Origin of the sequence: Paenibacillus sp. P46E (genome assembly GCF_001909095.1) — a bacterium.
Classification (GTDB): Bacteria; Bacillota; Bacilli; order Paenibacillales; family Paenibacillaceae; genus Paenibacillus_AQ; species Paenibacillus_AQ helianthi.
This window is the reverse complement of record NZ_LVYZ01000038.1, coordinates 57,672-111,891: the sequence shown is the minus strand read 5'-3', so window position 1 is coordinate 111,891 and position 54,220 is coordinate 57,672. Positions and strand designations below refer to the sequence as shown.

Annotated in this window: 46 protein-coding genes and 5 pseudogenes (1 of these 51 running past the window's edge); 34 read left to right on the top strand and 17 right to left on the bottom strand. The window is 43.9% G+C overall.

Annotated elements, in window-relative coordinates; all coding sequences use genetic code 11:
- Positions 1-682: 682 nt before the first annotated feature.
- Both A3849_RS32415 and A3849_RS13435 read left to right on the top strand, forming a co-directional pair.
- Positions 683-943, top strand: a complete 261-nt coding sequence (locus tag A3849_RS32415; protein WP_178382682.1) for a hypothetical protein — start codon at positions 683-685, stop codon at positions 941-943.
- A gap of 1,108 nt (positions 944-2,051) precedes the next feature.
- The gene (locus tag A3849_RS13435; protein ID WP_074111878.1) at positions 2,052-3,020 is read left to right on the top strand and encodes an NAD(P)H-dependent flavin oxidoreductase; all 969 of its coding nucleotides are present in this window, start codon (positions 2,052-2,054) and stop codon (positions 3,018-3,020) included.
- Positions 3,021-3,278: 258 nt separating this feature from the next.
- Here the strand turns inward: A3849_RS13435 and A3849_RS13430 are convergent, their stop codons facing one another.
- Positions 3,279-3,641, bottom strand: coding sequence for a winged helix-turn-helix transcriptional regulator (locus A3849_RS13430; protein ID WP_083613494.1), 363 nt, complete (start codon positions 3,639-3,641; stop codon positions 3,279-3,281).
- A gap of 158 nt (positions 3,642-3,799) precedes the next feature.
- On the opposite strand from A3849_RS13430, the gene A3849_RS13425 reads away from it, so the two are divergent.
- From A3849_RS13425 to A3849_RS13400, 6 genes and pseudogenes are all read left to right on the top strand, one after another.
- Positions 3,800-4,834 (top strand): LLM class flavin-dependent oxidoreductase, encoded by a 1,035-nt coding sequence (locus A3849_RS13425; protein ID WP_074111877.1) that lies wholly within the window; start codon positions 3,800-3,802, stop codon positions 4,832-4,834.
- An 18-nt stretch (positions 4,835-4,852) separates the two neighbouring features.
- A complete protein-coding gene (locus tag A3849_RS13420) occupies positions 4,853-5,977 on the top strand; it encodes an NtaA/DmoA family FMN-dependent monooxygenase (RefSeq protein ID WP_074111876.1) in 1,125 nt (374 codons plus the stop codon).
- 37 nt (positions 5,978-6,014) lie between these two features.
- Positions 6,015-6,980, top strand: coding sequence for an NAD(P)H-dependent flavin oxidoreductase (locus A3849_RS13415; RefSeq protein ID WP_074111875.1), 966 nt, complete (start codon positions 6,015-6,017; stop codon positions 6,978-6,980).
- Between the two features lie 82 nt (positions 6,981-7,062).
- Positions 7,063-7,488: a MarR family winged helix-turn-helix transcriptional regulator gene (locus A3849_RS13410; RefSeq protein WP_074111874.1), complete on the top strand. Its 426-nt coding sequence runs from the start codon at positions 7,063-7,065 to the stop codon at positions 7,486-7,488.
- Between the two features lie 372 nt (positions 7,489-7,860).
- Positions 7,861-8,177, top strand: a pseudogene (locus tag A3849_RS13405) (MFS transporter); the annotation flags it as partial.
- A gap of 166 nt (positions 8,178-8,343) precedes the next feature.
- Complete coding sequence (locus A3849_RS13400) at positions 8,344-9,075, top strand: NADPH-dependent F420 reductase (protein ID WP_074111873.1); 732 nt, start codon at positions 8,344-8,346, stop codon at positions 9,073-9,075.
- Positions 9,076-9,143: 68 nt separating this feature from the next.
- Here A3849_RS13400 and A3849_RS34100 read toward each other — a convergent pair.
- Positions 9,144-9,395: pseudogene (locus tag A3849_RS34100) on the bottom strand (hypothetical protein); the annotation flags it as partial.
- Between the two features lie 179 nt (positions 9,396-9,574).
- Here A3849_RS34100 and A3849_RS33980 point away from each other — a divergent pair.
- Positions 9,575-10,023 (top strand): annotated as a pseudogene (locus tag A3849_RS33980) (nitroreductase family protein); the annotation flags it as partial.
- 126 nt (positions 10,024-10,149) lie between these two features.
- Entirely contained in the window at positions 10,150-10,335 is a 186-nt protein-coding gene (locus tag A3849_RS33320; protein WP_143191806.1) for a hypothetical protein, read from the top strand.
- Positions 10,336-10,354: 19 nt separating this feature from the next.
- Here A3849_RS33320 and A3849_RS13385 read toward each other — a convergent pair whose 3' ends face one another.
- Positions 10,355-10,900, bottom strand: a complete 546-nt coding sequence (locus tag A3849_RS13385; protein ID WP_074111871.1) for a TetR/AcrR family transcriptional regulator — start codon at positions 10,898-10,900, stop codon at positions 10,355-10,357.
- 236 nt (positions 10,901-11,136) lie between these two features.
- Between A3849_RS13385 and A3849_RS13380 the strand changes: the two genes are divergently transcribed.
- The 4 genes and pseudogenes from A3849_RS13380 to A3849_RS13365 all read left to right on the top strand — a co-directional run bounded on the left by A3849_RS13380 (position 11,137) and on the right by A3849_RS13365 (position 14,538).
- A complete protein-coding gene (locus tag A3849_RS13380) occupies positions 11,137-11,898 on the top strand; it encodes an SDR family oxidoreductase (RefSeq protein WP_074111870.1) in 762 nt (253 codons plus the stop codon).
- Between the two features lie 251 nt (positions 11,899-12,149).
- Complete coding sequence (locus A3849_RS13375) at positions 12,150-13,001, top strand: aldo/keto reductase (protein ID WP_074111869.1); 852 nt, start codon at positions 12,150-12,152, stop codon at positions 12,999-13,001.
- Between the two features lie 473 nt (positions 13,002-13,474).
- Positions 13,475-14,160 (top strand): annotated as a pseudogene (locus A3849_RS13370) (aldo/keto reductase).
- A gap of 66 nt (positions 14,161-14,226) precedes the next feature.
- Entirely contained in the window at positions 14,227-14,538 is a 312-nt protein-coding gene (locus A3849_RS13365; protein WP_074111868.1) for a hypothetical protein, read from the top strand.
- A gap of 217 nt (positions 14,539-14,755) precedes the next feature.
- Here the strand turns inward: A3849_RS13365 and A3849_RS13360 are convergent, their stop codons facing one another.
- Positions 14,756-15,298, bottom strand: a complete 543-nt coding sequence (locus A3849_RS13360; RefSeq protein ID WP_074111867.1) for a TetR/AcrR family transcriptional regulator — start codon at positions 15,296-15,298, stop codon at positions 14,756-14,758.
- A gap of 160 nt (positions 15,299-15,458) precedes the next feature.
- Here A3849_RS13360 and A3849_RS13355 point away from each other — a divergent pair, with 160 nt between their 5' ends.
- From A3849_RS13355 to A3849_RS13345, 3 genes are all read left to right on the top strand, one after another.
- Positions 15,459-16,295 carry an aldo/keto reductase gene (locus A3849_RS13355; RefSeq protein WP_074111866.1) on the top strand — a complete coding sequence of 279 codons (837 nt, stop codon included), beginning with the start codon at positions 15,459-15,461 and terminating at the stop codon, positions 16,293-16,295.
- 90 nt (positions 16,296-16,385) lie between these two features.
- A complete protein-coding gene (locus A3849_RS13350) occupies positions 16,386-17,129 on the top strand; it encodes an SDR family oxidoreductase (protein ID WP_074111865.1) in 744 nt (247 codons plus the stop codon).
- Between the two features lie 256 nt (positions 17,130-17,385).
- Complete coding sequence (locus A3849_RS13345) at positions 17,386-18,366, top strand: aldo/keto reductase (RefSeq protein WP_074111864.1); 981 nt, start codon at positions 17,386-17,388, stop codon at positions 18,364-18,366.
- A 248-nt stretch (positions 18,367-18,614) separates the two neighbouring features.
- Here the strand turns inward: A3849_RS13345 and A3849_RS13340 are convergent, their stop codons facing one another.
- Positions 18,615-19,160 (bottom strand): TetR/AcrR family transcriptional regulator, encoded by a 546-nt coding sequence (locus A3849_RS13340; RefSeq protein ID WP_074111863.1) that lies wholly within the window; start codon positions 19,158-19,160, stop codon positions 18,615-18,617.
- Positions 19,161-19,417: 257 nt separating this feature from the next.
- Here A3849_RS13340 and A3849_RS13335 point away from each other — a divergent pair, with 257 nt between their 5' ends.
- From A3849_RS13335 to A3849_RS13290, 7 genes are all read left to right on the top strand, one after another.
- Positions 19,418-19,750 (top strand): carboxymuconolactone decarboxylase family protein, encoded by a 333-nt coding sequence (locus tag A3849_RS13335; RefSeq protein WP_074111862.1) that lies wholly within the window; start codon positions 19,418-19,420, stop codon positions 19,748-19,750.
- A 45-nt stretch (positions 19,751-19,795) separates the two neighbouring features.
- Positions 19,796-20,515, top strand: coding sequence for a flavodoxin (locus A3849_RS13330; protein WP_074111861.1), 720 nt, complete (start codon positions 19,796-19,798; stop codon positions 20,513-20,515).
- A 20-nt stretch (positions 20,516-20,535) separates the two neighbouring features.
- Positions 20,536-21,231, top strand: a complete 696-nt coding sequence (locus A3849_RS13325) for a DUF4405 domain-containing protein (RefSeq protein WP_074111860.1) — start codon at positions 20,536-20,538, stop codon at positions 21,229-21,231.
- 68 nt (positions 21,232-21,299) lie between these two features.
- Positions 21,300-21,890 carry a cyclophilin-like fold protein gene (locus A3849_RS13320; protein WP_218619236.1) on the top strand — a complete coding sequence of 197 codons (591 nt, stop codon included), beginning with the start codon at positions 21,300-21,302 and terminating at the stop codon, positions 21,888-21,890.
- A gap of 74 nt (positions 21,891-21,964) precedes the next feature.
- On the top strand, positions 21,965-22,504 hold the full coding sequence (locus A3849_RS13315; protein ID WP_074111859.1) for a cyclophilin-like fold protein: 540 nt from the start codon (positions 21,965-21,967) through the stop codon (positions 22,502-22,504).
- 6 nt (positions 22,505-22,510) lie between these two features.
- Positions 22,511-23,632 (top strand): cyclophilin-like fold protein, encoded by a 1,122-nt coding sequence (locus A3849_RS32100; protein WP_083613492.1) that lies wholly within the window; start codon positions 22,511-22,513, stop codon positions 23,630-23,632.
- A 131-nt stretch (positions 23,633-23,763) separates the two neighbouring features.
- Positions 23,764-24,315, top strand: coding sequence for a sugar O-acetyltransferase (locus A3849_RS13290; RefSeq protein WP_372237763.1), 552 nt, complete (start codon positions 23,764-23,766; stop codon positions 24,313-24,315).
- Between the two features lie 461 nt (positions 24,316-24,776).
- Here the strand turns inward: A3849_RS13290 and A3849_RS33555 are convergent.
- Positions 24,777-25,014: pseudogene (locus A3849_RS33555) on the bottom strand (TetR/AcrR family transcriptional regulator); the annotation flags it as partial.
- An 802-nt stretch (positions 25,015-25,816) separates the two neighbouring features.
- Between A3849_RS33555 and A3849_RS13275 the strand changes: the two are divergent.
- Positions 25,817-28,195, top strand: coding sequence for an alpha-L-arabinofuranosidase C-terminal domain-containing protein (locus A3849_RS13275; protein WP_074111857.1), 2,379 nt, complete (start codon positions 25,817-25,819; stop codon positions 28,193-28,195).
- A 2,796-nt stretch (positions 28,196-30,991) separates the two neighbouring features.
- Positions 30,992-31,477 (top strand): reverse transcriptase domain-containing protein, encoded by a 486-nt coding sequence (locus tag A3849_RS13260; protein ID WP_306010705.1) that lies wholly within the window; start codon positions 30,992-30,994, stop codon positions 31,475-31,477.
- Positions 31,478-31,738: 261 nt separating this feature from the next.
- Here the strand turns inward: A3849_RS13260 and A3849_RS13255 are convergent, their stop codons facing one another.
- Entirely contained in the window at positions 31,739-32,734 is a 996-nt protein-coding gene (locus A3849_RS13255) for an aldo/keto reductase (protein WP_074111854.1), read from the bottom strand.
- A 245-nt stretch (positions 32,735-32,979) separates the two neighbouring features.
- Here A3849_RS13255 and A3849_RS13250 point away from each other — a divergent pair, with 245 nt between their 5' ends.
- Positions 32,980-33,639 (top strand): TetR/AcrR family transcriptional regulator, encoded by a 660-nt coding sequence (locus tag A3849_RS13250; RefSeq protein ID WP_074111853.1) that lies wholly within the window; start codon positions 32,980-32,982, stop codon positions 33,637-33,639.
- Between the two features lie 269 nt (positions 33,640-33,908).
- Here the strand turns inward: A3849_RS13250 and A3849_RS13245 are convergent, their stop codons facing one another.
- Both A3849_RS13245 and A3849_RS13240 read right to left on the bottom strand, forming a co-directional pair.
- A complete protein-coding gene (locus A3849_RS13245; RefSeq protein ID WP_074111852.1) occupies positions 33,909-34,526 on the bottom strand; it encodes a TetR/AcrR family transcriptional regulator in 618 nt (205 codons plus the stop codon).
- A gap of 145 nt (positions 34,527-34,671) precedes the next feature.
- Positions 34,672-35,430: an SDR family oxidoreductase gene (locus A3849_RS13240; RefSeq protein WP_074111851.1), complete on the bottom strand. Its 759-nt coding sequence runs from the start codon at positions 35,428-35,430 to the stop codon at positions 34,672-34,674.
- 434 nt (positions 35,431-35,864) lie between these two features.
- On the opposite strand from A3849_RS13240, the gene A3849_RS13235 reads away from it, so the two are divergent.
- Positions 35,865-36,353 carry a Rossmann-fold NAD(P)-binding domain-containing protein gene (locus A3849_RS13235; RefSeq protein WP_256700762.1) on the top strand — a complete coding sequence of 163 codons (489 nt, stop codon included), beginning with the start codon at positions 35,865-35,867 and terminating at the stop codon, positions 36,351-36,353.
- A 152-nt stretch (positions 36,354-36,505) separates the two neighbouring features.
- On the opposite strand, the gene A3849_RS13230 is transcribed toward A3849_RS13235, so the two are convergent.
- From A3849_RS13230 to A3849_RS32090, 3 genes are all read right to left on the bottom strand, one after another.
- Positions 36,506-37,975 (bottom strand): carboxylesterase family protein, encoded by a 1,470-nt coding sequence (locus A3849_RS13230; RefSeq protein ID WP_074111850.1) that lies wholly within the window; start codon positions 37,973-37,975, stop codon positions 36,506-36,508.
- Between the two features lie 245 nt (positions 37,976-38,220).
- Positions 38,221-38,838 (bottom strand): 3'-5' exonuclease, encoded by a 618-nt coding sequence (locus A3849_RS13225; RefSeq protein WP_074111849.1) that lies wholly within the window; start codon positions 38,836-38,838, stop codon positions 38,221-38,223.
- 51 nt (positions 38,839-38,889) lie between these two features.
- On the bottom strand, positions 38,890-39,201 hold the full coding sequence (locus tag A3849_RS32090; protein ID WP_256700761.1) for a hypothetical protein: 312 nt from the start codon (positions 39,199-39,201) through the stop codon (positions 38,890-38,892).
- A gap of 606 nt (positions 39,202-39,807) precedes the next feature.
- Here A3849_RS32090 and A3849_RS13220 point away from each other — a divergent pair.
- The 3 genes from A3849_RS13220 to A3849_RS13210 all read left to right on the top strand — a co-directional run bounded on the left by A3849_RS13220 (position 39,808) and on the right by A3849_RS13210 (position 42,346).
- The gene (locus tag A3849_RS13220; RefSeq protein ID WP_256700760.1) at positions 39,808-40,569 is read left to right on the top strand and encodes an AraC family transcriptional regulator; all 762 of its coding nucleotides are present in this window, start codon (positions 39,808-39,810) and stop codon (positions 40,567-40,569) included.
- 113 nt (positions 40,570-40,682) lie between these two features.
- Positions 40,683-42,008, top strand: a complete 1,326-nt coding sequence (locus tag A3849_RS13215) for a replication-associated recombination protein A (protein WP_074111847.1) — start codon at positions 40,683-40,685, stop codon at positions 42,006-42,008.
- Positions 42,005-42,346, top strand: coding sequence for an MmcQ/YjbR family DNA-binding protein (locus A3849_RS13210; protein ID WP_074111846.1), 342 nt, complete (start codon positions 42,005-42,007; stop codon positions 42,344-42,346). The genes A3849_RS13215 and A3849_RS13210 overlap by 4 nt, the downstream gene beginning before the upstream one ends.
- A 463-nt stretch (positions 42,347-42,809) precedes the next feature.
- Here A3849_RS13210 and A3849_RS13205 read toward each other — a convergent pair whose 3' ends face one another.
- Both A3849_RS13205 and A3849_RS13200 read right to left on the bottom strand, forming a co-directional pair.
- On the bottom strand, positions 42,810-43,172 hold the full coding sequence (locus tag A3849_RS13205) for a cyclophilin-like fold protein (RefSeq protein ID WP_074111845.1): 363 nt from the start codon (positions 43,170-43,172) through the stop codon (positions 42,810-42,812).
- Positions 43,173-43,521: 349 nt separating this feature from the next.
- Complete coding sequence (locus tag A3849_RS13200; protein ID WP_074111844.1) at positions 43,522-44,109, bottom strand: NAD(P)H oxidoreductase; 588 nt, start codon at positions 44,107-44,109, stop codon at positions 43,522-43,524.
- Positions 44,110-44,358: 249 nt separating this feature from the next.
- On the opposite strand from A3849_RS13200, the gene A3849_RS13195 reads away from it, so the two are divergent.
- From A3849_RS13195 to A3849_RS13185, 3 genes are all read left to right on the top strand, one after another.
- Positions 44,359-44,757, top strand: a complete 399-nt coding sequence (locus A3849_RS13195) for a winged helix-turn-helix transcriptional regulator (protein ID WP_074111843.1) — start codon at positions 44,359-44,361, stop codon at positions 44,755-44,757.
- A gap of 265 nt (positions 44,758-45,022) precedes the next feature.
- Positions 45,023-45,289, top strand: a complete 267-nt coding sequence (locus A3849_RS13190) for an AAA family ATPase (protein ID WP_074111842.1) — start codon at positions 45,023-45,025, stop codon at positions 45,287-45,289.
- The gene (locus A3849_RS13185) at positions 45,286-45,471 is read left to right on the top strand and encodes a hypothetical protein (RefSeq protein ID WP_074111841.1); all 186 of its coding nucleotides are present in this window, start codon (positions 45,286-45,288) and stop codon (positions 45,469-45,471) included. Before A3849_RS13190 ends, A3849_RS13185 begins: the two co-directional genes overlap by 4 nt.
- A 345-nt stretch (positions 45,472-45,816) precedes the next feature.
- On the opposite strand, the gene A3849_RS13180 is transcribed toward A3849_RS13185, so the two are convergent.
- The 3 genes from A3849_RS13180 to A3849_RS13170 form a co-directional block, all read right to left on the bottom strand.
- The gene (locus tag A3849_RS13180; RefSeq protein WP_074111840.1) at positions 45,817-47,058 is read right to left on the bottom strand and encodes a macrolide family glycosyltransferase; all 1,242 of its coding nucleotides are present in this window, start codon (positions 47,056-47,058) and stop codon (positions 45,817-45,819) included.
- 37 nt (positions 47,059-47,095) lie between these two features.
- Positions 47,096-48,355 carry a macrolide family glycosyltransferase gene (locus A3849_RS13175; RefSeq protein ID WP_074111839.1) on the bottom strand — a complete coding sequence of 420 codons (1,260 nt, stop codon included), beginning with the start codon at positions 48,353-48,355 and terminating at the stop codon, positions 47,096-47,098.
- A gap of 94 nt (positions 48,356-48,449) precedes the next feature.
- Positions 48,450-54,220: the 3' portion of a non-ribosomal peptide synthetase gene (locus A3849_RS13170; RefSeq protein WP_074111838.1), read on the bottom strand. Its footprint extends 1,201 nt past the window's final position; 5,771 of the gene's 6,972 nt are visible here — the last part of the coding sequence; its start codon lies beyond the right edge, outside the window — the gene reads right to left on this strand; the stop codon is at positions 48,450-48,452.

Genomic DNA, 54,220 nt, shown 5'->3' with positions numbered 1-54,220 from the left:
GGTGAACGTCTAGCCCCGCGCATCTTTCTAAAATCGCCTCCATCCACATCACCCCTGGAATCAGTTTGACGCAGGTCATGTACCCTCAAGTAAAAGGATTTTTATACACGTGCTCATAGCAACAATTGGCGGTACTCGTGGGATACAATCGGCCGGTTTGGGACTCAGAGTATGTCCTACCAAAAAAGCCTCGGCCTGTGACCTGCACTTCCATTATGGAAGACACAGATTCACAAGCCAAGACATTTTCATTCATGATGGTGGCCGTCAGGCCATGTTAGTTTGGGACAGCCCCTTCTTTTATTTGTTACGACATCTTCGATGTAGAAAACCGTTTAAAAAGCAATCTTTTCGAGACTCTATAACCCCACCCTATTCTTGCGTCTCAAAAATACTAAAATGAATTTAGAAACGTATCAAGCAAGAACTATACTTTTTGATACGATTTTTAGGGGGGGATCACTTGAAACTACTTCTAGGAATTAACTTGGAAGAAGAGATAGTTCGTAAAATGGGGAAAAATAAAAAACATATGAAAATAAAAATAGTGTACTTACGAAAGTAAAAGAATAAAACTTTTCCTCACTCGGCACACGGTATGCACCTCATATAAAGATAGGGACACATCCAATTGAAACAGGTGACGACGTCATTCCAAGCAAAGAAGCGTAACATTTAGTCTGTGGAAGAATTAAATAACCTATTCTCCCACACAGACTATTTGCATTCACAGGGCCGTTTTATCCAGAAGGTACTAATTGGAGCGGTAGATAATGATTATTCACGGAAAGTAATGAACGAATATTTTGAGCAAAGTGAAGACTTAATTTATATTGATGCGGGAATTGAAGGTGTATATTTACCTGGGTATATAGATATGGTTTATAGCAGGGAGCTTGCTCAAGGTTATGGATTAGATCGGTCGACTTGTGAAAGAAGATGAGCAGAACTTCTCAGATGTCATTAACTAAATCGGTTTGTCGGGGAAGGAAATCAGGCCGAGTGGTCAGCAACTCGTTGAAACTTTATATACCTGACATCGACCAGGTTTGCAGACCAACACACACACAATTTGTCGGTGGACAAAAACATAGTCTCATTAAAGTCCGCGCCCCGCGCGGATTTTCTGGTTTATGGGACCAAGTTCTTGTCCTAATCTCAGGACAAGAACTTGGTCCCTTTGCCGAAAATGGACAAGAACATGGTACTATTACCGATTTTATAATTAACTAAATAGAACGATGTTGATTGAGGAGTCAATTTTAGCTGAAAGAACTGCCTAACATCCTAGATAAAGACGAGAGGTATAGAAATAAACCATATAAAAAAGCATTTAGAGATAGTAATATCACAAGTGCAACATGGTTTGTCTGGGCAGTATAAATGATGATGAGGTACTAAGCTTAGAATCATAAAAGAGCGCTACTAAATATCAGTGTGTCCTCTCGTCAGGAAATGGCATTGTGTAGTTATGTGGGTGAACTTCGTACAATCGCAGAGTATAAGATCCTTAAAAACATGGGACATAAAGAGGATAAGTGCATGGAAGAACTAAAGACAATGCCTTCTAATTTGCATTATTACACTTAACCGGTAGCCTCATATTGTCTCATGATGGAATAAAAAGGATAGCCACCACATTCGAAGTGGGAATCGTAACGGGAAGAAGCAAGGATGCATTTGCGCCTGATGAAACCTTGAGCCTGGAAGATATGGCAGTCATGATTCTCAAAGCTTATCGGATGCGGTCTTGTCTGTAAAGGAAATTGCGTACAATTCCTTTTTACATTAATAAACCCTTTTCCAAATCCTTCATGACATACCCTCATGATATCGCTCCCATTTTAAGAGTACAAAAACATGTACTATGTTCATTTAGATTGCCTTCTTTGCAAATGAAACGTACGGACTTATGATGGTGCCAAGGTTGCTAACTAATACAAACATTTCTCTATAGTTTGCAAGCCAATGTTTATTGTACATAAACCGCAGGAGACCAATTAAGCTTTATAGTATTGCGACTTTATGGTACTAAAGAGAGGATAATAATTATGAAAAATCGTGTCACAGATATTCTTGGCATTGAAAAGCCCATTTTGCAAGGACCTATGAATTGGATTACGAATGCTGAATTTGTTGCAGCCGTTAGTAATGCGGGCGGTTTAGGGATTCTTGGTCCTAATGCCGGTCAAACGACAGTTACAGCTTCTCCAGAGGAAACCGCAGAACGTATGCGCCGTGAGATCCGTAAAACAAAGGAACTGACAGATAAACCATTTGGTTCAACTTTGATTGTTGGTGGAGATTTGAAATACACTTGGCCCATTTTGGAAATTGTCATTGCAGAAGGTGTGCAAGTTGTTCTTCTAAATGGCGTTGAAGGAACGCTAACTGAAAAGATTATTACCCCGTTGAAGGAATCGGGCATTAAGATTGTTTACCGTCCGTTGAATCCCACGTTTGAAGATGCAAAGGCAGCCCAAGCTATGGGGGTTGATGTTTATGTTGTTACTGGATTTGATGAGGGGGGAACATTGCCGTCGAGTGCTATCGGCACGTTTACAATCACGCCAATGATCGTAGACGTGATTGATATTCCAGTTATTGCAGCTGGCGGGATTGGCGATGCTCGCGGTGTTGCAAGTGCCTTTGAATTGGGGGCAGAAGGTGTCTTTTTAGGAAGCCGTTTTATTCCAACTGTCGAATGCCCTGCAGCACAAACCGTAAAACAAATGATTGTAGATTCATCTGCAGCTGATTTGTTGTTGTACCGTACTTTGCCAGCTTACTACCGTTCATTGCCTACACCATTTGCTGAAAAATTGGTAGCTCTGGACAAACAGGGCGCATCCCGTGAAGAAATTGCTAAGCTTGAGGGTGGTTCTGGTGCACTCCGTATCGGGATGCTTGAAGGTAACGGCGAAGGTGGTATTATCTCTGTTGGTACTGGAATTACGCCAATCAAGAAGATCCAAACTGTACAAGAAGTGGTTGATGAGTTGGCAGCTGGTATTAAGTAACCAGTGAATTCCAATAATAAATTAATCCTATTATAGCAAATATCACCGTTGAACTAAATGTGTATTAGAGATTTAGCCCTCGTTCGATTTGGAATGCCCCTTAGAATAGACATTGGAATAAACCCTTGGTTTATACAATGAATTCTAAGGGGCATTTTTTATGCCAGCATGGCGGAGCGGTGTCTCATGCTTGCTGGCGATCTTTGCTGTAGCGCGGACAGTCCCAGCTTTAGCGCATGAGGTGTCTTGCTTCTGCCCTTATTCGAATTCGTGTTTATCGCCGTATTCTTTGCCGAAGTCCTCCATCTTTTCAAGGATGGGAAGTAATTTGATACCTTTGTCCGTTAACGAATACTCTACCCGCGGAGGAACTTCCGGATATACTTCACGTTTAATGACCCCATCGTTCTCAAGTTCTCTGAGGTGATTTGTGAGCGAGCCTTGTGATAACCCTCCAAGAAATTTTTTTATATCTGAATAACGGCGTGTATCTCCTTTTAGGAACCATAATATGAAATATTTCCAACGTCCTGAAAGAACGTTTTGGGTGAAGGCTATCGCGTACATATCCCTTTTTTCATCCATAAATTCTTTATCAAATCCTTCATTACAAACCCTCACTAAGATCACTCCTAATCAAATGGTACAAATAGTTGTACTATGTCTATTTATATTGCCCTCTTTGCAAATAATCATAATGACATTATGATTATTTCAACAAACAAAAACAAACAGTTAGCAAGCTAAATAAATATAACACAGAAAGGAGTGACTGATAAGTGAATACCGTAAATAGATTACAGCTTTCGATTTTGGACTTTGTTCATATCTATAAAGAATCTGACGCTAGGCAAAGTCTTCAAAATATAACGGAAATGGTTCAATTAGCAGAAGAGTGGGGGTTCTACAGGTATTGGTTCACTGAACACCATAACACAACAACCTTGATGAGTACCTCACCAGACTTGCTGAGCTTGCATGCAGCCGCTCACACCAAAAGCATTCGAGTAGGTTCCGGTGGCATTATGTTGCCTAACCACAGCCCTTTGAAAGTAATGGAGAACTTTACTCTTCTCGAGGGATTATATCCAGGGCGTGTTGACCTGGGGATCGGTAGGGCTTCTGGAGCTGATGGCCGGACCATGTGGGCATTGCTAAGATCCCGAGAATTATTGAAGACAAATGATTTTCCAGAGCAACTAGATAACCTGCTTTCGTTTTTTGGACGTAACTTTCAAGAGACTCACCCGTTTAGTCATATCAATCCCCCTGGAGATCAATCGATGGTTCCAAATATGTTTATGTTGGGATCTAGCGAGGGAGGATTAAAGTTTGCCTTGGATAAAGGATTAGGGTTTGTATTTGCTGCTCATTTGGCGCCACAACTGGCAATTCCTGTGTTAAGAGCTTACCGTTCGAATTTTAAACCTTCGGTATATTTAAGTGAACCCCAAAGTATGTTAGCGACGATCGTGATTACAGCTGAGACGGAAGAAGAGGCTAAATATATTGCAGGACCGGCGGAGTTATTGTGGGCACAAATGAGCACAGGGACGAGAATTCTTACTTTTCCTACACCTGAGGAAGCCAAAAATCACACATACACTCCTCAAGAAGAGCTGGCCAAGGAACGAAACAATGAACGCTTTGTTATTGGAAGTGCTAAACAGGTTGCTGAACAACTCCATCAATTGGCGAGAGCAAGTTTAGTGAATGAAATCATGATTGCAGACTTCTATCCTAATCAAGAAAGCCGAAAGAAAGGGCATGAATTATTGGCAAAGGAATTAGGTTTATCGCAGGGAGATCAGTGAAAAGGAGGTCATTAAACCATGGAAAGAAAGCTTAAATTAGGAGGGATTATTGATGGCGTGGGTTGGAACTACACGGGGTGGAGACATCCTGATATTCCAGCAGATGCCAGCGAAAATATTGATTATTACGTTCAAAAAGCCATTCAACTTGAACAGGCAAGGTTCGATCTCATCTTTTTAGCGGACGTAAGCCATATTGGACCTGGTATGATCCCACACTATCTAAGCATGTTTGAGGGAGTGTCTATTCTGTCTGCTTTGAGTATGGTCACTCACTCCATTGGCTTGGCCGCAACCATAGCGACATCATATGCTGATCCATTTACGGTTGCCAGACAGATCGCCTCACTCGACAAGATTAGCAAGGGCCGCGCCGGATGGAATGCCATCACCTCGAATCCCGGGGGGTTGGCCAATTACAGCCGATCTCATTTAAGGAAAGCAGATCTTTATCCCATGAAGAAAGAGTTCTTAGAGATTGTTGAAGGTCTCTGGGATTCATATGAAGACGATGCCTTTATACGTGACAAGAAAAGTGGGGTGTTCTATGACCCTGGTAAGATGCATCCGCTACACTATACCGGGAATTACTTTTCGGTGGAGGGACCCTTAAATGTTAGTCGATCCCGGCAAGGCAGACCGGTCATCTCTCAAGCCGGTACCTCCCCGGACCTCATGGATATTGCCGCACAGCATGCCGAAGTCATCATGGCACCTGGACATGATTTTGAATACCTCAAGGCATTCACTGCTGAGCTTAAACGTAAAGTGCAAAATCAAAGGCGTTCACCAAACGACCTACTGATAATGCCTTCTCAAAATCCAATCGTTGGTGAGACGGAAAAAGAAGCCTTGGACAAGCTAAGGGAAATCGAATCATGGATGCCTAAAGGTTCACGGGTGCCAAAACCTCAATTAATAGGATCTGCGGAAAAGGTTGCAGAAACAATAGAACATTGGTATCGAGCAGACGTCATGGATATCTTGCTGATTAGACAGGATCATCCAGCAGGGTTTGAAGACTTCATTAAATGGGTTGTTCCTATATTACAAGATAAAGGCATATTCCGAAAGGAATATGAGGCGGATACACTTCGGGGGAATTTAGGGCTACCTTCCCCTGAAAATAGGTATACGAAGTAATAATAAAAAATTTATTTAAAAAGAGGAGAACTCAATCATGAAAAACCGAATTACTGAACTACTGGGTATAGAATATCCCATTATTTCAGCAGCAATGACATGGGTAACCTCTGCAGAATTTGTTGCAGCAGTATCCAATGCAGGTGGGATGGGCGTACTGGGGCCAAATGCAGGCCAAACCGAAAAGGCAACGAGTGCAGAAGATATGGCAGACCGCCTAACCAAAGAAATTCGCAAGGTAAAGGCATTAACGAGTAAACCCTTTGCAGTTAACTACATTTTCCCGATGGGCGGGGCTACAGAAGATCCGTTTACGAATGCAGTTTTTGATGTATTGGTAAAAGAAGAGGTGAAATACGTGATTGCCATCGGACTTAATGTGGTCGATCGTGAACTGAAACGGCTTAAAGAACATGACATTAAAGTAGTGTACAGAGACTTAAGCCCTACCGTAGAGAAGCTTGTAGAAGCAGAAAAATCAGGAGTAGATGCACTTATCGTAACAGGTTATGAAGCTGGTGGTCATATGAGTGATTATAAAATCAGTACGCTTTCGCTTGTTCCACAAATCACTTCACTTGTACAAATACCTGTGATTGCTGCCGGAGGCATTATAGATGGCCGTGGAGCGAAAGCAGCATTATCTATGGGTGCAGAAGGTGTTTACATGGGGACAAGGTTCATCGTGACTAAGGAAAATCCGGCGAGTATAGAAGCAAAAAACGCCATCATTAAGTCGAAAAGTGAAGAGTTTATTGAATTTAAATCTGGTGCAGGACATTTGAGAACCATACCTACAGAAGCGGGCAAAAAAGCGCTAGAACTCATTAATCAAGGAAAGCCAGCAGAAGCATACAAATATTATGGAGAAGGGTTCAAAATCGGATTGTTAGATGGCGATCTGGTTAACGGGACCGTAAGCGTATCTGAATCAGCCGGCGGCATTCAACAAGTTCTAACATGTCAAGAAGTGATTGATGAAATTGTTAAATCCATCGGATGAATTCAACATAAATTAATTTTACACATCCATTTCGTCATGATATAGTTAGCCCGTTAAATAATATTCGAGGGATGATGGATTAATGACAGATCAATTGGATTGTGATATTCGGCATTCGTTAGATCGGATTTCCTCTCAAATGCGTCGGCATTACAGCGAATCTCTAAGAGAGCTTAACCTTTATGTTGGCCAGGATAATTTACTGTACCGCTTGTGGTTAGGCGATGGGATCACACAAATGCAACTAAGTGAACATTTAAAATGCGAACCGCCTACGGTAACGAATATGGTCAAGTCATTAGAGCAAAATGGATTTATATACCGCAAACGTGATGAGCAAGATGCAAGAGTTATGCGAATTTATCTTACAGACAAAGGAAAAGAATTAGAGGCTCCGGTTGATATCAAATGGAAAGCCCAACAGGATAAATTACTACATTCCATTTCTATGGAAGATCGCTTGATACTAGGACGATTAATGAAAATCATGGAGAGAAATTTATTATGAGTTCTCCATCTTTTTTAATATATTTAGCAGACTAAATAATTTATTTTTCGATGTATCACTTAGGAAGAGAGATTACCCTTTTGAAGACAATAGCTATAATCGGCGCCGGGTAAGGCCTGGGTTTCTCTTTGGCCAAAAAGACAAGTCATTCCGGAAATGATTGCAAGTGGTCAAGGCGCGCTTCTTTTTACAACAGAATTATCCGCCATGATTCTAAGTTCCATGTTTGGAAATTCAGGTATTGCCATGTCCGGGTTGAGGAACTATATCCTTAATCTACATGATGGGTTATTACCTCTAGGTGTAATTGTCGGGCATCTATCTATCAGTCCACTGATCAAGAAAGATACAGCATATCGGACCCATGGTTGGGTAGGCATGATATGGATGCCTGCTCAAACGAACGGGCTAAATCAATTGCCGCCAGAGTTATACCCGCACGGCACGGCAGTCATGAACACACTGCAGCAGGTTGTGGGCGCGATTGGAACAGCGGTCGCAATCAGCATCCTTTCGAGTGGTATGGAGAAATAAATGCACGGCTTCGCTGCTTTGGCTAAACAGGCCGAGGTTCCAAACGCGATAACGGCCGGTCACAAAACGTGTTCATCTTCACGTTGATTATAGCACTGATTGGCTTGGTCATAGCGTTCTTCATCCGCCGCGTCGTAGTCACCGTGAGACGATGAGATCAATCCATTAATGTTACGCAGTTTTCTATGCTTTGATATTGAATGGGAAACGATGAAAGGTGATTTAGAATCACTTACTGGAATATAGTTATGCAAATACTATAGGATTCTCAACCAGGAAAGATAATTAATTATAATAGGATAATATTTGGGAGGAATGAAAATGAGATTTGGAATTATAGGTGCAGGGCCAATCGGGTCAAGTATTTCTCGAAAACTATTTATGAATGGGCATGATGTAAAGATTGCAGATGCTCGTGGAATTGAACGTTTGGAAGAGAAAAAACTTACAGGAACACCTGTGACTGTAATAGAAGTGATTAAAAATATTGATGTTCTTATCATATCTATCCCTTTCCATGCACTGCCAAGTATTCGCAACGTTATAGATGAAGTTGGGGAGGAAGTTGTTGTTGTTGACACTTCAAATTATTATCCTCAAATGAGCGGTAAAATTGAAGAAGTTGAGAACGGGATGATTGAAAGTATTTGGGTTTCAAATCAATTAAATAGATCAATTATTAAAGCTTTCAACAATTTATTAGCCTATACTTTAGAACATGAAGGAACTCCAGAAGGTAATAGTGGACGTATTGCCATAGCCATCGCCGGTAATGATCTACAGCAGAAGCAAAAAATCATGAATATAGCCAACGAACTAGGCTTCGATACAGTAGATAGTGGTTCTTTAAATGATTCATGGAGACAGCAGCCAGGTACTCCAGCATACTGCACAGAACTAACTAAAGAGGAACTAACAGATGCATTAAAAAAAGCAAATAAAGAAAAAGCCCCATTGTTACGAGATAAAGCGATAGAAATCCTGTCAGCGCCTGAAGGAAGATATTCACATGAAGACATTGTTAATCTAAACAGAGAATTATATAATTCCTGATTCAGGAATTTGGCCTTCAAAAAGCGGCAGACTAGGCAATTCTAGTAAGGTCTAGTTCTGTCGCTTCTTCATAATACTAACGTTTCTAGACCTTCTCCGGTAGCGTTAGTATAGGGTCTGCAGCGCTCGAACGATTTGACGCAACAGTTCGGGGAGAAGCCTTCCTGCACGTCAAGAGAGGCTGGACCGACGCGAAGGGTCAAGAAGGGAGGCGTGGATGGCGGTGAGACGGTCACCTGAATAAAGGAAGGCGAGGAAGAGGGAGGCACGCTGGAATCGATTTTGCGGAGCCAATATTTTAATTGATGTAGGGTCAATCCCTGTGCTTCGCATCAGGCAGACATGGTGAGGCCACTGGCTCGATAGTCCCTGATGCGCTCTGTCCATTAGTGCTGGCGTCTTTCGGCTTTGGTCATCTGGCAGATCTCCTTGATTTAAGATATGCCTATGATCTCACGACTGGCGTTAGGTTTACAGGTGGGCTGGGTTTGGCGCTTGCGCTGTGTCCATTATTCGATTCACAGATCCAGTTCTTCGAAAAAAGTCAGTCATCTCTGTGTCGATCAACCATATATTGAAGAAGCGGCAGAGTTCTGGATCTTCTTTGCAGATTTCAACCGCAATCATTAAATTGCTCTGGAAGTGGATTTCGAATATATTGATTTTTTGTTAATCGGTTCATTTGACGCCAGACTGATGGCACAGAATGCGTTAACCGCTGCCGAATCCATGGTATTACTTGAAAATCAGTATCAATCTCTAGATCAAGATAAATTAGCTATCTATGATGAGAAGATGTTGAAGTATTATGAAAATCGACCGATGAAAGCCCCTTTCAGCGTGAAAAAAGTAAAAGGATGGAGTGACCACATTCAGGATCATCTCCAGAGAAGTATTCAGCCTCAAGTGATGGACTATTTGGAAAAGCAAGGATTTGCTAAAAAATAAATTTTACGACAAAGCCAAACTTCCTGAACTTTAGAGTTGCCCCCAATAGGCGGTATCTCTAAGGTAAACTGACAATTGTAATTTATCGTGATAAATTTAGTATGCTAAATATCACTAAGAGATTTAGTGAGCATTGTCGCTGCTTCATTCCCATGCATTGTTAAGGATTCAGCGGCTGGTTCGATGTTCTTCTTATTGAACTCTTCAGGATTAGTAAGAGATGCACAAGTAAATGAAGCGACATTAGTGGCTGCAATCTTAAAGGCCAATTTTATAAATTACAATAGAAAAGCCGTAGGTGTTGTTACCTAAATACGGCTCGCTTTTTCGATTAGTCCAGGTGTATCATTTGAACAACATGCTCTGCTATACTTTGTTCTGTTAGTTTAGTTTGTTCAGCAGTATGCAGAGTAACTGCTTCATTAATCATGTTGGCATAGATTTGTACGAAAAAAGTACGTTCATCAGAGTATATTTCCTGCATACAAAGATTCAAATAATGCTTTAGTGCAATGACTAATTTTGAAGAGAGTAGAGGAATAATTTTGTTATAGTTTCGGCGACATTTCTTTTTGACTTGTTGATGATACTCAAAAGCTGCGAATACTAATTGCATCATATTATCTTTTGTAAATGCACACACACCATTAGTATGTTGTTGAATAAGTTCTTCCGCTGATTTTCTTATAATCTCATCCAACAATTCATATTTATCTTGGAAATGAGCATAGAAAGTTGCCCTATTGATTTGGGCCCGTTCCGTTAAATTTTGTATTGTGATTTTATCAAAATCTTTTTCTTCCATCAGTTCAAAAAGTGACTCAAAAATGGATTCTCTTGTTCGAGTTGTACGAATATTTCTTACTTTAAGTCCCATGGATCTAACTCCTTTTTTTAAACCAACAAATGACTCGCATTGTTGGTTGTTCCTCAATGATGTTCCGGATACAATTGAACTACTAAAGCAACTATTGTTGTAATAGTATACTGCTAAGAAGGTGGTTAGTCCATTCAGAAACTTTAAAGTGGCAAGGTTAATAGTAAGTCCCGATTTCATCTGACAGTGTAATTAAACTTCAAAAGAATTAAAAACCAATATTGGAGGGGTTTATAATGAAACTTACAGGAAACACGATCTTCATTACAGGTGGCGGCTCAGGAATTGGACGTGCATTGGCAGAAGCTTTACACAAGCTTGGAAACAAAGTAATCATCTCGGGTAGAAGAAAAGAGCGTCTGGAGGAAGTACTTAGTGCTAATCCCGGAATGTCTGCAGTTGAACTGGACATACAGGATCTTTCCAGTATTGAGGAAACTGCTAAGCAACTTATTCGGGACTTCCCTAATTTGAATGTCTTATTTAATAACGCCGGCATCATGCTTTTCGATGAGGCTGCAGGTGTGATTGACGAAGAGGTTCTGGTTTCAACGGTCTCAACAAATTTGCTTGGACCAATTCGAATGACGTCTTCATTAATTGAACATTTGAAGTCTAAAGAAGAAGCTGTGATCATTAATACGACTTCTTCAATTGGGTTTATTCCGTACGCAGCGACTGCGGTGTATTCGGCGACAAAAGCAGCGCTCCATTCTTATACCTTATCACAACGTTATTTGCTTAAAGATACAACAGTAAAAGTATTAGAAATTATACCACCTGGGGTTCAAACGGAACTCATGACAGATCTCAAAGACGATCCGCATGCGATGCCACTTGAAGCATTCATTGAAGGAACAATAAGATTACTCGGTACCGATGCTGAAGAGGTTCTAGTGGAACAAGCGAAAATGATTCGTGATAATCAAGGCCCAAATGAAGGAGCTTTTGTAATCCAACTTAACGATATGGCGACCCAAGCACCAACAGACCATTAATTGCATCCTTCTATGACTGTCGGTTTCATTGTTACCAAGCTATGCCTTATTTAAAGTCTATAGTAATAAAAAATATCGTTGGTAGAGAGTCAATATGCAGAATAGTAATGACGCTTTTCTTCGTATAACACGGAGGCGGTAGGCTTATTATAATGAAAATCTTACGTAAGTGACATCCCTGCTTCAGTGCCCGATTTCAGGGATACGTGCCGATTGTTTTTATACATTTGAACACTGGAAGGAAAATTACAATGCAAACCGTAACATTGAACAATGGTGTGAAAATGCCGATCATCGGCTTTGGTGTCTTTCAAGTGCCGGATGCTGAAGAATGCGAGAACGCCGTATATGAAGCTCTGATGGCTGGTTATCGCCTGATCGATACCGCGGCCGGTTACCTTAACGAGGAAGCGGTAGGACGTGCGATCAAGCGTAGCGGCGTGCCACGCGAAGAGCTGTTCATCACGACCAAGCTTTGGGTTCAGGATGCCGGTTACGAGAGTGCCAAGCTGGCGTTTGCTAAATCTTTGAAAAAGCTGCAGCTCGACTATCTCGATCTATACCTTATTCACCTGCCGTTCGGCGATTACTACGGCGCTTGGCGTGCGATGGAAGACCTGTACCGCGAAGGCAAGATCAAGGCGATCGGTGTCAGCAACTTCCTGCCCGACCGTCTGATGGACCTCATCGTGCATAACGACATCGTGCCCGCAGTCAACCAGATCGAAACGCACCCGTTCTACCAGCAGACTGAGAACGCCGCTTTTATGAAAGAGCAGAGAGTGCAGCACCAGTCGTGGGCGCCGTTCGCTGAAGGACTGGGCAACATGTTCGGCAACGAAGTGCTGGTCTCGATCGCAGAAAAACACAACAAGTCCGTCGCCCAGGTCGTGCTGCGCTGGCTTGTTCAGCATGAAGTCGTTGTAATTCCAAAATCGGTGAGAAAAGAGCGGATCATCGAAAACATCAACATTTTCGATTTCGAATTGAGTGCAGACGATATCGAACAAATCTCCACCCTCGATACTCGGGAGAGTTTATTCTTATCCTTCCACGATCCGAAATCTGCCAAGATGCTGGGCACCTCGAGAGTCGAGCTGTAATCCTTGATCGAACAGTAAACTCATCACGCGTTTTTCCTCATCTATTAGAAAGGACAGGGTGCCCCTGTCCTCAGAGTGTCGAGAAGCCCAGGTCTTTTAATGGCCTTGGGTTTCTTTTGTGTTTCAATGTCGGCGTGCGTGCGGGACACGCATTAAGACACTCATTTGCAACCCGATATCATAAAGAGAATAACGATATCCCTAGGTTAAGAATTTCAAGACTACGATGATATATACTCATTTGACCGACGAAGAGATGCGAATATCACTCTATAATGCTGAAATGAATTAAATATGTATAAGTTCTTTGTCCAAATAGGGGGTATGCAACTAGATTAGCTTCACCAATGCAACTGGATTTGCTTCAACTCACAGCCAGATTCAGATATAGGATTGTAGGTAACATTGTGTCATTTATGTAGGCAACTTTATGTCATTGGACATCTACCGATAGTGCGTTTGTTAAAGCCTAAATCCGTTCCTGCGGAGTTGCAAGAGAAGAACTTTTTATTACGACAAAGGTTGCGGCAGAAGCAAAGAACGAAGATGAAGTTACGAAGTCCATTGATGAATCGTTAGAAAAATTAGAACTCGATTACATTGACCTTCTGATCATTCACAGCCCACAGCGTTGGAAGGAATTCCGTGAGGAAAACCGTTACTTCGAAGAAAACAAAGTAGTATGGAAAACATTGGAAAATGTTTATAAGGTAGGAAAAGTAATAGCAATCGGCCTTCTAACTTCCTTCAGGATGACATAGAGAATATTCTCGCTGGCTGTGAGATCAAGCCTATGGTCAATCAGATCCTGGCACATGTGAGCAATACGCCTGTGGAACTGATTGAATTCTGCCGGAAGAATGACATCCTCGTAGAGGCTTATTCACCATTTGCACATGGAGCAGTCCTTGATCATGCAGAGGTTAAGGTCATAGCAGATAAGTATGGAGTATCTGTTGCCCAGCTTAGTCTTCGATATGATATCAAGCTTGGTCTTGTAGTTATTCCTAAGACGGCAAAGCCAGAGCATATGAGAAACAATGCAGCGCTTAATTTTGTAATCAGCGATACAGATATGAAGACTTTGAAACACGTAGAGCCCATTCAAAATTATGGTGAGCATAGCTTCTTCCCCGTATTTGGAGGGAAATTAAAGTAAACAGGTACCTATATTATTGGCATTTACAGGGGGGGACAAAAGTGGCAAAACATGAGGAAGTCAAAGATGGCGTTATTTTTCCGGAAAGCCGGTGATGTAATCCTCACCCATGATGGTGTTAAACAATGGCATGGTGCGGCAAAGAGTGTCAGTGGACAAGAACTTAGTTTAATTGCCGAAATTGGACAAGACTCGGTACTATTGCTGAATACTAAAATAGAAGTCGACCATCTCGTTGGCCGACCTCTTATTACTTCTAATATGCAGTCAGGAACTTCAGACCTTCAACGGCAAAGGAGATCAAATGTTCGTATTAAGCGGCGGTTTTCGGTCCAGCGCTGGTCAGTCCAGCCGTTCGGAATAATACTCATTTTGTAAAACTAAATGTATATGTAGAAGGGTGTGAATGGGCGTGATGGACATGCTTGTGGAAGTACGAAAAAATTTCACCCTTTCCTCGCTGTGGAAGGAAAGGGTGAACAAGAATTGGGTTCAATAACCATATCATCAGTATCGATGCAAGTCGCAACGCTTTCTAAGTTTAATACTGTCATGTGATCGAATGTCATTTTACGAGAATTATACATTTTGGAATCTATGACAAATTCATGTCTAACATAAACTCCGCTTGTTTATGCATAACGCTTGGTGGATAGGGCATGCTATTTGTAAACCACCACTCTACGAGTCCTACGTATGCTGGTGCAAAAAAATGGATCATGATGTCCTCGTTTAATCCGTTCTTTTTCCCCTCGATTTTTTCCCACCCCATGCGAATATCCTCAATAACAAAATCAAGGAATCTGCTGCGGAAGAAGGAAGCTCCTTTACTCGTCAGCAATGCTGAAAAGAATGCACTATGTCTCTCAAAGTATTCAAACCAGGTAATATTGACTTTATCCGAAGGGGATTGGGGATAGCAGATTTCCCGGAGTTCATTGATATGTTCTTCAATGAGCTTATCCAATAAATCGTACTTATCCTTGTAGTGTAAATAAATTGTTTTGCGGTTCAAGTTTGCTCTGTCGGAAATTTCTTGAATTGTAATGTGATCAAAGTCTCTTTCTTTCATTAATTCAACAACTGCTTTTTTAATCGCTTCTTGCGACTTTAAAATACGTCGATCGACTTTAGACATTTACGGTCTGCCACCTTTCCATACTTATACCCCATAATCTTTATTTCTGTTACTTATTCCGCAAAGGCTCCGTATCTGGCCATTGCGAGATGCTTTCTTTATTATCATAATACTCAAGTGAGGTTTATTCCATACGAGAGTATAAAGAGGAGGGCTCGATATGCAAAATGTTATTTTGAACAACGGTATTAAAATGCCTATTCTTGGCTTCGGTGTTTATCAAATTGAGGAACCAAGCCAATGTGAACAGGCTGTGTTTGATGCAATTATGGCGGGCTATCGTTTGATTGATACCGCTGCTATTTATTTAAATGAAGAGGCGGTTGGAAGAGCCATCAAACGAAGCGGTGTCTCAAGAGAAGAACTATTTATTACAACAAAACTTTGGGTTAAAGATGCTGGGTATGAGAACACAAAGAAAGCATTCGAAAAATCCCTAGAAAAACTACAGTTGGATTATTTAGATTTATATTTAATTCATGAGCCATATGGGGATGTATATGGTTCTTGGCGGGCTATGGAGGAGTTGTACCGTGAGGGCAAGATCAGGGCAATTGGCGTTAGCAACTTCTATCCTGACCGTCTAGTGGATTTGATCATTCATAATGATGTCGTTCCCGCAGTAAATCAGGTTGAAGCCCATCCTTTCTATCAGCAAACTGAAAGTGCGGAATTCATGAAAGAGAATGGCGTTCATATAGAAGCATGGGGACCTTTTGCTGAAGGAAGAAATAACCTCTTCCATAACGAGGTTTTAGTATCCATAGCGAAAGAATACAATAAATCAGTCGCCCAGGTGGTTTTACGTTGGTTGATACAAAGAGGGGTTGTTGTAATTCCAAAATCTGTTCATAAGGAAAGAATCATCGAAAACATCAATATCTTCGATTTCGAATTAAGCCAAGGCGATATGAATAAGATTACTGCGTTAGATACAGGAAAGAGTTTGTTCTTTTCTCATTCCGACCCTGAAATTGTGAAATGGATGAGTACTTAATAGATTGGTTAGAACTCGAACCGGAACACTAAACAATTAGCTTGCTTGAACGAAATTATATCTAAAAACTAAGAAGAGGTGTTATTTATTATGTCTAAAATCAAAGATAAAGTTGTTGTTATTATGGGTGCATCAAGTGGGATTGGTGAAGCAACTACCAAAAAGCTTGCACAAGAAGGAGCAAAACTGGTGATTGCCGCTCGCCGTGAAGACCGTTTGAAATCACTTGTTGAATCATTGCCAAATGTTGAAATATCATATTTAGTTGCAGATGTAACAAAAAAAGAGGAAGTTCAAGCAGTTGTTGATTTTGCAATTGAAAAATATGGTCGTGTAGATGTAATGTACAATAACGCTGGTGTTATGCCACTAGCTCTACTTTCAGAAAACCGTTTTGATGAGTGGCGACAAATGTTAGAAATCAACATCATGGGTGTTCTAAATGGGATTGCTGCTGCATTACCAGTCATGAAAAAACAACAATCAGGTCATATTATTACGACTGATTCTGTTGCTGGCCATATCGTCATGCCTACCGCTGCCGTATATTGCGGAACGAAATTTGCTGTTCGTGCCATTATGGAAGGTTTGCGACAAGAGGAACATGAAAACAATATCCGTACCACTATGATCTCTCCAGGGGCAGTGGATACTGAGTTACCTAACAGTATTAATGATCCACAAATGGTAGAAATGTTGAAGGAAGCTGCTAGTAAAGAAGGTTTTGGATTAAGACCAGAAGATATTGCAGATGCAGTAGCTTATGCGATTAACACACCTGAAAGTGTTGCTATCAACGAAATTTTAATTCGTCCAACAAAACAATCTATGTAATGGAATAACAATATTCGCAGTACCAATATAGTAGTCTATGATGACTAATAAGCGGAAAAGCCTCATGATAATCAAAGACATGAAAGACACCAGAAGAAAATAAAGTGAAATAGAACAGTTGACGTAGATAAATAGCGCAAAAATTGAAATACATCCGCGAAAGAGATAACATTGGTTTTAGAGAAAAATTATTATCTGATCGCAAATGTTGGAAGATGAAGTGAGTTCATTCTTTTTAAACAAAGGAGAAAATTAAATGGAATATGTGAAGCTTGGAAATACTGGATTGGACGTATCACGGCTTTGCCTTGGTTCAATGGGTTTTGGTGATCCGGAGCGTTGGGTTCACAAATGGGTACTCAATGAGGAACAAAGTCGACCCGTGATAAAAAAAGCACTAGAGTTGGGGATCAATTTTTTTGATACCGCGAACGTATATTCCTTAGGGAGAAGCGAAGAAGTTCTTGGACGGGCACTCAAGGATTATTCAAATCGAGATGAGATTGTAATTGCAACTAAACTTCATGGGCGTATGCACGAGGGGCCCAATGGTGCAGGGCTTTCTCGTAAAGCAATCATGTCCGAGATAGATAAGAGCCTGAAGCGATTAGGAACCGATTATGTAGACTTATATCAAATACACCGTTGGGATTATGATACGCCGATTGAGGAAACTATGGAGGCTTTACATGACGTAGTTAAGTCTGGAAAAGTAAGATACATTGGTGCTTCCGCAATGTATGCTTGGCAATTTCAAAAGGCACTATTTGTAGCAGAGAAGCATGGATGGACTCGGTTTGTATCCATGCAAAATCACCTAAACCTCATATATCGGGAAGAAGAGAGAGAGATGTTGCCACTCTGCAAAGCTGAACAAATCGGCGTAATCCCCTATAGTCCACTCGCAGGAGGAAGACTAACAAGAGATCCAAAGGAATTAACTTATCGATCTGAAACGGATCAAGTTGCGAAACAAAAATATGATTCTACAGCAGCGGCAGATCAATTGGTCGTGGATCAGGTTGGTGTTATTGCAGAACGTCACGAAATTTCCCGCGTACAGGTCGCATTAGCCTGGCTGTTACAAAAACAACCGGTAACAGCACCCATAATTGGAGCTACTAAAATTTCACATCTTGAAGTTGCTGCATCTGCAATTTCTATCTCGCTAACATCTGAGGAGATCTCATCGTTAGAAGAACCTTACGTACCTCATCGAATTGTAGGCCATCAGTAATTGTGGGATAAGACACTATTGAGTCCGCAATCTCAGTATTGGTGAAAAATCAAAGGACATCTATCAGCCATTCAACTCTGGTAGATGTTTTTTGCTTTAATATCAATCGAGGAAATAGAGTAGAAGGGCCAACTAGTCCACATATTGTGTATTAAGGGCAAACATTTTGGGATTTTAGTTATACGCGGGCTCCTCTCTTTATTTTGAATGATAATGATTTTTTATGAAACCTGATATATGTGCGGGATTTATACAACCCTTTCAAGCAATACCCCAACTTGGTTCGCCATGACATGAGGTGGATGTGGCATTCCGTTTGTAATCCACCATTCTACTATTCCTACGAAAGCTGTTCCCATAAAGGAACCCACAATCAATTCATCCAATCCCTGATTTCTTTCTTCGTTCATATTTAATTCACCTTTATATTCTTCAATAAGAAACTCAAGGAACCGTGCACGAAACGAAGGAGCTCCTTTACTCGCTAACATCGTTGAAAAGAATAAATAATGTCGCTCAAAATATTCGAAATAGACCAGATTTGCTTCACTCCACTCCATTTCACATGCATATTGGTTGATGTCCTTCATGTTGTTAATATGTTCTTCGATCAGTTTATCCAGCAGATCAAATTTATCAGTGTAATGTAGGTAAATGGTTGCCCGGTGGACATTTGCCCTGTCGGAAATATCCTGGATAGTAATGGCATCAAAATTCTTTTCAGACATCAATTCAATGACGGCTTTTTTTATCGCTTCCTGTGATCTCAGTATTCTTCTATCTATTTTAGACATATTTGATATCACCCAACTCCCTTAGTTAATAGTCAATTCAGTTGAATCTGTAAAATAATCGACAGATACAGATTATTTAACGATTGTAAGATGCTCGATTCTATATATTATTATACACATGTCGTCTAATCGATCAATATCGATTTTCCATTTGTAGCTCTGAGCAATAAATACATTTTTTCGATGCGATAGGGACAAGAAAAATTGAAGCAAGTTATGAAATTCGTTAATAAATTTGATAGGGAAAGGAAAAGGAAATGTCAAATCATAACGGGGCTTTTGGTACACAGAAAGCAACTGACGATTTTATGCCAGAACTTGATGAACAAAACGATAAGTTTTTTTTGAAAGATGATTATGGACTTAGAATACTGTCTCCGCATGATCGCAGTCTAATTAATGTAACAGCTAATTTAATTACGGATGTAGACATAGAGCACCTAAGCTTTCATATAGACTGTGCCAAACAAAATGGTCTTACAGAAGAAGAAATCGTCGAAACGATTATCGAGCTTGCTTTTTATGCAGGTTGGCTACGAGCTATGTCTGCTTATAAAGTTGTCAAAAAAGTTTTCGCAGAAGATAAATAAGAACGAAGGAGAATTCATTCTTGAATTTATAAGGGGGGATTATACATGAAAAAAACGATTGTGTTACTCGTTATGGTATTGTTAATTCTTTCCGTAGCAGCATGCGGAAATAGTTCATCAGATGAAAGTACGGCCGTAATCAACACGCCTGATAGTTCTGCTGGTCATGTTACTGAAAACAACAATGCAGCTCAGACGGTTCCAAGTGAAAGGAAAATCCTCATTGCGTACTTTTCCCGTGTCGGCAATACGGATTTTGATCCAAGTGTGGATGCCGTTACCAGCGCCAGTCTAAACCTCCAGGATGGTGTGCTTGCAGGCAATACGGAGATTATCGCGGATCTGATTCAGAACGCTGTAGGTGGCGAGCGGTTTCTCATCGAAACTGTAAATAAATTCCCTGCCGATTATGATACAGTTGTAGATTTGGGCCAGGAACAGCAAAAGGAGAAAGCACGGCCGGAGCTGAGCGCTCATGCGGAAAACATGGATGATTACAACACCATCTTTATAGGTTTCCCGAACTGGTGGTACGACCTGCCGATGGCCGTGTATACCTTTTTGGAGGAATACGACTTTTCAGGTAAAACAGTGATTCCTTTTACTACCCATGAAGGCAGCCGGTTTTCAAACAATGACCAGACAATAAAAAACATGTTGACCGGCGCATCCGTATTGGACGGGCTTGCCGTCAGAGGCGGAGATGCCGTCGATGCCGAGCAAGAGGTGAACAAGTGGCTGGATCAGCTTGGAATGACTAACTGAAGCAACTAAGGGGAGGAACGATGAAACACAAAGCTATGATTAAAATAGTCCTTGATCTGGTCATGAGTATAATGCTGCCCATTCTCATGGCTTTCATCCTGACCGGGCAGAAGGCGCATGAATGGATCGGCGTCGCCATGTTTGTAATGTTCATCACTCACAACCTGCTGAACTTCAGATGGTACAAAAATTTGCGGAAAGGGAAGTATACGGCATTCCGTATCTTTCAAACCGCGGTGAATCTGTCGGTGTTTATATGCATGATCGGTCTGATGGTCAGCGGCATTATGATGTCCCGTTATCCCTTTGCTTTTATGTCCATTCACGGGGGGAAGTCCTTTGCAAGAGAATTGCATATGCTTGCTTCCTATTGGGGTTTTATCTTCATGTCCGTGCATGTCGGCTTACATTGGAACATGATTATGATGATGATGCGTAAAGCGGTCCGAATTGCTAAGCCATCTGGAACCCGTAAGGTTATACTGCGGGTCATCGCGGCAGGAATTACCGCATACGGTGTCTATGCCTTTATCCGGCACGATATTGCTTCATATCTTTTTTTGAAAACAATGTTCATTTCGTTTGAATTTGAACAGTACCCGGTATTATATTTTGCGGACTATTTGGCGATGATTGGGCTTTGCATCTGTGTCGCCTATTATGCAGCAAAAGGCATACAGCGGATTTCGCCTAAAAGGGGAAAGCTAAAAAAATAGCTTTATCCTCATTTTGTACGGCTTGCTCATATTTTTTTCGGGTTGGAAAGAAAGGGTTTGTGAATTTAATGGAAAAACTTTTGGCTGTTCCCTTTGCAGTACTGTTGATTGTTATACTTGCAGCCTGCAGTAACGGAAATGGCGTTGTTGGCGAGGCTATACAATCTACAGCCGGCGCACTGGCAGAAACCTCTGAGGGAGCTCTGGTACATGATGATAATCCGATGCGTGTGGCCTCCGACGGCGCCCGGATCCAGACAGACGACCCTTCCATACCCACTCGTGTCCTGGAGGGCGGCACTAAAATCAATATGCATTTCGGTGATGTGGTGATTCCCGGCACGCTGAACGACAGCATTACGGCGCAAGATCTAATCTCCAAGCTGCCGTATACCGTACATGTAAATCGTTTTTCCCACGATTTCTGCGGCGTAATGGACGATCCACTAGAGTACAGCGAAGAAGATGTGCATTTCGGTTGGCTAAATGGTGATATTGATTTTGCCACTGATGCAAATTATTTTACCATCCTTTTTGAAGATGAAGAGAAATCAGAACAATATGGTTATCAGGTGAACATTGGAAAAATCAACAGTAAATTGTCAGTAATCAGTGAACTGAAGGGCAGCTATGATGTGCTGATCGAACTAGCGGATTAAGCAGTTTCTCAAACTCATCCCTAGCCCTGAACCAGTTCGCATGGGTCGATGGATTTTAAAATTAGGAGGTAAACATGCGTAAAATCTTAAACTTGCTCTTTTGCTTTTCTATTATATTTGTAGTGGCGGCCTGCAGCTCAACAAATAATGGAGTGAATTCCGGATCTGCTGCAGAAACAACTGAGCAGCCTTCAGAATCGCTTAAGGAAAACACACTTGCTGAAACAGAAGATAATGAGTTGGAGGAAAACAGCGTGATTCCCATCCATATTATTGTTGGCGGCAGCACATTTATAGCAACATTAAATAACAATGAAACGACACAAGCCCTGGTGGCGCAGTTTCCGATGACCATCCAAATGAATGAACTGAACGGGCTGGAGAAGTATAATGATCTGTCCGAGGAGCTTCCTGCTGCATCTACCGAAAGCCCTGCAACAATTCATGCCGGTGACATTATGTGCTGGTCTGGAAATACACTGGTACTTTTTTATCAAACCTTCCCCAATTCTTACGACGGTTATGTACCGCTCGGAAGTGTCGACGATCCGTCAAATCTGGCAGCTGCGCTTGGTTCAGGGGATATACAAGTTACCTGGTCGCTTGCAGAATGAACCGGCGTGTTGAATCTGGAGTTAAAGTTATCTAGAGAAGGAGATGATTATGTGAGGAAAATCCAAACATCAATACTGATTAGTCTGCTGCTGGGAACTGTTCTCACTTTCAGTACAGGTATCACTGCTTTTGCGGCGGACTATAACGATATTTCAGATAGCGTTTGGTATCGTACCGCCGTAGACTTTATGACGGAGGAAAGCCTGATGGGCGGTACCGGGGCAGGGGACTTCGAGCCGGAAACACCTATGAGCCGGGCAATGCTTGTCACTGTGCTGCACCGCATCGAAGGTTCTCCGGAAGCAGGCAACGGTGGTTTTTCCGATGTTCCTGGTGGCAGCTACTACGCCTCAGCTGTAGCATGGGCGGAAGCCAACCGGATCGTTACCGGTGTAGACGAGAGGAGATTTTCACCATTCAGCCTAATTACCCGTGAGCAATTCGCAACGATCCTGTACCGTTACGCCGAAGCGAAGAGTTATGACATCTCTGCGTATACCACTTTGGATGGTTATACCGATTCATCAGAGGTCAGCGCTTATGCGAAGACTGCCATGCACTGGATGGTTGGCACTCAAAATCTGCAGGGAAGTGGCGGCAAATTGTTGCCCTCAGACCCTGTAACCCGTGCACAGGCTGCAACTATGCTAATGCGCTTTTTAGACAACATATCGATAGAAGAATCTGCTAAACCGACCGCCTCTGCATCATTAACAGAACCCGAGCATCCGGCTGCAACCATTCCGGCACAATCCGAGGAGAATACAATGATTAACATGAATATCACTGTCGGGAATGCGACTTTCAAAGCAAAAATGAATGACAATGAAACAATAAGGGCATTGATTACACAGATGCCGATGACAGTAAACATGTCAGAACTGAATGGTCAAGAGAAATACTATCTTTTCCAAAGCGGTTTGCCTGTTGCATCAACAGAAGCACCGGCAACCATTCATTCAGGAGAAATCATGGTGTGGTCCTCCAACAGCCTGGTGCTTTTCTACAATACATTTTCCAATTCATATGGTGGTTACACTAAACTCGGATATATAGAGGACATCTCCGGACTCACAGCAGCGCTTGGGACGGGGGCTGTTCAAGTTACATTTTCCATCAATGACTAATACAGAAGGAGGAGAAGAATGGTATGTTTCCCGTAATGTCTGAAGTATTAGCATAGTTGCAACTCTAATGGGCAAAATCAATCTTAAATACTTTATATGGAAAGGAGTAAAGTCAAATGAATCCGAAAGACATTCTTGAACGAGATAAAAATGGAGAGTTAATTTCTTTGAATGATCCGGAGTATTATAAAATTTGCAATCTTATTGTTGAAGCACAGAAAATTACAATGGAATTAAACAACTCATATCATGAAGCGGAAGAAGTCAGGAAATTATTTTCGAGGTTAACGGGAGCAGAGGTTGATGCTTCGTTTGGACTTCTTCCCCCTTTTTACACGGATTTCGGCAAAAATATCAGAGTTGGGAAAAATGTGTTTATCAATCACGCTTGTACCTTTATGGACAGAGGCGGTATAACCATCGGAGATAACGTATTAGTTGGGCCTAAAGTTAACCTGATTACAATTAACCACCCATTGGATCCAGCTAAAAGACAATCCACAATATCTACTCCTATTGTTATCAAGAAGAACGCTTGGCTGGGAGCAGGCGCGATGATCATGCCAGGTGTTACGATTGGAGAAAATTCTATCGTATCCGCCGGTGCAGTTGTCACCAAGGATGTTCCACCCAATACGGTTGCAGCAGGTGTTCCTGCGAAAATTATAAAGAAGATTGAATAAAATGAGAGGTTCTACCTGGGAGCCGTACGAGCTGGCGTCGTAATCAGCCGCGTTGGCGTTCCGCAGTATGATGAAGCTCCTGTCGGTTTCACAAGCCTGTTCAGGCGCAACATAACCCTTACAGGAGGTCCAGCTCCGATTCGCGCCTATATAGAGAAGCTACTTCCGGATATCCTGAATGGAACGGATAAGCTGGGCCAACTTTTTGACTTGATGACTGATCTGGATGGCGTTCCGGAAAGCAATATTGTATAAACTCTCAAACCCAATGAAACTCCCTGCAGTATGCTTCGGGGAGTTTCATTGGGTTTTTTAACGACAAAAAGGGGGTGAAATAAAGGATGGGGAAAATCCGGGGAAATATATAGCACTGGTAGTTGGAGCTACTCGAAGTGCGGGTCGATTGCAATTAAACTCGTCGGAGTCGGAGCCTTTGTTTATGTCATAGGGAGAAAAGATCCAAAATATTTGAAGTAGACCATATTAGCATCTCTCCAATCCATTTCACATGCATATTCATTGATTTCCCGCATTTCGTTAATTAGTCAATCAATGAGCTTATCCAGTAAATCAAATTTATCAATGTAATGAAGATATATGGTTGCACGGTTAACATTTGCCCTGTCGGAAATATCATGTAATGTAATGCCATCAAAATTTTTCAGACATCAGTTCAATAACGCATTTAATAATAAGCATTTATTGATCATTTGTCCAATAATCGACAAATAACGTTAATTTAACGATTGCAAGCAGCTTGTTTCTATTTATTATTATACATATGTCGCCTAATCGATCAATAAAGATTATATGCAGGGGAGATAGAAATGGTCGAAGCCCATATATTATGTTCAGAATTTCAGTTTTATCAAGAAAAGATTGTGTTCGCTCATTATGATCTATTTGGCAACTAATCTTTTCGTCTTGGTACTGGTAAGTAGTTTGGCTGCATTGTAATCGAGAATCAACGGGTTAACTCTTGCTATAGGACATTAACGAGTGGAAAAATAATGAGGGTAAAAAAAGGGGAGTCTCGATGGCAGTCGATGCGGATATTACGCAACCAGTCTTTCCACGGATGATGAAGATCAGGTTCTTTTTTGGAGATGGATCAATAATTTCGACAGTGGCGGGAGTTTGGACTTTTTCGATTACTCGGGAATACAAAGCATTCCGCGGGTTATCAAATGGTCGGGGATCGATTAAGTGTGCACCCTGTGCCTGAATGTAAGTCGGATCATCCGAATAACAGCCGCAGGAACAATCTTATCACTTTAAGGAACCAAAATTAAACGTTCGGGTTCTGCTCAATAAAAGCGTGATCGAGGTATTCGTAAATGATGGGTATGCATATCTGTAAGTGTGTATCCAATATTGGAACAAAGTAACCGTGTCCTGATATTTGCACAAAACTGCGTTGGAGGTGGAGAGCTTTCAGGTATGGGAAATGAATACCATCTCTTGAACGTACATCAACATAAGTGAGGAAGGTTGAGTAACAATGAGTTCAACTGCGAAAATAACAATTCATGCCGGCCATAAGCGATTCCCCGTAAGTAGAAACTTATACGGCTTGTTCTTCGAGGAAATTAATCGAGCTGGTGATGGAGGATTATATGCAGAACTGATCCGCAACCGTTCGTTTGAGGATACTTTGATACCCGAACGGTGCCATGTCGATGGTTGTACGTTACACACACCTGCTGGATGGAGTGCCCCGTTTGAACATTCGGACCTAATTCCGGGATGGGAGTTGTTCTGCCCTGTCGGTTCGGATGCTAAGATGGCACTCGACGAGTCAAAACCCTTGAATTCCGCGAATCCTGTGTCCCTACGAATAGATATTGTGAACGTTGTGGGAGGACCTGTGGCTGTGACGAATAACGGCTTTTGGGGAATCCCTATTCAAGCCGGCTGTAGATATGAATTATCCTTCTTTGCAAGAAAAAGCCTTGAATTCGATGGAGTGCTGGAGATTACCCTAAAAGATACTTCTCAATCCTCCGTATACTCGATGCAAAAAGTGCAAATCGATTCGTCAGAATGGCAGAAATATGAGTTGTTGATTGAGAGCAACAGCACGGATTCCAACGCAATACTTATCATTTCCGCAAAAGGGGAAGGAACGTTCTGGCTCGAGTTCGTTTCCTTGTTCCCGAAAGATACGTTCAAAGGCCGTAAGAATGGTCTACGGACCGACCTTGTTAACATGCTGCAAGGGCTCAGTCCGAGTTTCCTTCGCTTCCCTGGAGGTTGCTTTGTTGAAGGGTTTTCGATCGAGACTGCGTACAGATGGAAAAAGACGGTCGGCGACCCGACTGAACGGATTTCCCATTGGACACTTTGGAATTACCGCACCACCAATGGACTTGGGTTCCATGAGTATTTGCAAATGGCTGAAGACATGAGGATGGAGCTGATGTTCGTCGTCAATTGCGGATTAACTTGCCAAGGAAGGCCTGGTGAGCTCGTGTCGATGGAAGAACTTGAGGAATGGGTGCAGGACATGCTGGATGCTGTTGAATATGCGAATGGCCCGGTAACGAGCAAGTGGGGCGCCATGCGGGCGGAGAACGGTCACCCGGAGCCGTTCGGACTGAAGTATATTGAAATCGGAAACGAAAATTTTGGCCCGGAGTATAATGTGCGTTACAAAGTATTCTACGATGCGCTTAAATCTGCTTACCCGGATATTATTACGATTTGGAACACGCACTGGGAAGTAGGAACGGAGACCAAGGGGTTGCCTGTTGAAATCGTAGACGAACACTTTTACGCTGATAATGAGTTTTATCAGTTATATCATGACATGTACGATCATTATGACCGCAGCGGCCCGAAAATTTATGTAGGCGAATATGCAATGACCGTGAACAATCAAAATGGAACATTGCAAGGCGCGTTAAGTGAAGCGGCATTCATGGTGGGGATGGAGCGAAATCAGGATTTAGTCGTAATGTCCTCATATGCACCCTTGTTTGCGAATATTCATCATACGGTATGGGAACCGAATTTAATCTATTTTGACGGGACGCGGACGTACGGGACACCTTCCTACTATGTCCAGAAGATGTTCGGCCAGAATAGAGGCGACGTAGTGGTTGATTGTCAGGTTGAGACAGAGTGCTACTCACCGGATATTCATGGGGGGCTTGGAGTGAGTCTGAGCCAGCTCGGACAGGTCGAGGGCATCTCGGTCATTTCCGGAGAAAATACGTTACTGCAGCTAGAGGAACTTACAAGCAATTCGCTTTCCTGCGAAGTTACCGAAGATGCTCTTTGGATCGGCAAGGCTTCTTGGCAAACTTATGAGGTGAAATTGAACGTAACGACAGGCGAAGCGGGTTTTAAACTGCGCTTTCTCGATCGACACAATAAAGGAAACGAACAAAACTATTTCTTATGGGAGTTAGACCCTGATGGAGAAAGCCGACTCGTTCGCATTGTTGGGTGGTCGCGTGTGAAACTCGCTCCGAATGCAAAGATAGACTTGTCGCCCGGAAAGACAAGACAGATGCACATTGTTGTGGAATCTAAACGTATCAGATGTTTCATTGATGGGCAACTCATACACGAGCACGCTTACGGTGCCATTCCTTTCATGACTGCGGTGACGACTCTTGACGAATCCACGAACGAGCTCATCGTGAAGTTGGTCAATCCATCGCCGTTCGATATTTACACAGAACTAGAGATAAAAGGGGCGACGATGGAACGTATCGTAGGCGAGCAATGTATTTTAACCGCCGACGAGCCTGATGCGTTCAATTCGATGGAACAGCCTGCACGCGTTTTACCGGTTTCTTTGCCGCTCGAGTTGGATGGAAGTCTGTATAATGTTCCTGCGCGAGCTGTAGTGATCTTGAAAATAAAGTTATAGCAATTAAGACCAACCAAAAGCATCATTGCAGTTAAACAAGAGGTGCGGTTCATATCCGATGATATAACATGAAGCAGAGTGGCTGAAGAATTTTCGTAAGCAGGACATCAGATTCCAGGTTAATGAATATTGGAAACCGGATAAGCATGGATTTTCAAAAGGCTTTATCACACTAAAGGACACAGGAATAACACTATATTTCATGTATACCTAATTAATAATGAATTGTTTTTTTGCCAGAAGAAGCGGGGGATTCGGCAATGGGACAGTTCTGTCTCCTACAAGATGCTAAGTTCTTGTCCTCTAACAACAATGAAAAAATGTCGGTCGACAAAAACATAATCCCATAAGTGCCCGCGCCCAGCGCGGGTTTTCTGTTTTAAGGGACCAAAGTTCTTGTCCTGAGCAAGGGACAAGAACTTTGTACTATTGCTGATTGTAGCCATATCTGAAGCAGATTGCTTCGCGCCACTTCTAATCCAATTTAGCAGCTACACTGTAGATAGTACTAGGATATCGCGCTAAGGAACCTACCAATGTATCAGTTCTCAGATAACTAACTTCAGTTGAACGGCAGGATAGCTGAAATAAGATGATTATTCAGGCTGTTTGTTAGTTTTTTTATGCTGAATTTTCTCTGAAATTCTTTTGAAAACATTTCGGCAACAACCGAAAAGACCCTGTTGCTTTTTCAATACCGGTCCGGCGCCGACACGTGCGTACATGGACATTTTGCTTCCAGACATCTTGAACGGAACTGATGAAACTAGCCGTGTTTTCGACGTAACCGTTGATCTGGACCACGTGCCGGAAGGTTACCGCGCCATGGACAAGCCTGAGGCGCTTAAAGTATTGGTCAAACCTTAATGTTATTACCCTTCTTATAAAGGAAGAGGACATTTCTTTGGTAAGTTCGGGAACTCTAAGCAACAAATTTAGTTTTACAAGAAAATATCGTGTTAACTCATTACGATCTATACGGCATCTAATCTTTTCGTCCGGCTACCAGTATGTAGTTTGGCTGCTTTTAAAAAAACGGGGAGGGGTTGGTTTTTTACAAATGATAAAGTATCCAATTATCATCAGCGAAAGCGATAAATTGCACAGCAAACGGGCAATTAGACATATTGATATGGAATTCATACACGAGGGAAAGAGAGTTACTCGTATTCATACGGTTTGGAAATTGGAACATGGCCCTATCATGGTCCATGAATATACCACAAATAACCAACCTTCGAGCACTATATGCTTTTTCGATACCATAGATGATTACATCGAAGTATTTGAAGATGTTGATTGGATTATGAGAGCTCCTTTGATAATGTAATAGAGGAACTCGTTACCAAGAGTCTTGGAAGGATACTCGACAATTCAACAAATAATAGAATTCCACAAGCCACAGGCCTTTCGAACACATAAGCAACGATGCGCCAGCCTTGAGGAATTTGATGCTGTGATAGGCGATACTTTGGAGATTAGTACAAGTCGAAGTTGCGCCACAATACGCTTGTATGGATTAACGGATATGCCAACTGCCGGTACCTTAGAGCGCTTTTCCCTGAAGCGGGAATAAATTTTAAGAGCAGTACGTATCCGACATTGAGTGTTCTGGATCATAAAGGCTTTATCTATATTCGAACAAGAAAAGATAGTGAATTCGTCCCATTCCACTATGATGGTTATGACTATCAGATAGATGGTTTCAGGGCAAATCCCCATGGATTTGCAGAATTGACCAACACAGGAACACCACTACTTGGTGGCTATGAGAATGTTGTTTCCGAAAATCTACCCAAAGTGGTACTTAATTTTTTGTTGGACTATCGCAGAATCCCGGGCTTTATTGAGCAAGATTTGTACTCAATAGATTCACGGTAGACAAGAACGTAGTTACATAATAACCCGCCTAGGTGCGGGCTTTGTATTTTATGGGACCAAGTTTTTGTCCCTTGCTCCAGGACAAAAACTTGGACTCATTGCCGATTGATAACAAGTACTTGAAACTATTGCCGAATAGATAATGTTCAGAAAAAATAAAGTATTAGATTACCGTGTTAGGTGCGCCCATTGCGGAGTGTCTTCTTAGTGTGACAGGTAGTGTGTACAAGAGCCGGGAAAGCATTTAGAAGGGTTTCTGAGGTAGTCTAAAACTGCCACCAGTCTACAACTTTATTTTCCGATTCTAACACTATAATTTCGGTTTAATACATTATTTTCTTTTGACACGGGGTGCAGGGCGCGCCGGGTAGCGCGGCTCCGCCTGCAGACCTGAAGAAAAAGAGCATTCTGGATGCAGCCGACCTGTGGCAGTCGCAATCCAGCCTTCCGGACCTGCAGCTGCAGGTCACACGCCGGGCGGCATGGCTCCGGCTGTAGATCTGAAAGAAAAGAGCATCCTGGTTGCCGCCGACCGGCAGCAGTAACAATCCAATAGTCCGGAACAACAAGGAGCAGGTCGTGTGCCGGCGGTACGGCTCCGGTTTAAGAATCTGAAGGATAATGTAGGTGACTTTGTGTCATTTATGTAGGCAATTTTGTGTCATTGGACAGACACCAACAAATGTAAGAGGACAAGAACATGTATCCATTGCCGACAACGGACAAGAACATTGTCTTATTGCCGATTCAATAAATATCTAATTACTAACGACAACATTAATCAAGAGAAGCTCATGAAATTGGTACAAATGCGTATCAATGACAGGAGGGTCTTGAAGTTAATACGGAAGTGGCTTCAAGCGGGAATCATGGAAGAAGGAAACGTACGGCGCTCTGATTTAGGGACACCGCAAGGTGGTGTCATATCTCCCACTGTTGGCGAATATCTATCTGAACTACTTTGACCGATTGTGGGAGAAACACGGAAGTGGAGTGGGAGAACTGACAAGGTATGCAGACGATTTTGTGGTGGTCTGCAAAACCAAAAAGGGCGCGGAACATGCGTATGAACTTCTACGCAGAATCATGGAACGTCTAGAGTTAACCCTACACCCGACCAAAACCCGCATTGTAGGCTTATGGACAGGAGACGAAGAATTCGATTTTTTAGGGATGCACCACCGAAAAACGAAAGCAGAAACGTCTCAAAGGAAAGTGTACTATACCACGCAACAGTGGCTAACGAAGAAGGCAGAGGAGCGCATTCGTGGTGTGGTCAAAGAAAGACTAGCACCACCCGGCATGCGAGCAAAATCGTTCGCGGAACAGGTGAAATGGCTCAATCCAAAGATTCAGGGATGGAGAAATTATTACTACACGAACTACAGAAAAAGAGATTAGCGAAACTGGATTGGTATATTCTGCAGCGATTAACCCGGTGGTACGCGAAGAAGAGACAACGCGGGAGATGGATGAGTTCATTACCTGAGGTTAAGTATATTGCCAACATGTATGGATTAAAAACGCTATTGTAATCTGCATGCCCATGAATGACAAACATCTGAAAGCCGTATGAGGGAAAACCTCACGTACGGTTTGATGAGGAGGGGCTGGTTTAAATCCAGCCCTTTACTCTAGTTTAATATTCTATAAACAAAATAATCAATCTCTTGTGAAACTCTCCATCATTGCGGCAGGATACCGACTACCGGCTGACCCGTGTGGGAGGATTTCTTTAATTCGTTGAAGATCAGCCTCTGTAAGATTGACGTTAGCAGCAGCAACGTTTTGCTCAACCCGCTTAGCACTTCGTGTACCCGGAATTGGGACGATATCCTCTCCCTGGGCGAGAAGCCAAGCTAGTGCCAATTCGGCTACAGAAATACCTTTGTTAGAAGCCATTTTATTAAGTTGTTCCGTTGCTCGTAGATTATAGATATAGTTTTCACCTTGCCAACGCTCGTCGTGACGACGCATATCGTCTTCGGCGTACTCTTGAGCCGGTTTAACAGCACCTGTTAGGAACCCTCTGCCTAAAGGAGAGTAAGGCACTAAACCTATACCCAGTTCATTCAAAGTCATGCGTATATCGTTGTCCTCAATCTCACGCTCAAATATGGAGTATTCAGTCTGAAGCATAGAAACCGGGGTAACCGCATGAGCTTTACGAATAGTTTTTGAACCCGTGTTACTCAAACCGAAGTATTTAACTTTGCCTTCTTGAATAAGCTCTCCAACGACTCCAGCTACTTCCTCGATAGGAACATCGGGATCTGGGATATGCTGATAGAAAACATCAATGTAATCCGTTTGCAGATAGCGAAGGCTGTTTTCTGCTACCTTACGAATATTTTCTGGACGGCTATTAAAACGTGATCCGAGTGGTTCGGCTGTCATGTCAAATCCAAATTTGGTAGCTAGTACTATCTTGTCACGAAAATCCTTTACAGCTTTACCCAACAACTGTTCATTGTGACCAGTTCCATATCCGTATAATTCTGCTGTATCAAAGAAATTAACTCCAAGCTCATAAGCTCGACGAATAGTTGCTATTGCTTCATCTTCATTTGAAGGACCGTATGCCATTGACATCCCCATAGTACCCAAACCAATAGAAGAGACTTTTAAACCTTGTTGACCAAGACTTCGAGTTTGCATTTTTGTTCCTCCTTAAATAGTGAAGATTAGATTGTTATCACCTAAGTGTTTAAAGCCTAATTAAAAAGGTATCCAATCTTAGTTCGTTCAATATGAATTTTCATCTCTGTTATTCATAGGAACAAAAACATAATATCATGAGAAGTAAATAAAGTAAACAAAAAGTATATATAATGTCTATTTTGTATAGTTTGTTTAAGATGATGATTATGAGATATAATATAAGGTATTAGGGGGGCGCTTAGATGGAACGGCAGAATGAAAAACAACATAATATGAGGATAACACTTACTAGCAGATTGTTAACGTACGTTAAAAAAAATGGATTTCAAAGTCTGAAAATGGATGAAATCGCAAAAATCATGGATATAAGCAGGGCCACTTTATATAAATATTTCTCTACCAAAGAAGATATCATAACGTTTATTGTGAGTCTTTGTGTAGAATATATCCACGAAATTATTGAAGATTCTGACGCTGACCAAGTAATTGTTCAGCGATTTCAGCAAACATTTGAACAAACAATCTTATTAAAAGAGTTCTTCACAGACATTTTCCTAAAGGATCTTGAAAGTAGTTATCCTGAGAACTATGAGCAACTAAAAGAATCCATGAAGCAACGAGAATATCAGGAATTAGCTTTTTATGATGAAGGAATAAAAGAGGGTTTTTTTAATAAGATTGATGGTAGGCTCATCGTTATGCAAGATGAGATATTAAGAAACATTTTAGATGTAAAGTACTTGGTGGAGAACCATTTGACCGTGTATGAAGTGCTACTTGACTATTACAATCTAAAAAAAATTCAGTTGTTTAAACCTGATAAAATTAAAATGATAGATGACAACTTGATGATTCCTAAAATTGAGTATATGGCGCAAAAAATCTCAAAAAACTTATATTAAACTCTAGCAATTTAGAATAATTTGGGCATCATATGATAGATTTTCAATGATCCATTAGAAGCATAAAAGGCGCGAATAAAACGCCCGGCTACACAATGTGGCACATGAGCAGGGCGTTCCGCTTCTCTCCTTTTCTTCTATTACATAAATGGTTGATTAGATCAATAATCAGTTTCATTTCTTTTAAACAAAGTACGTTTAAGACTAGAACGTAAAACAGACGAATACGAGGGAATCTCATTATAGGAGATCACTCGTATTCGTCTGTTTTAGCGAGCATAATTATTTATTATCATATGTGCAGCCTCGTCCGCTATTTGAAAAGCCCGCTCTCGGGAGATACTGAAATCAAGCAGCAACATTTTGGGCCATAGCACCTGCCCGGCAATTATACTCATAAATTCGTTGGCTGTTTTTGCCGCATCCGGTAGGTTTATATTACCCAATTGAACTTCATCACATAAATATTGCGTCAATTTTTGATGAACAGTACCTTCACCCAATTTATAATGAAAAAGACTGAGCTCAGGGAACTGCTTGGCCTCTGCAATGACGACCCGAAACAAAGGAGCCATTCCATCACGAGTCAGCACGCATGCGTAATCTCGTCCGAACTTTATTAATCCTTGCAAGGGAGAGCCTAGTACCGGTGGGAAGTCCCATTCGGGATCAAGTTCCCAAAAATGCTTGACGATGGTTTCGAAGATCAATTCCTTGGTCGGGAAATGATTGAACAATGTTCCTGTAGAGAGACCAGCAAGTTTTGCAATTTGAGCTAACGTGGTGCGCGCATACCCTTTTTCAAAAAACAGTTCTTCTGCAGCGGCAATAGCACATGCCCTTTTTTCTTCCTTTATACGTTCATGGTAAGTTGATTTTGTTCCCATATTTCCACTCCAAAAGTTGGATTTAAGTCCTATCAGAGGGGTTGGCACCCTCTCTTGTACTATACAACAATTGACCGCATTCTAAAAGAAAAAGCTGCCTAAGCACCTGCGGAGGGCTTAAACAGCAATAGGACTAACACACACATTAAAGAATGGTTTGCGCGCCATCGAGAACTAAATCAACGCCAATGGTGAAGCGTGACTCATCCGAAGCCAGATAGACAACAGCACTGGCAATCTCTTTGGCTGTACCCAAGCGCCCGGCTGGAATGCTATCACGAATGCCGTTCATAACCATTTCTTGAATTTCAGTAGATACGCCGAGCTTATCCTTATCGTAAAGCGGCGTATCAATCGGTCCAGGACTTACAGTATTGAAGCGAATTCCGTGAGACGACAATAAGTCAGAATTCCAGGCTTTGGTCAGGGTGGAAATGGCACCTTTAGTAGCCGCGTAAGCGTTAGAAGTTGCATATCCAGCATGAGAGCTGTTTGATCCCATCAGGACGACAGAGGAGGGGTTCGCCATTACGGGAACCAGCGCCTGCATTAAGAAAAATGGAGCTTTTACGTTGATGGCAAATAAGCGATCAAAGCTTGTTTCATCAATTTGCTCGAATGGACGCCAGTCGGATACACCTGCATTTAAAAAGGCAATATCCAGCTTACCGAAATGTTGTTCAATGCGCTCTGCCAATTGACGTTGGGCGTTAAGATCTCTGGAATCTGCCTGAAGCACAAGGACTTGATTTCCTAGTTCTTTTTGCGTTTTTTCTACATTTGCAGGGGTTACTCCGGTGACAATCAATTCAGCGCCTTCAGACAGAAATTGCTTGGCCGTTTCCAAGCCAATTCCGCTGGTGCCGCCCGTAATAAGTGCTCGTTTACCTTTAAGTCTATTCATGCTAAAACCTCCAGTGCAAGATACTTACAAGAACAAATATAAGTGCGGGATTAACCAAAGTCAAGTAACTCAACTTTATATTTTTATTGATGTGTGATAAGATCACTACGTTGACAGGAGACAGTGAATTCAAATGAGGAAGAAGTATCCCTCTGGGGAGATTTCCGACTCGAATCGTGAACGCAAACTGCTTCAAACCTTGTTGGAAGGACAAATCCAAGATGTCGATTCAATGAAGGTCTACTGATGCGTATATAAAAGTAGAGAAGTTACTTAAGTGTAAATATGGACTGTATCAAGAAAATAAATATCTCTGTGAAAGGTGAGTATAAATTGAAAACAATGGTTATTATCGGTGCAGGACCTGGTCTGGGCTTCTCGCTAGCCAAGACTTTTGGAAGAAACGGTTTTCGTATCGCACTCGTTTCAAGAACATGCAACTTATCAGGGCTTTTCAAGAAATTAAGAATACGTTCGGTACAATCGATGTCTTGGAGTTTAGCCCGCATAGTGGAAATGTTACTACAACATCTGTTCTGGAAACGACTGATGAGAGCGCACTTCAATTTTTCAACAATGTTGTCATTGGAGCTATAAATACAGCCAGACAAGTCATTCCAGAAATGACAGAACGGGGTGAAGGTGCGCTTCTTTTCACAAGTGATCTTTCCGCCATGAGTCCAAGTCCGATGTTTGGAAATTCAGGTATCGCCATGTCAGGACTCCGTAACTATATTCTTAGTTTACACGAGTGTTTGTTTCCTCTTGGAGTATTTGTGGGCCATTTATCTATTAGTCCTTTAATCAAGCAGGGCACAAGTTTTGATCCTGATCAAGTGGCAGAAGCTTGGTACAATCTGTATGAGAAAAAAACAGAGGCAGAGGACACTTTTCCTAAAGGAATCATGCAAATTATCAAATAATAATTAAAAGGATGACAAGAACATATTCCTAATACCGATTAGGCATGTACCTAATCGGTATTTACCCGTAAACTCATTAAGCTCTAACGGGGGTTAGTTGAATAAATAAAGCTTGAAACTTAGTAAACTACCCCGTGCGCGGCTGGAACTACTCAGGTCCGTTCTATGCCCGCGAAGGTACGCAGGACTTCGGCCGCATGGGTGGTGGGGTCGACTGATGAGTTACCAATGCCATGTGAGATGGGTTCCGTGGTCACGGAGTTCCAAAGCCGGTCGTGGTTGCCTGCGGCGAAGTCGAGAAGGGCATCGCGGACGAAGGTGTCCCGGATGGCTTGCTCGGCGCCATGTCGGGGGAGTTGCTGGCCGACGATGCCGTACATCTCCGTGCCGTGTACGGCAGGCGCACCCTCGACAGGGCCAACGGCGAGCAGGTGGGCGTTGCCGCCTGCTGCGGAGTGGGCGAGTGCCGCACGGGCTGCGGGCAGGGTAAAGAAGTAGTCGGTAAAGAGCGCCCCGCGGACCTCGACCGGAGTGCGTCCGTTAACGTCGTAGGCGGCGACGATGCGCCGGGCACGGCTTCGGGGGATCCGCGACTTCGTTACCAGCTCATCAACAAGGTTGTCGATGCTTCCTGGGTCAAACTTCTCGGTCGCATTGATGACCCACCAGTCTGCCTCGTTCGTCGCCGTGCTAAAGAGAATGTCGATGTCGCGGTGACGCCCGGATTCGAGGACACGCAGCGGAGTGTCGGCAAGAATGGCCCCGGTCTGAGAGTGGTCGTTCACGATGCCTATAGTCGTGTTGTCGATACCGTGTCGGTCACCGATGTCGCGTGGGCTAACCTTGATGAGCGTCTCGGCGAGGAGCTTCCCATCCATGGTGAGCAGTTGTTCGGGATCGTCCGCGATGCCGAGTTCAGCGAGAAACGTGTTCGCTAGTTCTTCGGCCCACCAGGCGGGAACGATCCGGGATGCGCCTCCGGAGAATGCAGCGAGGCGCTGGTAGAGGCCGTCTGCCGCCGGCGCTGCGAGGAGGGCCATCGTGGAGTACGCGCCGGCGCTGTGACCGGTGACGGTAACGTTCTGAGGATCGCCACCGAAGCGGGCGATGTTCTCCTGCACCCATCTGAGCGCGGTGATGATGTCCTGCAGGCCGAGGTTAGTGGCGTCTGCGAACGCGCCACCGTATTGGGAGAGCGAAAGCCAGCCGAAAGGGCCGAGCCGGTAGTTCAGTGACACCCCGATGGCGCGACCGGTCGCGGCGAGACCTGAGGCGTTCGAGGTGGTCTGGGTGTTTGCTCCGCGTTCGAAGCCGCCACCGTAGATGTAGACGATCACGGGGAGCGATTCGTCCCCAGCGTCTTCCGGTGCCCAGACGTTGAGGTTCAGGCAGTCCTCACTTAATCCGTTATCGGCCTCTAACCAGCTATTGTCGCCGGGTTGCAGCGGTGCGGGTCCCTTCTGGTCGTATGGCAGATCCGGGTTGAGCGGTAACAAGATGGGGCGGCGGAAGCGTTCTGCGCTGGCGTAGGGAATGCCCAGCCAGGAGCGGATCGCTCGGGCAGCGGTATCATTGTTGTTCATTTGTTCGGTTCTTCCGTTGAGGGTGTGGTCAGGTTTCATTTGTATTTCTCCTTTCATAGGTGAAGCAATATGATCATTTTAGGTCATTATTTATAATGAGGAAAGGTGAATTACAGACTATAGATGATATATTTAAGACATTTCAGTCAAGCGCATCGGCCTTGGAGTGATTCCATTCTATGCAATGTTAAACAGATTCATTATTCAAAAGTCCAATGATTGATAATATGTGGTTCATTGACTGGTGTAGGGAGGAGGTGAATAAACCCAGAGACTACACAAATCTATTCTGCTTTGTTTTTTACCTGTTTTTGATTGAGTTTATGTTTCCTGAAAGGCGTATACCCACCTGAATACAGCGATCCCGCCTGAAATCCCAGCGATTTCGCAAAATGCAGCGGATCACATTCCTTTTGCTGTTCCGTTAAATTTAACATAATTTGGGCGAATGCCCGGGCATCATCGAGTGCGTTATGGTGATTTAGGCTAATTCCGAAGTGGTTAGAAATAATATTTAATTTATGGGAGGAAAGCTCTTTTAGCAGCTTTTTCCCAATTCTGTACGTACATAAATATTGTACCTCTGGATAGTTTTTTTTAGCGGCATCTAAACAATACCTTAATACGCTTATATCAAAAACAGCATTATGTGCAATAATAATTTCTCCGGATATTAATGGTTCAATGGTTGTCCATAGTTCTCTAAATATAGGTTGCTTGTCAACCATGTAAGGTGTAATACCATGGATGGCGATATTCATTCGATTAAAAGGCTGTTGTAGATCAATTAGCCATTCATATTCACCAGTTACAATCCCATTTCTAACTTGGACTAAACCCAGAGAGCACGCACTCGATCGGTTTAAGTTTGCAGTTTCAAAATCAATTGCTGTAAAATTCAAGAGTTCAATCTCCTTTATCTTCCTATACCTTAAAAGTAGGATAGAAACCGCCTATTCAAATACTTTTCCTTTTAAGGGATAAACTTTATCGGATGAAATAAATATCATTTCTTCCGGAAAGAACTTTTTAAAATACTTTTCCACTCTAAGATGAATATCCATTTGATACCATCCAGACAACTCGTTCTCACTAAATAAAAATGCCATGCCTAAGCGCTCGGAACGTTTCCCCCTTGTTCCATCTCCAATGTTAAGTGTGTCGATGTAGATGCGATCAACGATGGACTCCAGTGTTTTAGGAAAATCGGGTGTGAATGGAAGTACCGGCGAAATGGAAGCTTGGGTAGCAATACCTACATCCAAAAGCACAACCATTATAAGGATTTAATGAATGTGTGAAACCAACAGTAGAATCTCCTTTCATTTCAGTTAAGATTTTTTTTGCTGTTATGCTATTAACCTGCATGTTGGCCTCCCTTATTTTAGGTGCTGATGCTCAATTAATCTAAAGAGCTATCGGATCAATCACTTCAAGTAACGTGAAAATTTAATTTAGGGATAATATATGCTGCTTTGCTGAGACACTAACACAACAGTTATTAATTGATCTAATTAAGTTAAGACATACCACTAAAATCCCATAACCCTACTAATCATTGGCTTTAATGTATCTCTCATTAGGATTACATGTTACTTCTACCCAATATTGGTTTGTTTCATCACAATATTATGGTATGATCATTTTAGGTCATTTATAAGATTTGATGAAGGTAAAAACGGGAAATTTAATGATACTATACGGACATTGCAATTTAACAAATACTATTAAAGGAGGTTCGTGTAATATTTCATTCATTCAAACAGGAAAATAATATAAGACCTCTTAAATATAAACCAGTGTTTTCTTACCCATACGATCTGGAGATTTTTAGCGTATCTTCTCTCAAAAAGCGAACACCAGAGGATAGTATGAAAATCACTTATCGTTATGAATTTTATATGCTCATTTGTGTCACGGAAGGAATGTGTACTCAATGGATTGATTTTGAATCCATCCCTTGTAAGGAGGGAACATTGATAGTAGTAACACCTGGACAAGTCCATAATTTTGGACAAGATGAAAACTGGGACGGATGGGTTATTCTATTCCGTGAGGAATTCCTTCTTCCTAGTTCACTTACGTTGAATGAACTAAATCTAAAGTTTGGTATTGGAAGAACACCTAATCATTTAACTTTAAATAATACAGAGCTGGATCGAGCAATCACTATAATTGAGCAAATGGTGCAAGACTCTTTAATTCAAGTAGCCAAAGAGGATGTTCATATGTTGTTACGGTTTCAGCTTTATGCATTCGTAACTTGGCTCAACATAATTCATAAACAAAAAAAAATCCCTTCTACTTCTCAGGTCTCTCAAAAGTTTTTGAAATTTCAAGAATTAGTAGAGAAAAATTATGCCAAATTAAATCATGTTAGTGACTATGCTGCCCTTTTAAATTGCACAGAAAAAACCTTAACAAGGGTTACAGATGCAGCTGTTGGAACAAGTGCTAAAGCTTTCATATCAGCTCGAATTAGTCTCGAAGCTAAGCGTTTGTTAATGCATACAGATTACTTGATTAGCGACATTGCAGAAAAGCTTAACTTTCAAGAAACTACACATTTTAGTAAATTCTTTAAACGGGAAATAGGCTGTACGCCTGTGGAATTCCGAAAGAAAAACCTTTAACTATATTTTTTATCATGCCTAAAGTACATGGTTGAAGAACACATCTAAAAGGACTTGGTTCAACATTATAGAGTTTAAGGAAACACATTTGTTCTTCAAAAAGGAGTGATACTGTGATACAAGGAACATTATTTGATAATGAACATGATCGACCGTTGGCTAATCGTGTGCGTCCTCAATCGTTGGAAGATTTTATGGGACAAAAACACTTACTTGGCCCTGGAAAAGTGATGCAAGATATGATCAAAAATGATCAAGTGTCTTCTATGATATTTTGGGGTCCTCCAGGTGTAGGCAAAACAACACTAGCTAAAATTATTGCCAATCAAACCAAGTCTAAGTTTATTGATTTTAGTGCTGTAACTAGCGGTATTAAAGATATCCGGAATGTAATGAAGGAAGCTGAGGGAAACAGGCAATTAGGGGAGAAAACTCTTCTTTTTATCGATGAAATTCATCGCTTTAATAAGGCACAACAGGATGCTTTTCTTCCCTATGTGGAAAAAGGAAGCATTATTCTCATCGGCGCGACAACCGAAAATCCGTCGTTTGAAATTAACTCTGCCTTACTATCTCGGAGTAAAGTATTTGTCCTTCATCAATTAAGCAGTGAAGATATTGTTGGATTATTAGAAAAAGCGATTTTGGATCCTAAAGGATACGGAGATCAAAAGATCTGTTTTGAAGAGGGCGTACTATCTGCTATCGCAGAATATTCAAATGGCGATGCCAGGGTTGCATTAAACACCTTAGAAATGGCTGTACTAAATGGAGAGAAACAAGATGAAGCTATTAAAATTAGCAAAGAAGGGCTGCTTCAAATCATTCATCGGAAATCACTATTGTATGACAAAAATGGAGAGGAACACTACAATATCATTTCTGCATTGCATAAATCCATGCGAAATAGTGATGTGAATGCATCTGTTTATTGGTTGTCACGAATGTTGGAATCAGGTGAAGATCCTTTATTTATCGCTCGTAGACTCGTTAGGTTTGCAAGTGAGGACGTAGGTTTGGCAGACAATAGGGCGTTGGAAATCACTGTTTCGGTGTTTCAAGCATGTCAATTTATAGGGATGCCAGAGTGTGATGTTCATTTAACACAAGCCGTAATTTATCTGACCCTGGCTCCCAAATCAAATTCTGCTTATTTGGCTTATCGCTATGCGAAAAAAGACGCCTTACACTCCATGAGTGAACCTGTTCCTTTGCAACTTCGGAACGCTCCAACGAAGCTTATGGAAGAGCTGAATTATGGCAAAGGGTACCAGTACGCCCATGACACAGAAGAAAAGCTAACAAAAATGCAGACCATGCCAGACTCCCTGATCGGACGCGAATATTACCATCCGACAACACAGGGATCTGAATCTAAAATTAAACAAAGGATGGAAGAGATTGCAGCATGGTATAAACAGAAGGAGAAATCAAAATGAGATTAGAAGAAATCGTAGAATATTGTTTGTCTTATCCAGCCTCGTATGAGGATCACCCTTTTGGAGATGGTTGGACAGCTATACGCCACAAAAGAAACGAGAAGATCTTTGCGTTAATATTTGAAAAGGATGGTCATCTTTGCGTTAACTTGAAATGTGATCCTGATCGATCTGATTTCCTTCGAAACGCATTTGAAGAAGTTAAGCCCGGATATCATATGAGTAAAGAACATTGGAATACGATCATCTTAGATGGAAACCTTCCGAAGGATGATCTTCACGATATGCTAAAACATAGTTTTGACCTAACGAAACCCAAACGTAAAGAGAAAAAGTAACTCTTATAGATACGTTCAATGCAGGAACAATGGAATATATGATTCTCTTTTCTGGGATTTTAATGGAAAATTTCAATGTTTTGAGGTGGATTTTCATCAGAAGATGGTTGAGTGTATAAGTGAGTAACGTATTCAAAAGTGTATGTTAGTGTATGATGCCCGGGATATGAAAATTTAATTGGCTCGATAGGTCTTCATAAAGTCCAGCCACTGAGCTGGTCTTTTTTTGATCTTGTTTAACCATGGGATGGCAAACCTCTTACTGGATAATATTAATATACTATTAGGAGCCATTCCTGTAATGATGTAGGAGGAAGAGCGATTTGGCGCGCGATCGCGCCCCCCTTAGAGGGGCTCACCCGATCAGACTCGAAGGCCTGGGGTGACCGCCAGAGTAGGGTCCTAGAGCTGGAAGGCTGTCCTATCTAGGCGGCCCTTCGTCCTTGCGGTAGGTTACTGCCGCTCAGGCTCTCTCGATGGTCAGTTTGAACGAGTCGCCTGCTGAGGCGATGTGTTTCAGTCCGCTGGTGATGGTGCCGAGGTGGACGATTCCAGGCTCTGGGATCTCGTTGTTGTTCTCGTCATCAGCGAAGCAGAAGACGATGTCGTAGCTGGGTTGCCAGTAGGCGATCTGACCGACCGTGTAGGTCAGCATGGTTTCTGTGACGCCGCCGAGTTCGCGCGGTAACGGGCCCGGCTTTTCCCGTGCGAAGAGGTCGTACATGTCGAGGGTGAGCGGTAACAGACTTATGAGGTCACGGCCGGGGGCGGTGTCCTCGATCTCGCCGGTCGCTTCGCCGGCGGGCAGGGTAATAAGGACCTTCATGTGCATTCTCCTTCGTGTCGTCGTGAGGTGGGTCAGTTCGTTGAGCAGGCGGTGCCGACTTAGCCGCCCAAGATCGCGGGTTTGAGTATCCGGAACGCCTCATCGAGCAGCATATGCCGTTTCATGTTAGAAGTAAATATTTGCATAAGTATATTAAGTTTCCGGTTCTTTGTCGGGGTTAGACACAGTCGACTAAGCATTAAGAAATCAAAAAACGCTACTAAACTAGAGGGTTTCCGAACTCAACTCCAGAACCTGCTTCAACAACAATTAGTTTTTATTCAGCATTACGTTAAACAATACAAAATGCGAGACGTTATTTATTTCTCACTCTTTTCTAAATCAAATATTATAGCGTCGAAGGATCGTTGGCATAATTCACTCCCAAGTAATGCGCCTGGTTCAGCAGGGCCTCGTAATGCTCAGGCTTGGCTTCCAACGTATCGTATAAAAACTCGACCCGCGATTGGGACACGCCGCAGTAATCGGCAATACCCACATTGAGCAGATTGGTGATCGATTGCCCATAGTTACGCTTATGCATCTGCTCTTCTGTCATACCAGCAAGAGCGATCCACAATATCTGCTGATGAGGAAGTTTGTTCGCGCCGTAGGCAATCTCGTTGTTCATGACACGATCTACATATCCTTTCAACATGGCTGGCATATGATACCACCAGAGAGGAAACACAAAAGCTATAGCATCGTGCTTCTTCAATCGCTCCATCTCCGTTTCAACCTCAGGGGAGAACACCTGTTTCTCTTGGGTAAAGTCCGGTTCATCCATTTCACGAAGAATCGGGTCGAACCCAATCCCATACAAATCCAATATTTCATAACTGTGACCTGCCTTGGCAAGACCTTGTACAAAAAGATCAACTACCTGGAAGGTCAGGGAATTTTTTCTCGGGTGGGATACTACAACAAGTACATTCATCTTATCTTTCACTACCTTTCTGGATAACGGTTTTGTAGCCATAAATTAATGACTGATGCTATTATAAACAGGTATCAAAATATCTGGAAGTACGCACTTTGAGTATCTATAGGAAGAATAAAGTACCATAGGAACATTAAAGTACCCTAAATTGATGCCTTTAAATGGGCTTAAATAATGGAAATTGAGCAGCAAGAAGATTATGTTTTCACCTTGGATACAGCCTGATAATTATGGAGGGGTTAAAAAATGATGGAACATGGAAAAACGATCGCTCCAAAGAAATATAAAGTAGGCGTGGAAGCTGCCTTGGAAGTGATGGGCGGAAAATGGAAGCCTTTAATTATTTACCACTTGATGACCGGACGGAAACGCACGTCAGAGCTTCGAAGATTGATACCGGACATTACGCAGAAGATGCTGACTACACAGCTCAGAGGTCTGGAAAAGGACGAAATTGTGCAGCGCAAGGTATATTCGGAGATACCTCCCAAAGTGGAATATGAGTTAACGGACTACGGTTGGGGACTCAAGCCTGCTCTGGACCATCTGTGTTATTGGGGAGAGGATCATCTGGAGAAGGTGCACGGGGATAAGTTTAAGGTTTTGGAGGACTTCGATTATGAAGAGAAGGGGACGGGAAGGTGAATGGTGCAAAGCATGTGAAAGAGCCCGTCTCTATTCGTGTTGAAGGAGTTTTATCCTTTAACTAGGATTTAATATGCATCGTGCTAATGAAGGGATTGTTTCCTAAGAGGGGAATTGTCCCTTTTTTGCATGTCGCGAATTCGTAGTTGAAATGATCATTGAATGGAATGGAAGACCGATCTAATAAAAGATTGAAATCCAAAATTAGGTAGTTTTTAGGTAGTTTACTGTTGAGGTGAAGAACGAATGAATGGGAGGAATAGAAATGAGTGGGCAGCAGCGTACGATAGAACCGTTGAATCAAGGACGTCCAAGACTGAAGCAATTGATCATCCAGAATTTTCGCGGAATAGGCAATCATCCAGTCACAATTGAACTGGATAAGATTGTCGTTTTAGTAGGGCCAAACAATATTGGTAAAAGCTCCATTCTTCGGGCCTATGAGGTAGCAATGTCCGAGGGCTCCAATGAAGCAATTCTGCTGCAGGATGACTTTCCAGGTGTGTGGTACATCACGAGTCTCTCCCCATGATCGAGCTTCATACGGTTGTTCAGGATCATGCTCCTGGAGCGAGATGGATACATACGGATTCACTTACCCAAGAGAAGGTGGTCAAGGAGAGATGGACGTGGGCTGTTCCAGGTGCACCCAAGCGTCAAGGCTTCGATGTAGAAAAAAACATTTGGGCAGAAGATGCGGTTCGCCAACTATAATTAAACCTATGTACATATGTACAAAATACGGGTTTTGTGAATAAGTATGAGGCAAACCAATTAATAACCTAATCAACTCAAGTATTATTGTACTTGTACAGTGATGTCGGATGACAAGAATGTGTACCGTTCCCTCCCATAACCCTCTTTACAATTTTATCATATAACTAATAAAGGATGATCTTCAACAATTACTTGCAGCTCAAGCCAAAAACCCGCGCCCAGCGCGGGTTCCATTAGGCATATGTTCTTAGAGCCTCGTTGGTTGCACAAAAACTAAAATGAAAATAAACATTTCGATCTGATTGATGAAGCTATCGGCAGCTCTAATCAGCAAGATGGATTTCAGACGCTTAAAGCCGAGACATATGCAAGCAGTGTCTCAATACCACTGGCGATCCCTCCGCCGCCGAAAAAGCTTTGTCCCAGAGTACTCGCCTGATGTTGAATAGTCTCATTATTCATCGTTTCGAAGGTGATTTCTTTGAGCTGGGAGGCAGTGATCTCCATATTCCGGACATATACCCCTGCCCCCAATTCCTCCAGCCGGGCGGCGATGGCGAACTGATCCGCGCCCTGGGGCAGCAGCACCATGGGAACTCCGAACACCAAAGCTTCACAGACACTGTTATAGCCAGCATGCGAAATAAACACATCTGCTTCCCGGAGTATTTCCATTTGGGGAACAAAGCTTCGAATTTTCATGTTTTCCGGCGGCTCACCCAATAAAGAGAGATCCATGTTCCGTCCCACGGACATGACGATCTTCGCTTCGCTGTGCTTGAATGCCTCCATGCATTTCCGGTAAAATTCAGGCCGGTCTGTATAGATCGAGCCGAAGGAAATATAAATGAGAGGTAGTCCCCCCGCTTTCTTCCGCTCTTTCCGAAGGAGGGATTCCGGAGTTGCTCCCGGAAACTGCGGGCCCAGGAAGACAAATCGTTCATCGAAAGCGTCGGCATGGGGCTGAAATGCCTTGGACGTGTACACCAGATTCAACTCTTCATTGCCGCTGAACGCGTCGATCAGGCCGAAGCCGTGAATGTGGTGCCTCTGCGCGATTTCCTTGGCAGCCCGGTCCAGTTCGCTGACTGACACCTTCTCCTTGTAATCTTTTTCTTTTATCTTAAAAACATTGTGAATCAGGAAATCTGGATCCCGTTCGAGTAGCTTGTGGTTGATCGCGAAAGTAAGAATATAGCAGGCAATCGGCAGTTCCAGCAGTTCCCCGATTTGTTTTCCCCAGAAGGCGTCGCAATCCCGCAAAATATAGTCTGGTGGATCGGCTATGACTTCATGCAGAATGGCATTCATCACGGTTTTACTTTTGCCGATGACTCCCGGTACGAGATATTCAAGCATCATTCGCGGATTACTCAGATAGATTCCCGGGTCATTGTCGGTGAATAATCCCTGCATATCGCCGTAGCTTCGAAACGTAACATCGTATTCCTGCAGAAGCTCCCTGTAGGCCTCGTCGGAATAGTAAATCACTTCTTCTCCCCTTGCCAGAAGTTCCGCCACCAGAGGCAATGTCGGCTTTACGTGACTGAAAAAGGGAAGACTGAATATCATCACTTTAGCCATGATTCCGATCCTCCGTCCGTTTGTTTGATTACAAGCTTTATGGACAACCCGCGCTCTGAAGTACTTGTCCGTTCAAAAAGGCGAAAATACCGTCCACCGCAAGTTTCGCCCCTCCGGAATTCCGTATCGCCTGCCCGGCCTCCTGACACGATTTGCGATAACGCGGATCGTCGAGAACTTTCCGCGTCATGTCAGCAATATCTTCCGGGGTACAGTCCCGGCTACTTCTCGCCACTCCCGCTCCGATCTCCTCAACGCGTCCTGAAACGGCAAATTGATCCGCCGCTTGAGGAAACATCACCATCGGCACATGATGATACAACGCTTCGTTTGTGCTGTTATGGCCGCCATGAGTGATAAACACATCAGCCATTTGCAACAGGCGGATCTGAGGCATATAGGATCTGACGGTAAAGTTGCCGGGAAGAGCACCCAGATCTGCCGTGTTAATCCGCTGCCCGGTGGACATTACAACCCGCCACCCGTTATCCCTGAACGCATCGATACATTTGGTGTAGAAAGGCAGGCAGTCATTGTACACGGTTCCCATGGATATGTAGACCAGCGTCCCGGAAGACGTTAGTTCATGGAAGTTGTCCCCGTCTTCCTCTTCTTTGCGGATGGATGGTCCCAGAAACAGATAATCGGGACCGAATGTATTTGCGTACGGCTGAAATTCCCGGGAGGTAAAGACAAGATTGAACTCATCAGCTCCCGAAAAGGCGTCAATCGCTTTGTATTCCACCGAGTAAGGACGGGAAAGCTCACGGGCGCAAGCATTCAGAACTTCGCTGAACCGTGTTCCTTCAACAGGCAGAGTGAATTGTCCCGCCGGGTTGCCGAGCACGTTCCGGACAAAAAACTCGGTGTGCTGGTCCATAATTGCTTCATTTAAGGCAATCGTCGTAATGTAGCAGATCACGGGAACGTCCAGCATGACGCCGATCATCTTCCCCCAGTAGGACTCACAATCCCGGATAATATAGTCGGGGTCGTCTTCCATGACACGTTCAATCAGTAGGTTCGTCATCCGTTGGTATTTGTCCAGCTTGTGCGGAACCAGTAGCTTCAGGATTTCTATGGGGTCCGTGGAACGGATCGGAATCTCCTCATCAAGCAATCCGATTACATCACCGTAGCTGCGGCAGACGACGCCTTCCATACGGATGAATTTCATATAGGGATCGGCCGTATAGTAATAGACCTGCTCCCCTCTGTCCACGAGCTCTTTCACCAGGGTCACCGTCGGATTGACATGCCCGAAATACGGATAACTGAACACTGCGACTTTTCCCATGAGGCCACGACCTTTCATTAAAAAATACTTCAAGGCCCTCGGGCGCAGATTTGTGCCAGCGCCCGAGGGCCTTGATCAATCGCTGCTCCGTCTACTACAGGATTCCGCGTACGGAATCGCCGGAGAGCTCCTTCTTCAGCTCCTCCGCGTCCGCCTCAAACGGAAGTGCGATATCTATCCTGAGAGAAGATCCCATATGTCTGACATAAAAACAAATGCCATAATGTGCTGCAGTCTCCTCGTAGGACGAAACATCATCCGGACTCCAACTGGCAGTTGCTTCTTCCTGCATGGCGCCAAAATAATTCAGCAGGACTGCCTTGCCAGTCGAGTCCATATCCAGAGCTGCGAAGTTGATGTGGTGCGCCGCGGCGGCTTGCGTCAGCTCCCTGATCCGACTCAGGATGATTTCGGCCGGTTCGCCGGCGTTCAGGACCACGGGGATATAATCGATAAAGTTGCCGGCAAGATGATAAAAGGTATGACCGCCGTACCTTCTGCCGCCGCTGACCAGTTGAACGGACAACTGCTCCATCTGAAGGAAGTCCCGTCCAAACGCAGCCAGCACTTCAAGCACCGTATGCCATCCTTCTTCGGGAAGGTCGCCCGCCAGAGGGATTTCCAGCTCGATGACGGTCGGATGGCTTCTTGGGAAAGTATTCACCTTGCTCTCCAGCTCGAAGAGGTTATGACGGAATGCCGGCAGCTCGAACCGGTTCTCCAGCTCTGCTAGACTGATTCCTTGGGGTCCCTCGTCCAGGAGACGGACATAATCGCGGTATCCCGTGCCCGGATTTCCGCCCCCGCTGAACGGAGAAGAAGCGTCCGAAAGACTCAGGGTTTCCGCGATCAGGCTGCAGCTCAGTCCGTCCGACAGCGAATGATGGGACGCATACACCAGGACCCTCTCTCCAGAAACTCCATTCTCGATCAGTACCATCCGATATAATAAGCTGCCTGGAATGTCATAATCAAAGCGGCCGTTATACACTTCCCGGATCATCTGCTTCATCTTCTCTTCTGCTGCAGGACCGTCCAGTCGGATAAAAGGCAGCGGAAGAAGGTTTGGTCGTTCATGGAGGCTCCAGGTTCTGTCCCCCTCCCCTGAAAGAAAGCATCTAAGCATTTCCTGATCACGGACAAGGTTCAACACCGCAGTCGCGATGTCTTCCCTGCTTCTTTCCGTAGAAACAGGAATTACGGCTCCGACATTCTCGGAACGCCCCAGATGCATGGACTGAATGGCGGTAACTGGAATTTTCCCGATTACCGGGTTTTCACCCAAATCACGTGCGTAGACTTGCTGCTGCACAGCAAGATGGTGAAGCAGGTCGGACAACTCCTTCATCTCTCCGGATTCCGCCTGCATTTTCTCTTGCAAGTCTCTTGGCTCTGGTTGTGGTTCAGTGACTACCTTTCCCTGACTGGAGCGTTGAAGCAGCAATTCGCCTAGGGCAGCAGCCGATTGCCGGACGAGCAGATCCCTGACATCCACGGAGATTCCTTTCCTCTTAAGAAGAAACACGGCCTTCATGGCCGAGATGGAATCTCCCCCAAGTTCATTGAAAGAATTCTCCGCCCCGATGCCCTTTTTCTCAAGCACTTCCTCGAACACCTCGATCACAAGCGCTTCCTGCTCGCTTACCGGGTGGCGGAAGCCGCTGCCGGTCTCCACGGATTGCGGCAGTTTGTTCAGCGCCGCTGCATCCACTTTGCCATGAGGTGTCAAAGGTAGAGCTTCCAGCTTCATGAACACAGAAGGGATCATGTAGTCGGGAAGCATTTCCGACAGCATGCGTTTCATCTCCCTCGGCTGCGGCGCCGTATCCCCACTGTAATAGGCAATCAGCGTTCCGTGACCTTCCTGTTGCCGCTTTAACAGAACTGATGCGCTTTTTACACCATTCAGCTGAAGCAGACGAGCTTCGACCTCGCCCGGTTCCACCCGGTAGCCTCTGATTTTCAGCTGGCTGTCCATTCTGCCTTGATAGACCAGACTGCCGTCGGGAAGTCGCTTCGCCAGATCCCCGGTCCGGTACATTCTCTCGAATCCCGGTATATTGGAGGAGACGAACTGCCGGGCGGTCATCTCCGGCTGATTAAGATATTCTCTGGCCAGACCAACCCCTGCAATGCAAAGCTCGCCGGTTACACCGACCGGAAGCGGATTTAACCCGGCATCCACTATGCAGATCCTGCTGTTTGAAATAGGGAACCCGATCGGCAATTTATGCGGGAGGTTCAATTCATCATATTCCCACATCGCAGCGCATACGGACGCTTCCGTTGGGCCGTATGCATTGATGCACTGCATATGCCGTCCCCACTCCCCGAGCATGGTGGCCGAAGGCTCGGACCCCGCCGTAATGACAAGCCGCAGACTCTGAAGTTTATCGGGCTGCAACCGTTCCATGTAAGAAGGCGGGAACGTCGCGACCGTGATCCCCATCTGGTTCGCGTAGCGCTCGAACCATTCCGGATCTCCTATGGTATCCTTCGTTGCCAGGCACAGTGCGCCGCCTGACGTAAGCGCCATCGCGAATTCCCATACGGAGGCGTCGAAAGAGCAGGGAGCAAACTGCAGAATCCGGTCTTTCGGTCCAATCCCAAGCTTAGTGCGGAATACTTCCGGCAAATTGGCCACTCCCGCGTGTTCCAATGCCACACCTTTAGGTCTTCCGGTCGTACCGGAGGTATATATGATATAAGCCCGATCATCTAGTTGCGGCTTGCGCGCCGGAACATTTCCGCCTTCCTCCGGAAGCTCCACCGCACCTGTTAAGACGGTTCTTCCCATGAAACCGATGTTCCGCTCCTCGGAATCGTTCGTGATCAGCAAGGCCGCTCCGCTGTCCTGAAGCATGTACTGAATTCGTTCCACCGGAAAGGATGGATCTACAGGAAGATAAACCGCTCCCGCCTTCAATACGGCGAGGAAACAGATGATCATTTCGAAAGACCGTTCCAGCTTGATGGCCACGACATCATCAAAGCCGATGCCGTTATGTTCCAGCCAAGCTGCCCAGCGACCGGATAAGGCATCTAGCTCCCCATAGGTCAGGTGTGCTTCCCCGAACCGCAAGGCTTCCCGGTTTGAATGCAGTTTCACCTGTTCCGCAAACTGCTCGGGCAGGGTAAGCTTCGGCACATCCATTCCTGTGGAAGCGTGGAAGCCGGCGATTTGCCGATGCAGCTCTTCCGCAGGCAGCAGGGTAATGGAATCCAGTCGCTTCCCGGGTTCTTCAATGACGGATTGTATTATATGCATGAAATAAGCAACGAATCGCTCTGCCGTCTCTTTCAGGAACAGACTGGTGCTATACTCCAAGTCGAAATACAGCACCCCGTCGCCTCCTTCGAAGCCGGCGAGGGTAAGATCAAATTTCGAAATGGTCTGCTCAAACCCGCAGTGTGTGAAATGAAGTCCCCGGAAGTCAAAGCGGTTCTCCGGCATGTTCTGCAGCACGAACATGACGTCAAACAGAGGATTTCGGCCGGTATCCCGGCTGTAATCCAGCTTGCTCGCAAGCTCTTCGTATTGAAAGGCCTGGTTCTCGAAGGCTCCAAGCGCACTCTTCTTGACCTGTGCCAGAAGCTGGGTGAAATCGAGCTGTGGTGACACTGTGTTTTTAAGCGGTACGACATTAACGAACATACCCATCGTCTCTTCCAGCTCCGCCTGCATGCGGCCCGAAACCGGCGAGCCGACAACCAGTTCCTCCTGACCCGATATTTTGGATAGCATGAGACTGTAAGCCGACAACAACAGCATAAACAAAGTAACGCCATGTACGGCGGCCAGCTTCTTCAAAGAAGCCGTAGTGGCAGCATCGACAGTAAAGGAAATCCGCGCCCCTTCAAAATTCTTAAACCTCGGCCTAGGAAGATCATACGGCAAATCCAATACAGGAACCCCATTCTCAAACTGCTTCAGCCAGTATTGCTCCTGGGCCTGAAATTCGTTATGATCCCGTCTTCCCTGCTGCGATACCGAGAAATCCTTATAATGTAACGATATTTCAGGAAGCTTGTCACCGTTGTATAGTGCCGCAAGCTCGTTGATGAAGATTCCCACGGAGGCCCCATCGGCAACGATATGATGAATATCGATCAAGAGGAGGTGCTTCCGCTCCTCCATCCGCGCAGCGCCGATGCGAAACAGTGGACGTGCTCCAAGGTCGAAGGGGCGCACGAAATTTCGGATTGCCTCCTCCGTATTTGTGGGAGGTTCTTCGGTATAGTCCAGGGTAAAGGAACTGTCGGTATGCACCACCTGAACCGGCTCGCCGTTCACCATCTCAAAAGACGTTCGAAGAATCTCATGCCGGGCCGTCAGCATATTAATCGCAAGTTCAAGTCTTTCTCTATCCAGGTCCCCGTCGATTATCAGCGCCTCCGGCATATTGTATGCGGTCGAATGCGGATCATGGCAAAACAAGGCATACATTCGTTTTTGCGCGGAAGACAACGGATACCAGGCTGCCGGTTCCGCCGGAGTCACTGCGTGATAAGACTTCGACCCTTTCTCAACGATCGCTGCCGCCAACGCCCTGACGGTCTGTTTCTCGAAGATGTCATCGATACCGATATTCACACCAAACACTTTTTGGATTCTGGACATCAGCATCGTCGCTTTCAGCGAGTGCCCCCCGACGTCAAAGAAACTTTCTTCGGCAGACACCCGTTTGATCTGCAGGACGTCCGAGAAGATTTCGCACAATTGCTGCTCCATTTCATTTGCCGGTTCACTGAATTCCACATCGAGATCGGCAGGTTCCTCAAGCGAAAGGAGCGCTTTCTTGTCCGTCTTCCCGTTCTCGGATAGAGGCATCCGGTCGACCCGGTAGTAACGGGCAAGCTGCATGTAGTGCGGCAGCTCATCGGCCATGTAAGCCCTTATTTCCTTTGCCTGCACCACTTCACATTGAAGATAGGCGGCAAGCCGGGACGGAATGCCATCTTCTTCTATGCACAGAACGGCTGCCGCCTGAATCCCCGGATAAGCCATAAGGCGCTGCTCGATCTCTGAAAGCTCGATCCGGTACCCTCTCAGCTTGACCTGGGTATCCTTCCGGCCCAGACAGCAGATTTCACCGTCCTCCGTCCATTTTGCCAAGTCTCCCGTTCTATACATCCGTTCTCCAGGGATGAACGGATGGGGAATAAACGCCTCCGCGGTTAATTCCGGACGGTTAAGGTAGCCAACTGCCAGACCGTGACCAGACAAACAGAGCTCACCGGTGATGCCGGTCGGCACCGGCTCAAGCCGCTCATCGAGAATATAGGCGTTCATATTGGCAATCGGACGGCCGATTGCAATTTCCGCATATTCTCCTACATTTCTTTTGAAAGCGGCGACTATACTGGCTTCGGTAGGACCGTATTCGTTCACGATTTCGACCCCGGGAAGCCTTCTCCGGCTTTCCCCGATCAAGGATGGTGCCAACCGCTCTCCAGCCAATGTAATAATCCGAAGGGAGGCTCCGTCTTCCGTGTTCATCTGCTCCAGCAGCAGCTGGTACAGGGCGGGAACGCATATAAAATGCGTGATCCGATGGACATGGATCAGCTGCTTCAGGCGAAGCGGATCTTTCACCTGACTTTCGGTCGGCAGGAACAGGCTGGCTCCCGAGACAAGCGGAGTGAAGAAACCGGTCATGAAGCCGTCAAATGAATAGGAGAAGAGTTGGATCGTCCGGTCCTGAGAATTCAGGCGGTATTCGTTCCTTCTCCAGGAGATGGAGTTCGCCAATCCCACATGCCGGACAACCACGCCTTTGGGTTTTCCGGTCGTACCGGAAGTATAGATGATATATGCCGCCGTTCCACTGATTGCCCTGCCAAGGTTTGCCCCGCTTTCCTTTT

What these genes read in the sequence shown, in the direction of transcription:
- A3849_RS13435 (WP_074111878.1), top strand. Translation starts at nt 2,052, where the DNA reads ATGAAAAATCGTGTCACAGATATTCTTGGCATTGAAAAGCCCATTTTG.
- A3849_RS13420 (WP_074111876.1), top strand. Translation starts at nt 4,853, where the DNA reads ATGGAAAGAAAGCTTAAATTAGGAGGGATTATTGATGGCGTGGGTTGG.
- A3849_RS13415 (WP_074111875.1), top strand. Translation starts at nt 6,015, where the DNA reads ATGAAAAACCGAATTACTGAACTACTGGGTATAGAATATCCCATTATT.
- A3849_RS13410 (WP_074111874.1), top strand. Translation starts at nt 7,063, where the DNA reads ATGACAGATCAATTGGATTGTGATATTCGGCATTCGTTAGATCGGATT.
- A3849_RS13400 (WP_074111873.1), top strand. Translation starts at nt 8,344, where the DNA reads ATGAGATTTGGAATTATAGGTGCAGGGCCAATCGGGTCAAGTATTTCT.
- A3849_RS13385 (WP_074111871.1), bottom strand. Translation starts at nt 10,900, where the DNA reads ATGGGACTTAAAGTAAGAAATATTCGTACAACTCGAACAAGAGAATCC.
- A3849_RS13380 (WP_074111870.1), top strand. Translation starts at nt 11,137, where the DNA reads ATGAAACTTACAGGAAACACGATCTTCATTACAGGTGGCGGCTCAGGA.
- A3849_RS13375 (WP_074111869.1), top strand. Translation starts at nt 12,150, where the DNA reads ATGCAAACCGTAACATTGAACAATGGTGTGAAAATGCCGATCATCGGC.
- A3849_RS13365 (WP_074111868.1), top strand. Translation starts at nt 14,227, where the DNA reads ATGGCGTTATTTTTCCGGAAAGCCGGTGATGTAATCCTCACCCATGAT.
- A3849_RS13360 (WP_074111867.1), bottom strand. Translation starts at nt 15,298, where the DNA reads ATGTCTAAAGTCGATCGACGTATTTTAAAGTCGCAAGAAGCGATTAAA.
- A3849_RS13355 (WP_074111866.1), top strand. Translation starts at nt 15,459, where the DNA reads ATGCAAAATGTTATTTTGAACAACGGTATTAAAATGCCTATTCTTGGC.
- A3849_RS13350 (WP_074111865.1), top strand. Translation starts at nt 16,386, where the DNA reads ATGTCTAAAATCAAAGATAAAGTTGTTGTTATTATGGGTGCATCAAGT.
- A3849_RS13345 (WP_074111864.1), top strand. Translation starts at nt 17,386, where the DNA reads ATGGAATATGTGAAGCTTGGAAATACTGGATTGGACGTATCACGGCTT.
- A3849_RS13340 (WP_074111863.1), bottom strand. Translation starts at nt 19,160, where the DNA reads ATGTCTAAAATAGATAGAAGAATACTGAGATCACAGGAAGCGATAAAA.
- A3849_RS13335 (WP_074111862.1), top strand. Translation starts at nt 19,418, where the DNA reads ATGTCAAATCATAACGGGGCTTTTGGTACACAGAAAGCAACTGACGAT.
- A3849_RS13330 (WP_074111861.1), top strand. Translation starts at nt 19,796, where the DNA reads ATGAAAAAAACGATTGTGTTACTCGTTATGGTATTGTTAATTCTTTCC.
- A3849_RS13325 (WP_074111860.1), top strand. Translation starts at nt 20,536, where the DNA reads ATGAAACACAAAGCTATGATTAAAATAGTCCTTGATCTGGTCATGAGT.
- A3849_RS13320 (WP_218619236.1), top strand. Translation starts at nt 21,300, where the DNA reads ATGGAAAAACTTTTGGCTGTTCCCTTTGCAGTACTGTTGATTGTTATA.
- A3849_RS13315 (WP_074111859.1), top strand. Translation starts at nt 21,965, where the DNA reads ATGCGTAAAATCTTAAACTTGCTCTTTTGCTTTTCTATTATATTTGTA.
- A3849_RS13275 (WP_074111857.1), top strand. Translation starts at nt 25,817, where the DNA reads ATGAGTTCAACTGCGAAAATAACAATTCATGCCGGCCATAAGCGATTC.
- A3849_RS13255 (WP_074111854.1), bottom strand. Translation starts at nt 32,734, where the DNA reads ATGCAAACTCGAAGTCTTGGTCAACAAGGTTTAAAAGTCTCTTCTATT.
- A3849_RS13250 (WP_074111853.1), top strand. Translation starts at nt 32,980, where the DNA reads ATGGAACGGCAGAATGAAAAACAACATAATATGAGGATAACACTTACT.
- A3849_RS13245 (WP_074111852.1), bottom strand. Translation starts at nt 34,526, where the DNA reads ATGGGAACAAAATCAACTTACCATGAACGTATAAAGGAAGAAAAAAGG.
- A3849_RS13240 (WP_074111851.1), bottom strand. Translation starts at nt 35,430, where the DNA reads ATGAATAGACTTAAAGGTAAACGAGCACTTATTACGGGCGGCACCAGC.
- A3849_RS13235 (WP_256700762.1), top strand. Translation starts at nt 35,865, where the DNA reads ATGCAACTTATCAGGGCTTTTCAAGAAATTAAGAATACGTTCGGTACA.
- A3849_RS13230 (WP_074111850.1), bottom strand. Translation starts at nt 37,975, where the DNA reads ATGAAACCTGACCACACCCTCAACGGAAGAACCGAACAAATGAACAAC.
- A3849_RS13220 (WP_256700760.1), top strand. Translation starts at nt 39,808, where the DNA reads ATGAAAATCACTTATCGTTATGAATTTTATATGCTCATTTGTGTCACG.
- A3849_RS13210 (WP_074111846.1), top strand. Translation starts at nt 42,005, where the DNA reads ATGAGATTAGAAGAAATCGTAGAATATTGTTTGTCTTATCCAGCCTCG.
- A3849_RS13205 (WP_074111845.1), bottom strand. Translation starts at nt 43,172, where the DNA reads ATGAAGGTCCTTATTACCCTGCCCGCCGGCGAAGCGACCGGCGAGATC.
- A3849_RS13200 (WP_074111844.1), bottom strand. Translation starts at nt 44,109, where the DNA reads ATGAATGTACTTGTTGTAGTATCCCACCCGAGAAAAAATTCCCTGACC.
- A3849_RS13195 (WP_074111843.1), top strand. Translation starts at nt 44,359, where the DNA reads ATGATGGAACATGGAAAAACGATCGCTCCAAAGAAATATAAAGTAGGC.
- A3849_RS13190 (WP_074111842.1), top strand. Translation starts at nt 45,023, where the DNA reads ATGAGTGGGCAGCAGCGTACGATAGAACCGTTGAATCAAGGACGTCCA.
- A3849_RS13185 (WP_074111841.1), top strand. Translation starts at nt 45,286, where the DNA reads ATGATCGAGCTTCATACGGTTGTTCAGGATCATGCTCCTGGAGCGAGA.
- A3849_RS13180 (WP_074111840.1), bottom strand. Translation starts at nt 47,058, where the DNA reads ATGGCTAAAGTGATGATATTCAGTCTTCCCTTTTTCAGTCACGTAAAG.
- A3849_RS13175 (WP_074111839.1), bottom strand. Translation starts at nt 48,355, where the DNA reads ATGGGAAAAGTCGCAGTGTTCAGTTATCCGTATTTCGGGCATGTCAAT.